The sequence below is a fragment of the Methylobacterium sp. WL69 genome (assembly GCF_008039485.1).
Lineage (GTDB): Bacteria > Pseudomonadota > Alphaproteobacteria > Rhizobiales > Beijerinckiaceae > Methylobacterium.
Map to the genome: position 1 here is coordinate 1 of NZ_VRUZ01000035.1, position 42,245 is coordinate 42,245.

The 42,245-nt window shown below is 69.9% G+C and carries 40 protein-coding genes and 1 pseudogene; 18 read left to right on the forward strand and 23 right to left on the reverse strand.

The genetic code is table 11. The annotated features are described in order from the left end of the window. Positions 1 to 126 precede the first annotated feature (126 nt). Both FV218_RS11670 and FV218_RS11675 read left to right on the forward strand, forming a co-directional pair. The gene (locus tag FV218_RS11670) at positions 127 to 537 is read left to right on the forward strand and encodes a DUF3597 domain-containing protein (protein ID WP_056096183.1); all 411 of its coding nucleotides are present in this window, start codon (positions 127 to 129) and stop codon (positions 535 to 537) included. An 899-nt stretch (positions 538 to 1,436) separates the two neighbouring features. Beyond that, entirely contained in the window at positions 1,437 to 1,676 is a 240-nt protein-coding gene (locus FV218_RS11675) for a hypothetical protein (protein WP_147709828.1), read from the forward strand. A 136-nt stretch (positions 1,677 to 1,812) separates the two neighbouring features. On the opposite strand, the gene FV218_RS11680 is transcribed toward FV218_RS11675, so the two are convergent. The 3 genes from FV218_RS11680 to FV218_RS11695 all read right to left on the reverse strand — a co-directional run bounded on the left by FV218_RS11680 (position 1,813) and on the right by FV218_RS11695 (position 3,613). After that, positions 1,813 to 2,010 carry a hypothetical protein gene (locus FV218_RS11680; protein WP_147709829.1) on the reverse strand — a complete coding sequence of 66 codons (198 nt, stop codon included), beginning with the start codon at positions 2,008 to 2,010 and terminating at the stop codon, positions 1,813 to 1,815. A gap of 390 nt (positions 2,011 to 2,400) precedes the next feature. Further along, on the reverse strand, positions 2,401 to 2,658 hold the full coding sequence (locus FV218_RS11690; protein ID WP_187273032.1) for a hypothetical protein: 258 nt from the start codon (positions 2,656 to 2,658) through the stop codon (positions 2,401 to 2,403). A gap of 61 nt (positions 2,659 to 2,719) precedes the next feature. Then, entirely contained in the window at positions 2,720 to 3,613 is an 894-nt protein-coding gene (locus tag FV218_RS11695) for an ATP-binding protein (RefSeq protein ID WP_147709832.1), read from the reverse strand. A gap of 569 nt (positions 3,614 to 4,182) precedes the next feature. Here FV218_RS11695 and yajC point away from each other — a divergent pair. From yajC to FV218_RS11725, 6 genes are all read left to right on the forward strand, one after another. Next, a complete protein-coding gene (gene yajC / locus FV218_RS11700) occupies positions 4,183 to 4,518 on the forward strand; it encodes a preprotein translocase subunit YajC (protein WP_056096195.1) in 336 nt (111 codons plus the stop codon). A 61-nt stretch (positions 4,519 to 4,579) separates the two neighbouring features. Beyond that, on the forward strand, positions 4,580 to 6,187 hold the full coding sequence (gene secD, locus FV218_RS11705; RefSeq protein ID WP_147709833.1) for a protein translocase subunit SecD: 1,608 nt from the start codon (positions 4,580 to 4,582) through the stop codon (positions 6,185 to 6,187). Between the two features lie 42 nt (positions 6,188 to 6,229). Continuing rightward, complete coding sequence (gene secF / locus FV218_RS11710; protein ID WP_056096199.1) at positions 6,230 to 7,177, forward strand: protein translocase subunit SecF; 948 nt, start codon at positions 6,230 to 6,232, stop codon at positions 7,175 to 7,177. A 3-nt stretch (positions 7,178 to 7,180) separates the two neighbouring features. After that, positions 7,181 to 7,567 carry an MTH938/NDUFAF3 family protein gene (locus tag FV218_RS11715; RefSeq protein WP_056096202.1) on the forward strand — a complete coding sequence of 129 codons (387 nt, stop codon included), beginning with the start codon at positions 7,181 to 7,183 and terminating at the stop codon, positions 7,565 to 7,567. After that, positions 7,564 to 8,445: a phytoene/squalene synthase family protein gene (locus FV218_RS11720; RefSeq protein ID WP_147709834.1), complete on the forward strand. Its 882-nt coding sequence runs from the start codon at positions 7,564 to 7,566 to the stop codon at positions 8,443 to 8,445. The genes FV218_RS11715 and FV218_RS11720 overlap by 4 nt, the downstream gene beginning before the upstream one ends. A 485-nt stretch (positions 8,446 to 8,930) precedes the next feature. Further along, positions 8,931 to 10,415, forward strand: a complete 1,485-nt coding sequence (locus FV218_RS11725) for a PAS domain-containing methyl-accepting chemotaxis protein (protein ID WP_147709835.1) — start codon at positions 8,931 to 8,933, stop codon at positions 10,413 to 10,415. 407 nt (positions 10,416 to 10,822) lie between these two features. On the opposite strand, the gene FV218_RS11730 is transcribed toward FV218_RS11725, so the two are convergent. The 3 genes from FV218_RS11730 to FV218_RS11740 form a co-directional block, all read right to left on the reverse strand. Further along, positions 10,823 to 12,484, reverse strand: a complete 1,662-nt coding sequence (locus tag FV218_RS11730) for a methyl-accepting chemotaxis protein (protein WP_147709836.1) — start codon at positions 12,482 to 12,484, stop codon at positions 10,823 to 10,825. A gap of 43 nt (positions 12,485 to 12,527) precedes the next feature. Beyond that, on the reverse strand, positions 12,528 to 13,517 hold the full coding sequence (locus FV218_RS11735) for a cytochrome c peroxidase (protein ID WP_246685081.1): 990 nt from the start codon (positions 13,515 to 13,517) through the stop codon (positions 12,528 to 12,530). Positions 13,518 to 13,965: 448 nt separating this feature from the next. Next, complete coding sequence (locus tag FV218_RS11740; protein WP_056096212.1) at positions 13,966 to 14,889, reverse strand: manganese catalase family protein; 924 nt, start codon at positions 14,887 to 14,889, stop codon at positions 13,966 to 13,968. 279 nt (positions 14,890 to 15,168) lie between these two features. Between FV218_RS11740 and FV218_RS11745 the strand changes: the two genes are divergently transcribed. After that, on the forward strand, positions 15,169 to 16,863 hold the full coding sequence (locus FV218_RS11745; RefSeq protein ID WP_056096215.1) for an L-lactate permease: 1,695 nt from the start codon (positions 15,169 to 15,171) through the stop codon (positions 16,861 to 16,863). A 283-nt stretch (positions 16,864 to 17,146) separates the two neighbouring features. Here the strand turns inward: FV218_RS11745 and FV218_RS11750 are convergent, their stop codons facing one another. Continuing rightward, the gene (locus FV218_RS11750; RefSeq protein WP_246685082.1) at positions 17,147 to 17,656 is read right to left on the reverse strand and encodes a hypothetical protein; all 510 of its coding nucleotides are present in this window, start codon (positions 17,654 to 17,656) and stop codon (positions 17,147 to 17,149) included. 245 nt (positions 17,657 to 17,901) lie between these two features. Between FV218_RS11750 and FV218_RS11755 the strand changes: the two genes are divergently transcribed. Next, positions 17,902 to 18,447 carry a GNAT family N-acetyltransferase gene (locus FV218_RS11755; RefSeq protein ID WP_147709838.1) on the forward strand — a complete coding sequence of 182 codons (546 nt, stop codon included), beginning with the start codon at positions 17,902 to 17,904 and terminating at the stop codon, positions 18,445 to 18,447. Between the two features lie 46 nt (positions 18,448 to 18,493). Here the strand turns inward: FV218_RS11755 and FV218_RS11760 are convergent, their stop codons facing one another. The 7 genes from FV218_RS11760 to FV218_RS11790 form a co-directional block, all read right to left on the reverse strand. Beyond that, positions 18,494 to 18,871, reverse strand: coding sequence for a helix-turn-helix domain-containing protein (locus FV218_RS11760; protein WP_210246117.1), 378 nt, complete (start codon positions 18,869 to 18,871; stop codon positions 18,494 to 18,496). After that, positions 18,838 to 19,122, reverse strand: coding sequence for a BrnT family toxin (locus FV218_RS11765; RefSeq protein ID WP_147709839.1), 285 nt, complete (start codon positions 19,120 to 19,122; stop codon positions 18,838 to 18,840). Before FV218_RS11765 ends, FV218_RS11760 begins: the two co-directional genes overlap by 34 nt. 108 nt (positions 19,123 to 19,230) lie before the next feature. Beyond that, positions 19,231 to 20,649: a methylenetetrahydrofolate--tRNA-(uracil(54)-C(5))-methyltransferase (FADH(2)-oxidizing) TrmFO gene (trmFO, locus tag FV218_RS11770; RefSeq protein WP_147709840.1), complete on the reverse strand. Its 1,419-nt coding sequence runs from the start codon at positions 20,647 to 20,649 to the stop codon at positions 19,231 to 19,233. A 31-nt stretch (positions 20,650 to 20,680) separates the two neighbouring features. Next, positions 20,681 to 21,655, reverse strand: a complete 975-nt coding sequence (locus tag FV218_RS11775) for a S1C family serine protease (RefSeq protein ID WP_056096233.1) — start codon at positions 21,653 to 21,655, stop codon at positions 20,681 to 20,683. A gap of 530 nt (positions 21,656 to 22,185) precedes the next feature. Beyond that, on the reverse strand, positions 22,186 to 24,417 hold the full coding sequence (locus FV218_RS11780) for a xanthine dehydrogenase family protein molybdopterin-binding subunit (protein ID WP_246685083.1): 2,232 nt from the start codon (positions 24,415 to 24,417) through the stop codon (positions 22,186 to 22,188). Beyond that, positions 24,414 to 25,466, reverse strand: a complete 1,053-nt coding sequence (locus tag FV218_RS11785; RefSeq protein WP_147709841.1) for a xanthine dehydrogenase family protein subunit M — start codon at positions 25,464 to 25,466, stop codon at positions 24,414 to 24,416. Before FV218_RS11785 ends, FV218_RS11780 begins: the two co-directional genes overlap by 4 nt. Then, on the reverse strand, positions 25,463 to 25,981 hold the full coding sequence (locus FV218_RS11790) for a (2Fe-2S)-binding protein (protein WP_147709842.1): 519 nt from the start codon (positions 25,979 to 25,981) through the stop codon (positions 25,463 to 25,465). The genes FV218_RS11785 and FV218_RS11790 overlap by 4 nt, the downstream gene beginning before the upstream one ends. Positions 25,982 to 26,435: 454 nt before the next feature. On the opposite strand from FV218_RS11790, the gene FV218_RS11795 reads away from it, so the two are divergent. Further along, on the forward strand, positions 26,436 to 27,812 hold the full coding sequence (locus FV218_RS11795) for an IS4 family transposase (RefSeq protein WP_147709843.1): 1,377 nt from the start codon (positions 26,436 to 26,438) through the stop codon (positions 27,810 to 27,812). 146 nt (positions 27,813 to 27,958) lie between these two features. Here the strand turns inward: FV218_RS11795 and FV218_RS11800 are convergent, their stop codons facing one another. After that, positions 27,959 to 29,431, reverse strand: coding sequence for a PAS domain-containing methyl-accepting chemotaxis protein (locus tag FV218_RS11800; protein ID WP_056095505.1), 1,473 nt, complete (start codon positions 29,429 to 29,431; stop codon positions 27,959 to 27,961). Between the two features lie 366 nt (positions 29,432 to 29,797). Between FV218_RS11800 and FV218_RS11805 the strand changes: the two genes are divergently transcribed. From FV218_RS11805 to FV218_RS11815, 3 genes are all read left to right on the forward strand, one after another. Continuing rightward, the gene (locus FV218_RS11805; protein ID WP_147709844.1) at positions 29,798 to 31,033 is read left to right on the forward strand and encodes an L-dopachrome tautomerase-related protein; all 1,236 of its coding nucleotides are present in this window, start codon (positions 29,798 to 29,800) and stop codon (positions 31,031 to 31,033) included. An 80-nt stretch (positions 31,034 to 31,113) separates the two neighbouring features. Continuing rightward, positions 31,114 to 32,088, forward strand: a complete 975-nt coding sequence (locus FV218_RS11810) for an SMP-30/gluconolactonase/LRE family protein (protein WP_147709845.1) — start codon at positions 31,114 to 31,116, stop codon at positions 32,086 to 32,088. A 32-nt stretch (positions 32,089 to 32,120) separates the two neighbouring features. Beyond that, the gene (locus tag FV218_RS11815) at positions 32,121 to 33,329 is read left to right on the forward strand and encodes an L-dopachrome tautomerase-related protein (protein WP_147709846.1); all 1,209 of its coding nucleotides are present in this window, start codon (positions 32,121 to 32,123) and stop codon (positions 33,327 to 33,329) included. Positions 33,330 to 33,374: 45 nt separating this feature from the next. Here FV218_RS11815 and FV218_RS11820 read toward each other — a convergent pair whose 3' ends face one another. The 6 genes and pseudogenes from FV218_RS11820 to FV218_RS11840 form a co-directional block, all read right to left on the reverse strand. Then, positions 33,375 to 34,232, reverse strand: coding sequence for an SDR family oxidoreductase (locus FV218_RS11820; RefSeq protein ID WP_147709847.1), 858 nt, complete (start codon positions 34,230 to 34,232; stop codon positions 33,375 to 33,377). A 92-nt stretch (positions 34,233 to 34,324) separates the two neighbouring features. Then, positions 34,325 to 34,990: a heme exporter protein CcmB gene (ccmB, locus tag FV218_RS11825; protein WP_187273033.1), complete on the reverse strand. Its 666-nt coding sequence runs from the start codon at positions 34,988 to 34,990 to the stop codon at positions 34,325 to 34,327. Then, the gene (ccmA, locus tag FV218_RS11830) at positions 34,990 to 35,640 is read right to left on the reverse strand and encodes a heme ABC exporter ATP-binding protein CcmA (RefSeq protein WP_147709848.1); all 651 of its coding nucleotides are present in this window, start codon (positions 35,638 to 35,640) and stop codon (positions 34,990 to 34,992) included. Before ccmA ends, ccmB begins: the two co-directional genes overlap by 1 nt. 96 nt (positions 35,641 to 35,736) lie before the next feature. Further along, positions 35,737 to 35,844, reverse strand: a pseudogene (locus FV218_RS23500) (type II toxin-antitoxin system mRNA interferase toxin, RelE/StbE family); the annotation flags it as partial. Continuing rightward, a complete protein-coding gene (locus FV218_RS11835) occupies positions 35,811 to 35,993 on the reverse strand; it encodes a hypothetical protein (protein WP_313899167.1) in 183 nt (60 codons plus the stop codon). The pseudogene FV218_RS23500 and the gene FV218_RS11835, both read right to left, overlap by 34 nt. Then, positions 35,977 to 36,213, reverse strand: coding sequence for a TraY domain-containing protein (locus FV218_RS11840; protein ID WP_147709849.1), 237 nt, complete (start codon positions 36,211 to 36,213; stop codon positions 35,977 to 35,979). The genes FV218_RS11835 and FV218_RS11840 overlap by 17 nt, the downstream gene beginning before the upstream one ends. 42 nt (positions 36,214 to 36,255) lie before the next feature. Here FV218_RS11840 and FV218_RS11845 point away from each other — a divergent pair, with 42 nt between their 5' ends. From FV218_RS11845 to FV218_RS11860, 4 genes are all read left to right on the forward strand, one after another. Further along, positions 36,256 to 36,660: a DUF4258 domain-containing protein gene (locus tag FV218_RS11845; RefSeq protein ID WP_147709850.1), complete on the forward strand. Its 405-nt coding sequence runs from the start codon at positions 36,256 to 36,258 to the stop codon at positions 36,658 to 36,660. Beyond that, a complete protein-coding gene (locus FV218_RS11850) occupies positions 36,644 to 36,841 on the forward strand; it encodes a DUF2283 domain-containing protein (protein ID WP_147709851.1) in 198 nt (65 codons plus the stop codon). The genes FV218_RS11845 and FV218_RS11850 overlap by 17 nt, the downstream gene beginning before the upstream one ends. A 252-nt stretch (positions 36,842 to 37,093) precedes the next feature. Then, positions 37,094 to 39,793 carry an aconitate hydratase AcnA gene (gene acnA / locus FV218_RS11855; protein ID WP_147709852.1) on the forward strand — a complete coding sequence of 900 codons (2,700 nt, stop codon included), beginning with the start codon at positions 37,094 to 37,096 and terminating at the stop codon, positions 39,791 to 39,793. A 172-nt stretch (positions 39,794 to 39,965) separates the two neighbouring features. After that, positions 39,966 to 40,154, forward strand: coding sequence for a DUF1508 domain-containing protein (locus FV218_RS11860; protein ID WP_056095817.1), 189 nt, complete (start codon positions 39,966 to 39,968; stop codon positions 40,152 to 40,154). 60 nt (positions 40,155 to 40,214) lie between these two features. On the opposite strand, the gene FV218_RS11865 is transcribed toward FV218_RS11860, so the two are convergent. Then, the gene (locus FV218_RS11865) at positions 40,215 to 40,901 is read right to left on the reverse strand and encodes a YoaK family protein (RefSeq protein WP_246685084.1); all 687 of its coding nucleotides are present in this window, start codon (positions 40,899 to 40,901) and stop codon (positions 40,215 to 40,217) included. 189 nt (positions 40,902 to 41,090) lie between these two features. After that, positions 41,091 to 42,119 carry an AI-2E family transporter gene (locus FV218_RS11870; RefSeq protein ID WP_147709853.1) on the reverse strand — a complete coding sequence of 343 codons (1,029 nt, stop codon included), beginning with the start codon at positions 42,117 to 42,119 and terminating at the stop codon, positions 41,091 to 41,093. Positions 42,120 to 42,245: the final 126 nt, after the last annotated feature.

Below are 42,245 nucleotides of genomic sequence, written 5' to 3' on the forward strand. Positions count from 1 at the left end.
GGGCGGTTCTGCCGCGGACCGCGCGGGTCCCGGGCGCCGGTCACGGGAACGCGAGCGGTCGGCCCCCGTTATCCCCCCGCCGCGGCCACCGGGCCGGCGGCGGCACCAGAATCGGGATACCGTACCATGAGCCTCCTCGGCAGCATCGTCAGCAAGATCCTCCACCCCTTCGGAGGCGGCGACGCCCAGGCCAAGCCCGCCGACGCCCCGGCCTCCACCGGCAGCTCCGATGCCCCCGCCTCGACCGGCACGGCCACGGGCGGGTCCGTCGCGGCCGGCTCCGTCGACGTCGAGGAGGTGCTGAACGGCATGGCCGCCAAGAACGGCCAGAGCCTCAACTGGCGCACCTCCATCGTCGACCTGATGAAGCTCCTCGACCTCGACTCGAGCCTCACCGCCCGCAAGCAGCTCGCCGACGAGCTCCACTACACCGGCGACAAGGAGGATTCCGCCTCCATGAACGTCTGGCTGCACAAGCAGGTGATCAAGAAGCTCGAAGAGAACGGCGGCAAGGTCCCGGCCGACCTGAAGGATTGATTTTTTCGACCGGGTCCGCGGCGTCGTCGCGCCCGAACCGTTAAGGCCCGGTCGCCCCTGTGGCGGCCGGGCTTTTTTGCGTTTGGCGAATCGGACGGCCGCTCGACCTCGAACGCGATCCCGAGCCCCGGATGCGGGGCGGAGCAGGATCGCGAACCCCATCGGCACGATCCGGCACACGAGGCCGCTGCCCATCGTCCGCGGGCAGGGCGATGGCATCTGGAGTTTTCCCGGTGCGCGGACGAGGGGGCGTAGAGCTTCGCATGACCGCGCCAGACTTCCTCTCCTGAAAGGCAGCGCGATCGCAGATGAGCCATGACCGGCCCCGTCTCCTTCCGGGCTACCGCATTCACCCATCGGGCGGTTAGCGCGGGTCCCCTCTCCTGAAAGGAGAGGGACAGGGTGAGGTGTGCGAACTCTCCGGAAAGGTCCCACACCTCACCCCAACCCTCTCCTTCCAGGAGAGGGAGCCCGTCGCGACCGTTCGAAGCGCCGTGCTTCTCTGATCGAGCGCCGAGAAAACGCATCTGCGATCGCCCTGCCCGGAAGGAGAGGGACAGGGTGAGGTGTGGGACTTTTCCGGAGAGTCCACGACCCTCACCCCAACCCTCTCCCAAACAGGAGAGGGGCCCGTCGCGGGTGTTCGAAGCCTCTTGGGTCTGTTCGAGCGTCGAGAAAACCCATCTGCGATCGCCCTGCTCCGCAGCGGGAGCGTGCGAATTTCGGCGGAACGGCTCCGTCCGATGTACGGTAACGTACAAGATTCATCGTCCTCGACTTGGTCTCGCCGCTTTCACTCCTTTTCTTATGACGCATTCCGTATTATAAATATTGGGCGTAAGCCGAAAGTGGCGACCGAATTGTTCTGAGATTTTCAGCGATAAACCTGGTTTCGGCAGATGAAGCACATTGCGGAAACGAACAACGATAATAAAAGATGTCGGGAAATAATCAGTCGTATTGCGGCGGAACTCGGCTGCTCGACGGAATTTTTTCTTGAGGAATCGTTGAATGAGTTGGATCAGACCTCGGAACTGCTGAAGCTATGGCTGTCCATCGATAATATTCAGGACCGTGCAAAAGTCCTGACGTATGCGCGGACGATCGCGGCACAGATTCCGCCTTCGAAAGCGGCCTAGGGACACGCGTCAAGCGCCGCATCGGGGTCCGTCCCAAACGCCCGCTGCGCCGTGGCGTCCACGGGCGCGAACCCGCCGGGCTCGGGCGTTTCGTGAGGCACGCCAAGCCCCCTCCGGCCTCGCCGATCCCGCGACCTCACTTCGCACACGCGATTCTCGGGGCGTGGCGCGCCGCGTCTTCGGCGCGCGCGTCCCGTTGCGCGGCTTCCTGTCCGAGTTGCCACAGGAGGGCGCGCGTCATGGCGATCATGGCCGGCGTACCGGTCTCGACGACGGCGGCATTCGCCCTGAGACAGGCATCGACCATGGCACCGAATTTCTTGTCGTCACCCATGTTTTTCAGCCTTCTATTGAAGACCTAACATGCCGAAATCACTTTAAGTTGCAATGAATCATCGCGAAGTACTGATCGTTTTTAAGACAATATTCCATCAATTGATGGGTTTGTGCGAATTCGAGAAGTTCGATTGTGCACAACTTGAGGATTTTCATCCTGAATGGCGATGAAGTTCTTGTGGTGCTCCGGCGGCACGCCATCCATCGCGGCGAAAGTTGCGGCGGCGCCGGCCTGTTCGCCCCGTAAGCTGTCCGAACCGGTCACGGGTGACCCCGCGCGGACGGCCGGGCCGCCGATCGATGATGGCGGGGGGCGAAGGGTCCGTTCGACGCTCGCGGGCGCGCCACCCCTCCGCGAACGCCGCCGTCCGGGGCGCCGCGCGACCGATCAGGACCGGGTCAGGAGGCGGTTCTGGCGCAGGTCGAGGTGGTGGGCGATGAAGCGGCCGAACGGCGCCGTGGCCTGGCTCCGGCGCCGCCGTGCGAACGTCCCGTGGACCCGCTCCAGGGCCAGGATCCGCTCCGTCGGCGTGGAGCAGGACGCCTCGAGCACGTCGAGGGCGGCATCCACCGTCGCGATCATCGCGGAATCGGTGATCGCCGAGGCGGCATCGATGGCGTGGACGCAGAGGCGGACGGGTTTCATCCGCACGGTATCGCACATCGGTGTGACGGTCCGATACGGGGGGACCGATAGGGGCGCCGGCTCACGCCAGCCGCTGCCCCAGCCGCCCCGCCAGGTCCTGGATGTACTGGAACGCCGTGCGGCCCGAGCGCGAGCCGCGGGTGGTGGCCCATTCCAGGGCCTCGGCCCGGACGGTGTCGGGGTCGGCGGTCAGGCCGTGGCGGGCGACGTAGGCGCGGACCATGGCGAGGTACTCGTCCTGGCTGCACTTGTGGAAGCCGAGCCACAGGCCGAAGCGGTCGGACAGGGACACCTTCTCCTCCACGGCCTCGCCGGGGTTGATGGCCGTGGAGCGCTCGTTCTCGACCATGTCGCGGGCGAGCAGGTGCCGGCGGTTGGAGGTGGCGTAGAACAGCACGTTGTCGGGCCGGCCCTCGATGCCGCCGTCCAGCGCCGTCTTGAGGGACTTGTACGAGGTGTCGTCGCCGTCGAACGACAGGTCGTCGCAGAACACGATCCAGCGGTGCCCATCGCCCCGCAGGGTCGCCATGAGGTCGGGCAGGGCCTCGATGTCCTCGCGGTGGATCTCCACGAGTTTCAGGGGAAGGGCGTCGCCGCGCTCCGCGTTGATCTCGGCGTGCACGGCCTTGACCAGGGACGACTTGCCCATGCCGCGGGCGCCCCACAGCAGGGCGTTGTTGGCCGGCAGGCCGGCGGCGAAGCGCCGGGTGTTCTCGGACAGGGTGTCGCGGGCCCGGTCGATGCCCGTGAGCAGGCCGATGGCGACGCGGTTGACGCGGGGCACCGGGATCAGCCGGCGCTCGGGCCCCCACAGGAAGGCGTCGGCCGCCGTGACGTCCACCACCGGCCGGGCCGGGGGGGCGGCCCGCTCCAGGGCGGCGGCGATGCGCTCCAGCACGGGCAGCAGATCGGGGTGAAGGGGTTCGTGCGGGGCCGGGTCGGCGGGCGTGGTCATGGGATGTCTCCGGGCGGGCGCGCATCCTCTTACACCAGTCGGTGCGGGCGGATCGCCGTCCGAAACGCTTTTCGCCGGAGGAATTCCGGAGGCGGCGCGGGTCCCCTCTCCTTCCAGGCTACGGCATTCACACATCTCGCGGGATGCTCGGGTCCCCTCTCCTGGAAGGAGAGGGACAGGGTGAGGTGTGGGACTTATTCGGAGAGTTCGCACACCTCACCCCAACCCTCTCCTTCCAGGAGAGGGGGCCTGTCGCGCCTGATGCCGGCTCATTGCGGCTCTCGATATCAGCCACCGGGCGGATGTGTGAATCCAATAGCCTTCCAGGAGAGGGAGCACCCGCGCGTCGCTCTGAGGGTAGAGATCCAGCTGTGACGCACTCCGCAAGGCGAAAGGCTTCGAAAAATCAGGGTCGCGGGGGGAGGGGGCTTGCGCCCCGGACCGTTTCGCCCCAGGCCCACGCCGTTGCTTTCACTTAGGCCGTGGCTATAGTCCGCGCGCTTTTTCGACAGGCCCGCACGCCCCCTCGCCCGAGGGGATCGGGGCCGTTTCCTTGAGGAGTCACGCGCTTGATCACCCCCGCCTTCGCGCAAGGGGCCGCCGCGGCCGCTGGCGGAGCGGACATCGCCTTGCAGGTGGTGCCGTTCGTCCTCATCTTCGTCATCATGTACTTCCTGATCCTCCGCCCGCAGCAGCGCCGCGTGAAGGAGCATCAGAGCATGGTCAAGAACGTGCGCCGCGACGACACCGTCGTCACCACCGGCGGCATCGTCGGCCGCGTCACCAAGGTCGCCGACGACGCCTCGGAGATCGAGGTCGAGATCGCGCCCAACGTCCGCGTCAAGGTCGTCCGCACCATGATCGCGGAGGTCCGGGTCAAGGGCGCCCCGGTCAAGGCCGCCTAGGACCACGCCCGAGGGGCCGGCGTCCCGTGCCGGCCCCGCCATCGAGACACAGGACCGGCGGATGCTGCGCTTTTCGCGAACCAAGATCGTCACGACGCTGGCCGTCATCCTCATCGGCCTGAGCCTCGCCGTGCCGAGCTTCTTCTCGGCCGATCAGCGCAAGGGCTTCATGGCGGGGCTGCCGGGCTGGTTCCCGAGCTGGATCGTGCCGACCCGCGCCATCGTCCTCGGCCTCGATCTGCAGGGCGGCTCGCAGCTCCTCCTCGAAGTCGACCAGAACGAGCTCGTCGCCTCGCAGGCGAAGGCGCTCCGCGACGACGTCCGCCGCATCCTCCAGCAGGAATCGGCCCGGGCCGAGGGCGGCATCCAGCTCCTCCAGCGCGGCGTCCAGATCCGCATCCCCGACGCGGCGGCGCGGGCCAAGGTGCTGCCGAAGCTGCGCGAGCTCGCCCAGCCCATCGCCAACCCCCTCGTCGGCCAGGGCGCCGGCCGCACCCTCGACATCACCGAGCAACCCGACGGCGCCGTCCGCCTCGTCCTGACCGATGCGGGCATCACCGAGCGCACCCGCCGCGCCGTGAGCCAGGGCATCGAGGTCATCCGCCGCCGCCTCGATTCCACGGGCACCACCGAGCCGTCGATCCAGCAGCAGGGCGCCGACCGCATCCTGATCCAGGTGCCGGGCGAGCAGAACCCCGAGCGCCTCGAGAAGCTCCTGGGCAGCACCGCCAAGCTCGAATTCCGCATGCTGTCCGACTCGCCCTCGGGCGACGTCGACCTGCTGCCGTCCAAGGACGAGAAGGGCGCCAAGGTCCCCGTCGAGCGCCGGGTCATGGCCGATGGCGGCGACCTCACCGACGCCCAGCCGGCCTTCGACCATCAGACCCAGGAGCCGATGGTCAGCTTCAAGTTCAACCTGAAGGGCGCCCAGCGCTTCGGCCAGGCCACGGCCGAGAATGTCGGCCGCCGCATGGCCATCGTGCTCGACAACGAGGTGGTGTCGGCGCCGCGCATCAACACGCCCATCACCGGCGGCTCGGGCCAGATCACCGGCAACTTCACCGTGGCCCAGGCCAACGACCTCTCGGTGCTGCTCCGCGCCGGCGCCCTGCCGGCGAAGTTCACCGTGGTCGAGCGCCGCGTCGTCGGCCCCGGCCTCGGCCGCGATTCGATCCAGGCCGGCAAGCTCGCGACCCTCGTCGCCGGGGCGCTGGTCATCGTGTTCATGTTCGCCACCTACGGCGTGTTCGGCTTCTTCGCCAACATCGCCCTCATCGTGCATGTCGGCCTCATCCTCGGCCTGATGTCGGTGCTCGAAGCCACCATGACGTTGCCCGGCATCGCCGGCATCGTGCTCACCATCGGCACGGCGGTGGATTCCAACGTGCTGATCTACGAGCGCGTGCGCGAGGAGGTGCGGGCCGGCCGCTCCATCGTCTCGGCCCTGCAGGCGGGCTTCGACAAGGCCTTCGCCACCATCATCGATTCGAACTCGACCATGGCCATCGCCGCCCTGATCCTGTTCTTCCTCGGCTCCGGCCCGGTGAAGGGCTTTGCCGTCGTGTTCATCCTCGGCATCCTCACCACGGTCATCACCGCCGTGACCCTGACCCGCATGATGATCGCCCTGTGGTACAACATCGCCCGGCCGAAGGCCTTGCCGTTCTGAGAAGAACTCCCGTTCGGCCCTGAAACGAATCCGAGACCGATCATGCGTCTGCTCCGCCTCTGGCCCGACGAATCGCATTTCGACTTCATGCGCTTCCGGCGGTTCACCTTCCCGCTCTCGGCGTTCATGTCGGTCGCCACCGTGATCCTGTTCCTCACGGTCGGCCTCAACTTCGGCATCGACTTCAAGGGCGGCACCCTCGTCGAGCTCCAGGCCAAATCCGGCACGGCCGATGTCGGCGCCGTGCGCCATACGGCCAACGGGTTCGGCTTCGGCGAGACCGAGGTGCAGGAGCTCGGCGGCCAGGGCACCATCCTGGTGCGGTTCCCGCTCCAGGCCGGCGAGCAGGGCCAGACGGCGGTGATGCAGAAGGCCCACGCCTCCTTCGACGCCGACTACGAGTTCCGCCGCACGGAGACCGTGGGGCCGCGCGTCTCGGGCGAACTCGTCCAGTCCGGCACCATCGGCGTGGTGCTCTCCGTCCTCGCCGTGCTGTTCTACCTGTGGTTCCGGTTCGAGCGCGAACTCGCCCTCGGGGCGATTGTGGGCACCCTCCACGACATCGTGCTCACCATCGGCATCTTCGTCATCACCCGCATCGAGTTCAACATGACCTCGATCGCCGCGATCCTGACCATCGTGGGCTACTCGCTCAACGAGACCGTGGTGGTGTTCGACCGGACCCGCGAGCTCATGCGCCGCTACAAGACGATCCCCACCGTCGAGCTCCTCAACCTCTCCATCAACTCCACCATGTCGCGCACGGTGATGACGGCGACCTCCGCCTTCCTGTCGCTGCTGGCCCTGGTGCTGTTCGGCGGCGAGGCGATCAAGGGCTTCGCCATCGTGATGCTGGCCGGCGTCGTCATCTGCACCTACTCGGCGATCTTCGTCTCGACGCCGGTGCTGATCTACCTCGGCCTCATGCTCTCGGGGGTGAAGGCGCAGGCCGCCCGGCCGGGCGGGCGCGTGCCGCAGGCGGCGGAGTAGCGCATGGCAGCCGGCAGCCTCCACGACGGCTACGTTCCCGGCCGCCACATCATCGACGCCTACGGCAATGGCGGCTTCCGCTTCGCCGAGATGTCCCATCGCGGCTCGATCCTGATCCTGCCCTCGGGCATCCGCGCCTGGGACCCGGTGGAGGCGAAGGCCATCGACCGCAATGCCCTCCGGCCCGTGGTGGCGGAGGGGGCGGGGATCGAGCTCCTCCTCGTCGGCACCGGCCTCGACATCGCCCCCTTCCCCGACGGCCTGCGGCGCTGGCTCAAGGAGGCCGGCATCGGCCTCGACGTGATGCAGACGGGCGCGGCGGCGCGGACCTACAACATCCTCATGGCCGAGAACCGCAAGGTCGCCGCCGCCCTGGTGGCGGTCGCATGACCGACACGGACACCCGCCCCGGCACGGCCGGCGGCCTCGCCTTCGCGTTCGGGCATTGCGAGGCCCTGGTGAAGGCGGGCGACCCCGACCGCTACTTCGCCACCCTGTTCGCCCCGGCGGCGTTCCGGCCGCACCTGTTCGCCCTCGTCGCCTTCAGCCTCACCATCGCCCGCACCCGCGAGGCGGCGTCCAACCCCATGGCCGGCGAGATCCGCCTGCAATGGTGGCGCGACGCCCTCCAGGGCGAGGCCCGCGGCGACGTGAAGGCCAACCCCGTGGCCGCCGCCCTCGACGACGCCATCGTCCGGCGCAAGCTCGGGCGCCAGCCCTTCGTCGACCTCATCGATGCCCGGGTCTTCGACCTCTACGACGACCCGATGCCGCGGGTGAACGACCTCGAGGGCTATTGCGGCGAGACCGCCTCGGCCCTCATCCGCCTCGGCGGCCTCGTCCTGTGCGACGGGGCCGAGCCCGGCGGCGCGGCGGCGGCCGGCCATGCCGGCGTCGCCTACGGCATCACCGGCCTGCTGCGGTCCCTGCCGTGGCACGCCCGCGGCGGACAGGTCTATCTCCCGGCCGACATCCTCAAGACCTACGGCGTCACCCGCGAGGACGTGGTGACGGGCCGCGGCGGCCCCGGCCTCGTGCGCGCCTGCGCCGACCTCCGGGCCCTGGCCCGCCGCCACCTCGCGGCCTACGCGGCCGCCCGCGGCACCATCGCCCCGGCGGCGCGGGCCGCCTTCCTCCCCGTTGCCCTGGTGGAACCCTACCTCGCCGCCATGGAACGGCCGGGCTACGACCCGCTCAACACGCTGATCGAGATCCCGCGCTGGCGGCGGTTGTGGCGGTTGTGGCGGGCGTCGCGGGGAGCGGCCTGAAGAATCCCGGTCGCCGCGGCCCTACGGGGCCGGGTGTGGCAGCGCGCCTCCGTACCGTCTCCCGATCGCGACAGACCGAGCGGTCGCGGCCGGCTTCGTCGCCCTCCGGGCCGGGCGATCCCCGATGAGGGTGGCGGTCTGAAACTGCCGCAGAAATCCGCTGCCGAAGAGGCGGAGTCCCCGCTGCGCATCCCTTCGCCCCTCGGCGATCGGCATGAGCCCCCGAACGGATCGGACGAAACCGGATGAGACGATCGCCCGACCTGCGCCCGCTCGGCGCCGGGGGGGGCACCGGTCGCCCTCCGGCGACTCTCTTTTGGTGCGCAATTTTCGCATTTTGGTTGAGTCTGGATGCAAAATAAACATCGTATTAAGTGGCCATCGGCGATTGTGACGTCCGTTGATCCGCTTGGGTAGAACAGATCAAGACATCGTGTCGGTCTGTTGCCGCGTTGCCTGTCGGATATCCATGAAGGCAGGTTCAGATGTTCTTCAACAAGATGGACAACGCGAAAACGGATGCGGCGGCGAAGATCGCCGCCATCGAGCGATCACAGGGCGTGATCGAATTCGATCTCGACGGCACCGTCCTCCGCGCCAACGAAAACTTCCTGGCCGTGCTCGGCTACGGTCCGGACGAGGTCGAGGGCCGGCATCACAGCCTGTTCGTCGCGCCCGAGGTCCGGGACAGCCCGGCCTATGCCGCGTTCTGGGAGAAGCTCCGGGGCGGCGCGTTCCAGGCCGGGCAGTTCGGACGCATCGGCAAGGGCGGGCGCAAGGTCTGGATCGAGGCGTCCTACAACCCCATGCTCGATGCCCGGGGCCGGCCCTACAAGATCGTCAAGTTCGCCACCGACATCACCGACCGGACGGCACGGGACGCGGATCGGCAGGGGCAGATCGAGGCCATCGACAAGGCGCAGGCGGTCATCGCCTTCGACCTCGACGGCCGGGTGACGGAGGCCAACGCGAACTTTCTCGCCGTCGTCGGCTACACCCTGGAGGAGATCGCCGGGCAGCACCACAGCCTGTTCGTCGAACCCACCCTGCGCGACAGCCCCGCCTACGCCGCCTTCTGGGCCGGTCTGCGCCGGGGCGAGCACCAGACCGGACAGTTCAAGCGCCTCGGCAAGGGCGGGCGCGCCGTCTGGATCGAGGCGTCCTACAACCCGATCCTCGATGCCGAGGGCCAGCCGACCCGGGTCGTGAAGTTCGCCACCGACATCACCGCGCAGGTCGCGCTCCTGGCCGACCTCGAACGGCTCATCGAGCGGAATTTCGGCGCCATCGACCAGGCCGTCCTGCACTCGTCCGAGGAGTCGCGCGCCGCGTCCCAGGCCGCCGGCACCACCGCGGGCAACGTGCAGACCATGGCGGCGGCGGCCGAGGAACTCGCCGCCTCCGTCGAGGAGATCGCCCACAGCATGAGCAAGGCCCGGACGGCGACGGACGCGGCCCGCGCCCAGGTCGACGCGGCCGGCACCCTGACCCAGCGCCTGACGACGGCGGCGACGGCCATGACCGGCATCGTGGCCCTGATCCAGACCATCGCCAGCCAGATCAACCTGCTGGCCCTCAACGCCACCATCGAGGCGGCCCGGGCCGGCGAGGCCGGGCGCGGCTTCGCCGTGGTGGCGCAGGAGGTCAAGAACCTCGCGGCCCAGGCCGCCCGGGCCACGGACCAGATCGCCCGGGAGATCGACAGCGTGCAGGCCGCCTCCGACGAGGTGGTCGGCGCCCTCGGCACGATCCAGGGCTCGGTGGGGACCATGCGGGACTACGTCGTGAGCACGTCCGCCGCCGTCGAGGAGCAGAGCGTGGTGACCCGCGAGATGTCGTCGAGCATGCAGGAGGCGGCCGACGCCGTCCGCGCCATCTCGCGGAACGTCACGACCATCGCGGCCTCGATCGGCGACGTCTCGCGGGCCGTGGACACGACGAAGGCGGCCGCCCGCGTCCTGGCCCGGTGAGGCGGGCGGCGCCCCGGAAAGGAGAGGGACCCGCGCTTTACCCCCGTGGCGCGGTGACGGGCTGACCGGCCGAGCCGATGGGCCGGAGAATCGTGTCGTACCGTCGCCGTCCAAGCAGTTCGGTTGAACCGGCCGATCGCTGCAAGATGCGGTGAGGCACGGGTCCCCTCTCCTGGAAGGAGAGGGACAGGGTGAGGTGTGTGACCTATTCGGAGATGTCCCACACCTCACCCCAACCCTCTCCTTCCAAGAGAGGGGGCCTATCGCGCCTGATGCCGGCTCATTGTGGCTCTCGATATCAGCCACCGGGCGGATGTGTGAATCCGATAGCCTTTCAGGAGAGGGAGCGGGGAGCGACCCCTCGATCCGAAGTGATCCAAGCCGAAGTGATCCGAGCCGGCCCCGGCTCAGGCGGCCCGGACGTTGCCGAGGAACTGCTCGATCTCCGCGTGCAGGGTGCGCGACTGGCCGGCCAGGGCGTCGGCGGCCGTGGCCACGGCCGCGGCGACGGTGCCGGCGCCCTCCGCCGCCCGGGCGACCTCGGCGATGTCGGCGGTGACCCGGTCGGTCCCGGCCGAGGCCTCGGACATGCGGCGCACGATCTCCCGCGTCGTGGCGCCCTGCTCGGCGATGGCGCCGGCGATGCCCGTCGTCACCCCGCTCATGGCGTGGATCTGCTGCGTGATGTCGGCGATGGCCCCGGCCGCCCCGCCCGTCGCCGCCTGGATCGCCGCGATCTGACGGCCGATCTCCTCGGTGGCCCGCGCCGTCTGCGAGGCGAGTTCCTTGACCTCGGCGGCGACGACGGCGAACCCCCGGCCGGCCTCGCCGGCCCGCGCCGCCTCGATGGTGGCGTTGAGCGCCAGGAGGTTGGTCTGGCCCGCGATGGTCGAGACCAGGCCGACCACGTCGCCGATCCGGGTCGCGGCCTGGGACAGGGCCGCCATGGTCTCCCCCGTGCGGGAGGCGGCGTCGACGGCCGTCGACGACATCCCCGACGCCTGCGCCGCCCGCCGGCCGATCTCCCCCACCGTCGCGCCGAGGTCGTCGGCCGCCGCCGCCACGGCGGTGACGTTGCCGGCCGTCAGCTGCGCGGCGCTCGCCGCGCTGGTGGAGCGCTGCGCCGTGCCCGCCACGGCCTGCCGCAGGGTGCCGGACGCGCCCTGCAGGCCCGTCACCGCCTCGGCGACATGGGCGACGATCCCGCCGACGGAGCGCTCGAACCGGTCGGCGAGGTCGCGCAGGAGGGCGCGCCGGGCCTGTTCCTCCCGCAGGCGCGCGGCCTCGGTGGTCTCGAGCTGCCGCGCCGCCTCCGCCAGGGACATGTCGCGGATCGCCACCACGGCCCGGGCGATGGCGCCGATCTCGTCGCGGCGAGTCGCGGCGGCGAGGTCGACGGTCGTGTCCCCGCCGGCGAGGCGGGTGGCGTCGGCGGTCAGCCGCACCAGGGGCCGCGCCAGGGTTCCGGCGAGCCACCAGGCCTTGGCCGCCCCGGCGAGGACCATGCCGGCCCCGAGGCCGAGCATCGCCCACAGCTTCCGGGCCGTCGCCGCGCGGGTCGCCGCGATCCCGGCCCGAGCATCCTCGGCGGCGAGGGCCACGGCCTCGTCGAAGCGGCTCCGCAGGCGCCGGCCCTGCTGGGTCATGCGCTCCAGGGTCGGGACCTCCCGGGCCGCCCGGAGGCCGAGGAGGATCTCCGCGTCCCCGCGCCACCGCCCCGCCTCCGTCTCGGCGCTGCGGGACAGGGCCCGCATCCGCTCGGACAGGGCGGCGTCCGTCAGGCGCCCGAGCAGGGCCGTCAGCCCGTCGCCCGCCGCGCGGAACTCGGCGGCGATGGGCGCCATGTCGAGGAGGTCGGTCATGGCGCTCACCCGCGCCACCAGGTCCTCCATCCGGCGGAACCGGTCGCGGGCCGCCCGGCTCACCTCGTTGGCCTCGGTGGTGCGCTCGGCGAGGCTCGCCAGATCGTCCACGGCGCCGAGGCCGATGAGTCCGGTGGCGCCGGACAGGAGGCCCGCCAGGACCATGAAGCCGAGGAGCGGAAGCAGGATCGTGGAGCGGATCGACATGGTGGGGGCGCGGTCCCGTCTCGGAATCAGGTCGGGGGAGTCTTCAGTTCGGCAGGTTCGGCAGGGCGGTCTGGGTCTGCTCCGCCGTCAGGGAGCGCAGGAAGGCGATGAGGTCCGTGCGCTCCTCGGGGCGGAGGCTGAGGGGCCGCATCAGCGGCGATTTCGAGGGCCGCGCCAGGCCGCCGCCCTCGTAGAAGGCGACGATCTCCTCGAGGTTGGCGAACTGGCCGGCATGGCCGAAGGGCGCGCGGTAGGTCAGGTTGCGCAGGCCCGGCGTCTTGAAGGCGTGCTTCGCCAGGGGCGCGTCGGGCTCGAAGGCGGCGCGGCCGGGATCCTTCGTCGGGAGGCCGAGGTCGTGGAAGCGGTTGTCGGTGAAGTTCCACCCCGTGTGGCAGGCCGCGCAGCCGCCCTTGCCGGTGAACACTGCAAAACCCCGCTGGGCCGCGGGCGAGATCGCCGCGGCGTCGCCCTCGACCCAGCGGTCGAACGGCGCCCAGCCCGACACCACCGTCCGCTCGTAGGTGGCGATGGCGGTCAGGATGGTGTCCTGGGTGACGCCGACCCCGGGAAACAGCCGGCCGAACCACGCCGCGTAGTCCGGCGTGCCCTTGAGGCGGGCGATGATCTCGGGGAACTTGCCGTCCATCTCGGCATCGGCCGTGATCGGCCCCATGGCCTGGGTCTCGAGGTCGGGGGCGCGCCCGTCCCAGAACAGGATCGGAATCCAGGCGGCGTTCAGCACCGTCGGGGCTTTTCGCGCGAGGGGCTTGTTCGTCGCCCCGATGGCGCCCGGAACCGGGACCTCGAAGCCGAAGGACGGGTTGTGGCAGCTGGCGCAGCTGAGGTTCTGCTTGCCGCTCAGGCGCGGATCGAAGAACAGCATCTTGCCCAGCGTCGCCACCTGCGGCGAGAACGGCGCGGTCTCGGGGAACGGAATCGCCGACGGCCGCCGATACTGGGCCTTGAGGGCGTCGAGGTCATGGGCGCCGGCGCGGACGAGGCCGAGGGAAAGGAAGCCGACCGTGAACAACACGGCTCTCTGCACCAACGACATGCCGGGTTCCTGCATAAGACCTCCGATCGACACATCGGAAGCGCGATTACTTCATGCCTTCACCCATACGGAGCGATATTTTAAGGAACCGTGAAGCAAAGAACCGATGAATTCGGGTTTGTCTTGATGTTTCATGGCAAGATTAGAAACACTGTTCGTGAGAACTCGGATCGGCGGCGCTGGATTTCGGTTTGGACCGGATGGGTGACCGCCGATGCGGTGGTTTGTCGAGGGCAGCATTCGCCCGGCATGAGGTTTCGCAAATCCTGTCGCCTGTCTTCGAAGTCGTCCGCGTCGCCGGGGATTGCACGAGCCGGCGCACCGAAATCGGTGCCTCCAGGGCGGCGGTCCGGTCCGCGAACGCGAAAAGGGCGGCCCCGAAGGAGCCGCCCCGTATCCGTCACCCGTTCGGTGCGCCGTCCTGGCTTCAGCGCGCCTTGAGGGTCAGCTTCTTGGCGATCTCGAACATCTCCTCGGGGGCGTAATCCGGGGTGAAGGCGGAGGGCACGCCCGTGAGCTGGTGGATCTTGCCGCCGTCGGGCATGCCCTCGACCACGGAGAGTTCGCCCGGGGGATCGCCCGGCAGGGCCATCTCGCCGTCGCCCCAGATGCCGGCCATCTCCTTGTAGTCGTTCGGGCTGAAGGTATAGAGCCGGCGGTGCGAGCCCTCCTGCAGGTACTTCTGACACTCGGGGATCTTGTCGAGGTTGATGTTCGGGGTCGGCAGGAATTTTTCCAGCTCGACGCCGGTGATCTTCTTGAGCGCCAGGGCGTAGGCGTGGGCGTGGACCGAGCCGCGCACGAGCAGGTAACCGCAGACCTCGCGGCCCGTCGGGTCGGTGAGGGTCTCGTAGACCCGGAGCTTGTGCAGGCGGGCGCCGCATTCGAGGTGGAAGTTGTGCAGGAGGTCGACCACCACGTTGCCCGTGGTGGTGATGAAATCGTTGTTCCACGAGGCGCCGTTGGAATTGACGGGCGTCACGCCGCCGCCGTTCGACAGGAACGCCGCCGCGAGGCGGATGTCCTTCATGTCCTCGAACGGCGCGCCCGAGATGTCGCCGCCGTCGCCCTTGTCGCCGTCGTTGTCGGGGCCGTTGTTGAGCATGGCGACGCCGTTGCTCACGAGCTCGACGTGGCCGAGCTCCTCGGCCGTGATGGCGGCCACCAGGCTATAGAACGGGCGCAGCTTCGACTTGCTGCGGAAGTTGAAGCTCTGGAACATGTAGTTGCCCAGGGTCGACATCTCGCCGTACTTGCCGCCCAGCAGTTCCTGCAGGGCCGCGGCCGCGTTGGGATCTTTCCGCTTCGGCGCGGGAAGCTCGGCTTGGAGTTTGTCGACGCGCATGAACATGGGATGGTCTCCGGTCGGGCTGGAAGGCGTCTCGGGGGAACCGGGCCTGCCCGGTCCTGTTCCGCCCTTGCGCCATGATCACGCAGGACCGGCCACGCTTGGAACCTTCCCGCCGGGGCAGGCGAAGCGGCGGTCCCGCCCCCGGGCCGGGCCGGGGTGTCCCGCCCGCAACTGCCTCTGAATACATCATTAACCCGCGTTGAGCCGGGTCCGGGCGTCTGCTAGCAACGTCGGCAACACCCCGGCGGGAGATCGGGGTCGCCTTGGGAGGACGCAGCCGTGAACACCGTCACCACCTGGAATCAGGTCTATGACCCGTTCGGGAGCCCCTGGCTCTCGACCCTGGCCGCCTCGCTGCCGGTCATCGCCCTCCTCGGCATGATCGCCAGCGGCAAGGTCAAGGCCCACATCGCCGCCGTCCTCTCCCTGGTCCTGGCCTTCTGCGTCGCCGTCTTCCTGTTCGGCATGCCCGCCGACCTCGCCACCCGCGCCTCCGGCTACGGCATCGCGCTGGGCCTGTTCCCCATCGGCTGGATCATCCTCAACGTCATCTTCCTCTACCGCCTGACGGTGGAGAAGGGCTGGTTCGCCACCCTGCAGCAATCCGTGGCGGGCATCACCACCGACCGGCGCCTGCAGCTGCTCCTCGTCGCCTTCGCCTTCGGGGCGTTCTTCGAAGGCGCCGGCGGCTTCGGCACCCCCGTCGCCGTCACCGGCGCCATCCTCATCGGGCTGGGCTTCTCGCCGCTCGCCGCCTCGGGCCTGTCGCTCATCGCCAACACCGCCCCCGTGGCCTACGGGGCGCTCGGCGCCCCCATCGCCGGCCTCGCCTCGGTGACGGGCTACGACCCCTACATCCTCGGCGCGATGATCGGCCGCCAGCTGCCGTTCTTCTCCGTGCTGGTGCCGTTCTGGCTCATCTGCGTGTTCGCGGGCTTCCGCGGCATGCTGCAGATCTGGCCCGCCATCCTCGTCTGCGGCGGCTCGTTCGCGCTCGCCCAGTTCGGCATCTCGAACTACGTCAACCCGTGGATCGTCGACATCGGTGCGGCGCTGGTCTCCATGGGCGCCCTGGTGCTGTTCCTGCGCTTCTGGCGCCCGGCCGTGATCTGGACCTCGCCGGCGCTCCGCGGCAACGATCCGTCCATCGGCTACGTCACCGTCGTGGACGGCCCCAAGGCCGCCGCCGCCACCCGCACCGCCACCTCCTCCGAGATCCTGCTGGCCTGGGTGCCGTGGATCATCCTCTCGGTGATCGTGGCGATCTGGGGCACCAAGTTCTTCAAGGACATCGTCGACCCGATCTTCATCTGGAACTATCCGGTGCCGGGCCTGCACAACGTCATCATGAAGGTGCCGCCGGTGGTGGCGACCGCCCATCCGGAAGCCGCGATCTTCAAGTTCGCCTACATGTCCTACACCGGCACCGGCGTGCTGTTCGCCGCCATCCTCTCGGGCCTGCTCATGCGGTTCTCGCCGTGGCGCCTCGTGACCGCCTACATCGAGACCATCTGGGTCCTGCGCTACTCGCTCATCACCATCTCGGCGATGCTGGCGCTCGGCGTGCTCACCCGCTACGCCGGCGTCGACGCCACGCTCGGTCTCGCCTTCGCGGGAACCGGCATCCTCTACCCGTTCTTCGGCACCCTGCTCGGCTGGCTCGGCGTCGCCCTGACCGGTTCGGACACGGCCTCGAACGTCCTGTTCGGAGGCCTGCAGAAGATCACGTCGGAGCAGCTCGGCCTGTCGGGCATCCTCATGGCCTCGGCGAACTCGTCGGGCGGCGTCATGGGCAAGATGATCGACGCCCAGTCCATCGTCGTCGCCTCCACCGCCACGGGGTATTTCGGCCAGGAGAGCAAGATCCTGCGCTTCGTGTTCTGGCACTCCATCGTGCTCGCCTGCCTCGTCGGCGTGCTGGTGATGCTCCAGGCCTACGTCTACCCGTTCACCGCCATGGTGATTCACCCGTAAGCCCAATGCGCCCGCTGCGGCCGCATCCATAGCGGTGCGCCGCACGGCATGAACGACGACAGCCCGCCCCGGTCACGCCTGGGCGGGCTTTACCACTTGCGCGATAAGAGACGCGTTTTTGGACGACGAAGCACGCGTCTCGACTATCTTACCGCCGATCGCTCCGATGACTGATCCACCAGTCATTCTGCCAGTCCTCGTAGCCGAGGAGCGAACCTTGTGCTCGCTCCAGCTCTACGTCCCAGCCCTTCCCAGCTGCTTTCTCCGACCATCGAAGATAGGCCTAGATGCGCCATTCGTCGTTCGGAAGCGCAAAGTAGACATCACGCATACCGAGGAGCTTGGCTGGCCCCACCGGCGCGGGAAAGGGATGATCGATCGTCCGACGAACGATCCGGCCCTCGCGGACAAAGGGCGCGAAGCGTGCGAGCAAGATCTCGAGCCAATCACACGGGTAAACGTCGCCGAAGACGGCAAGCGGTTTGCGGCCTTCCAGCATCAGCGGCAGTTCGTATCCCGTATGGATGAGGTAAGGCGCCGCGCGAAGGCCGCTCCAGGCCTCCAGCCGGGTGAAGATCGGATCCGGCTCGAAGGGCGGATCCGAGAGCGCGCCGAGTGCCTTCAGGGCGTGAGGCTCGACCGCGCAAGTCGCTCGGCCGATGGGTTTGTCGATGCCCTCAAGGCCGAGGACGGCCCGCAACGCCGCGATGTCTGCGATGCATAAGCCGGCCTCGACCCTTGGTGATCCGGTCGTGGGATCGAGCGCCTGGAGAACGAATGTCGGGGTTGGCATCGGACCGGCGCTCTGCGGTGCGGGATACGACCTCGGATGAAGGGAGGACTGCCGCGACTCAAGCCGTTTGTCACCCATGGAGCCGGCGTGAAATCGATGGAGCAGTCGATGGCAGAGGTCTTCGGGCCCTCCGAGCCGCCCGTGATTCAAACTCGCCTTCGGTCTCTTTTCGGCTCCGGCAGGGCTGGACAATGCCGCCCGCGACGCCCCTTGTCGGGCAGCAACCTGGGACCGACGCCAAGACGATGTTCTTTCGTAAGCTCGCCTCGCGCTACAGCCTCGCGAACCTGCCCCCCGTCGAGACGGCGCGGCTGCGCCTCACGGCCCTGGCGCCGGCCGATGCCGAGGCCCTGCGCGCGCTCACCGACGACCCGGCGATCACCAGCGCGGTGGAGTTCCTGCCCGATCCGTTCACCCTCAAGGATGCGCGCCAGCTCATTGGCCCGGCCAAGGTGAAGACCGACTGCTTCCTCGGTGCCAGGATCCGGGACAACTCGCACTCCGGCGACCTCGTCGCCATCGTCGGCCTGCACCTGCGCGGCGACCACGCCGTCGAGCTCGGCTACTGGGTCGGCGGGTCGGCCCGGGGCCGGGGCTACGGCGCCGAGGCCGTGACCGCCGCCATCGGCCTCCTGCGCCAGCGCTTCCCCCACCGCTTCGTCGTCGCCGAATGCCGCCCGGAGAACGCCGCCTCGCGCGGCCTGCTCCTCAAGGTCGGGTTTCGCGACACCGGCGACGAGGGCCACCGGCCCGGGCGGCGGATCTTTGCGTATGAGCCGAAACCTGATTGATTTTGGGAGTTCGAGGAGCACGTCGCGCTCTCTCGATCTGGAGAGATCAATCAGTCTCGGCCGTCGCTATCCCAAGACTATCCCGATCAATGCCCAGGGCACGCATGGCGGCCTCGGGCTCCCGGTCGAAGATGGTGAGGAGGGAGCGCGCGGCCGGGTCGGGCACCTTCCGACCCTGCTCCCAGTTCCGGTAGGTCGTCACCGGGACACCGAGGGCATCGGCAAACCGTTGCTGGGTGACGCCGAGCTTCTTCCGGATGTCGGCCGGTGCGCGCGCGGGGACATACCCGGTCGGCGTGGCGTCCGGGTCGCCCCCGTCCTCGCGGGTGTGGCGGCGGATATCGGCCTCGGTCGTGGCGTCGATCGTTTCGCGGTTCACCTGCGGACGGTTCATCCGAAGTTGATCGAGGCTGATACGTGCCATACTTGGCGCTCCCTGCGGTTGGCGCGGCGGGCCGAGATGATCCATCGCACGGAGCCGCGATCCGTAAAGGTGACGTGGTAGACATCGCCGTCGATCTGCCCGAGGGCGTTCTGACGGACCTCGCCGTAATCCCGCCGGTCGTCGGACTTGAGGAGCGTGCGTCCAAGGAAGATCAGGGCGGCGAAGTCGAAGCCGAACCCGCGCTCGACGAGATTGCGGTTCGACTTCTCGTCGTGCCAGTCGAACTCCATGGGCTTTTCTACGCCCAGGGCTCATAAGACGCAAGAAAATTGTGCGCCCTGGGCGTATGTTTGGCCGACGGTACAGATCCGGCGTGAGAGGCAGGGCGCGGACGCCCGCTACTCCGCCGCCATCCGCGCCGCGTCCGCCCCGATCCACGCCGCCAGGTCCGCCCGGCCGCGGTCGGTCAGGGCCTTCTTCTTGGCGACCGACTTCTCCGGGCCGCGCAGGCGCTGGCCGGCCTCGCCCTTGGGGGCGTGGTCCAGGGGCGGGAACAGGCCGAAATTCACGTTCATGGGCTGGAACGAGCGCGGGGCGCCGGCATCCTCCGCCGCGATGTGGCCGCCGGTGATGTGGCCGATGAGGGCGCCGAGGGCCGTGGTGGCGGGGAGCGGCGCCAGGGTCCGCCCCTGGGCCTCGGCCACGGCGAAGCGCCCGGCCATGAGGCCGATGGCGGCGCTCTCGACGTAGCCCTCGCAGCCGGTGATCTGGCCGGCGAAGCGCAGCGAGGGCCGCGCCTTGAGGCGCAGGGTCGCGTCGAGGAGGCGGGGGCTGTCGAGGTAGGTGTTGCGGTGGAGCCCGCCGAGGCGCGCGAACTCGGCGTTCTCGAGGCCGGGGATCGTGCGGAACACCCGGACCTGCTCGGAATAGGTCAGCTTCGTCTGGAATCCGACCATGTTGTAGAGGGTGCCGAGCGCGTTGTCCTGGCGCAGCTGGACGATGGCGCAGGCCTTCACCGTCGGGTTGTGCGGGTTGGTCAGCCCCACGGGCTTCATCGGGCCGTGGCGCAGGGTCTCGGGGCCGCGCTCGGCCATGACCTCGATGGGCAGGCAGCCGTCGAAGTACGGCGTCGACGCCTCCCACTCCTTGAACCCGATCTTTTCGCCGTCGACCAAAGCTTGGATGAACGCGTCGTACTGGTCGCGGTCCAGGGGGCAGTTGATGTAGTCGGCGCCGGTGCCGCCGGGGCCGACCTTGTCGTAGCGCGACTGGAACCACGCCTTGTCCATGTCGATGGAGTCGCGGTGGACGATGGGCGCGATGGCGTCGAAGAACGCCAGGGACTCGGCCCCCGTCAGGTCGCGGATGGCCTGCGCCAGGGACGGGGCGGTGAGCGGCCCGGTGGCGACGATGGTCCGGCCCCATTCCTCCGGCGGCAGACCTTCGACCTCTTCGCGCACGAGGGTGACCAGGGGATGCGCTTCCAGGGCGGCGGTGACGGCGGCGGCAAAACCGTTGCGGTCGACGGCGAGCGCCCCGCCGGCCGGCACCTGATGGGCGTCGGCGCAGGTCAGGATCAGGGAGCCGAGGGTGCGCATCTCCTGGTGCAGCAGCCCCACGGCGTTGCCGTTGGCGTCGTCGGAGCGGAACGAGTTCGAGCAGACGAGCTCGGCCAGATCCTGGCCGTGATGGGCCTCGGTGCCGCGAACGGGCCGCATCTCGTGCAGCACCACCGGATGGCCGGCCTCGGCGATCTGCCAGGCGGCCTCCGAGCCCGCGAGGCCACCGCCGACGATGTGGATTGCTGTGTCCGTCATCGCCTCGGGATAGACCCGCGCGCCGCCCGGATCAATGCAGGGGCGGCGAGACCAGGAAGCGCTCGCGGTTGGCCGAGGTCACCGCGAGCTTGATGGTCTGGCCGTCGCGGCGGATGGTGAGGGGCACCCGCACCCCGGCCTCGCCGAGGGCCCAGACCTGCCGGAAGAAGCCGGCGAGATCGGCCACGGGCTCGCCGGCCACGGCCGCGACCACGTCGCCGGGGCGCAGATCCGCCGCCTCCGCCGGACCGTCGTCGGCGAGCCCCATGACCACGACGGCATCGTCGCCGTCGCTGGCGTAGAGGCCGAGCCACGGCCGCGGCGCCCGGTCGGCCCGGCCCCGGGTCACGAGGTCGTCGAGGATCGGGGTCAGGAGGTCGATGGGCACGATCATGTTGATGGTCTTCGGGCCCTCCGACGTGCCCTGCTGCAGCTGGAGCGAGCCGATCCCCAGCAACTCGCCGGCCGCCCCGATGAGGGCGGCGCCGCCCCAATGCGGGTGGGCGGGCGCGGTGAACAGGGCCTCGTCGAGGACGTATTCCCAGTAGCCGGCGAATTCCTGCCGGGCGACGATCTCCACGGCGACGCTGCGCTGGCGCCCGCCGACGCCGGCGACGATGGCCCGGTCGCCGATCTTGACGCCGCCCGAGCGGCCCAGGGGCATGGACGGCAGGCCGAGGGTGCCCAGCGCCTGGACGAGGCCGAAGCCCGTCACCGCATCGTAGCCGACGACGTGGCCCGGCACCGAGCGGCCGTCATGGGTGGTGAGCCACACGGTGTCGGCCTCGGTGACGAGGTAGCCGATGGTGACGACGAGGCCGTCGTCGCCGATGACGACCCCGTTGCCGGCCCGCTCCGTGCCCAGGGTCTCTGCCGTGAAGGCCTCGTCGGGCACCCGGGTCGAGAGGGCGACGATGGCGGTGAGCGCCTGCGCGAGGTCGAAGGCGTAGTCGGCGGCCCTGGGCTGCACGGATGTCGGGATCTTCCAGTCTCCGGGCGTGGCCATGGGGGTCTTTCCTGCCGTCGTCGTTCCGCGAGACCGGGAGATAGGTCGCCGGCCACCGTTTCGACAGGTTCGACCCGCGTCTTCGGATGAGTAAGGGGGTTCCGCTCGCGATCGCATCCACGCCTGACGCATCACGCGGGAAGTGCGGGTCTCCTCTCCTTCCAGGCAGGGCGATCGCAGACGAACCGCGACCGGCCCCGTCTCCGTCCGGGTGACGGCACACCCCCAACGCGCGAACAGCACGGGTCCCCTCTCCTGGAAGGAGAGGGACAGGGTGAGGTGTGCGAAATCTCCGGAGAGTCCACGACCCTCACCCCAACCCTCTCCCAAACAGGAGAGGGGGCCCGTCGCGCGTGTTCGAAGCCCTTCGTGTCCTGTTCGAGCGCCGAGAAGACCCATCTGCGATCGCCCTGCCTTCCAGGAGAGGGAGCTCGTTGCGACTGTTCGAAGCGCTGTGCTTCGCTGTTCGAGCGCTCGGCAAACGCATCTGCGATCGTGAAGGCCGTCGACGCCGTGGCCCGAGGCTGCCCTCAGCCCAGCAGTTTGTCGAGGGTGATGGGGAAGTCGCGCACGCGGGTTCCCGTGGCGTGCCACACGGCGTTGGCGATGGCGCCCGCCGTGCCGGTGATGCCGATCTCGCCGACCCCCTTGATGCCGAGCGGGTTCACGTGCGGGTCGTGCTCCTCCACCAGGATCGCCTCCAGGGACGGCACGTCGGCGTTCACCGGCACGTGGTACTCGGCGAGATTGGGGTTCATCACCCGGCCCGACCGCGTGTCGAGCACCGCGTGCTCGTGCAGCGCCAGGGACACGCCCCAGATCATGCCGCCGTAATACTGGCTCCGCACGAGGCGCGGGTTGACGATGCGCCCGGCGGCGAAGGCGCCCACCAGCCGCGTCACCCGGATTTGCCCAAGGTCGGGATCGACCTTCACCTCGGCATAGACCGCCCCGTGCGCGTGCATGGCGTAGGTTTTTCGCGAGGCCGGTTCGCCCGCCCCCGTGCCCTTGGCCTCGACGGAGTCTTTTCCGGCCCGCGCCAGAATCTCCGAAAAGCTTTCCGAGCGGGTCGGGTCGTCGCGCCGCGCCAGGCGGCCGCCCTCCGCCACGGTGCCGGCATTGCCGGCGCCGTAGAGGGGCGAGGCACGGTCGCCGACGGCGAGGTCCGCGAGCTGGGCGAGGGCCGCCTGCGTCGCCGCGTGCACGGCGCTGCCCGACGTGGCCGTGCCGGTGGAGCCGCCGGCGAGCCCGCCGTTGGGCAGGTCCGAATCGCCGATGCGCAGCTCGACCCGGTCGCCGTCGAGGCCGAGGCCGTCGGCGGCGATCTGGGCGAGCACGGTCCAGGCGCCCTGGCCCATGTCCTGGGCGGCGGTCTCGACCAGGGCCGTGCCGTCGGCCCGGATGGTGGCGCGGGCCTCGCCCTGCATCATCCCGGCCGGATAGGTGGCGGTGCCCATGCCCCAGCCGACGAGGAGGCCGTCCTCGTCCCGCATCTGGCGCGGCTGCTTCGGCCGCTTGCCCCAGCCGAAGCGCTCGGCCCCCTGCGCGTAGCATTCGCGCAGGGCTTTTGAGGAGAACGGCCGGTGGGTGATGGGCTCGACCTCGGCGTAGTTCTTCAGGCGCAGGTCCAACGGGTCCATGTCGAGGGCGAGGGCGAGTTCGTCCAGGGCCGATTCCACCGCGACGCTGCCCGGGGCCTCGCCGGGGGCGCGCATGAAGATCGGGGTGCCGATATCGGCACGCGAGACCGCGTGGGTCGTGGAAATCGCCTCCGACGCGTAGAGGTGGCGGGCGATGAGGCCGCAGGCCTCGACGAAGTCGTCGTGCCGGCTCGTCAGGGTCAGGGTGTGGTGATCGAGGGCCGTGAGGGTGCCGTCGGCTTTCGCGCCGAGCTTGAGGGTCTGGCGGGTCGACGCCCGGTGGCCGACGGGGCCGAACATCTGCTCGCGCCGGGTCACCAGCTTCACCGGCCGCCCGACGAGCCTGGCCGCCATGATCCCCAGGATCTGGGGGGAGGAAATGAACCCCTTCGAGCCGAAACCGCCGCCGAGATAGTGGCTGACGATGTGGACGTTGCCTTCGGGAATCCCGAACAGGCCGGCGAGGCGGCCCTTGGCGATCCACAGGGCCTGGGTCGGGGTGTGGAGGGTGAGGCGGTCGCCGTCCCACTGCGCCACGCTGGTGTGGGGTTCCAGCGCGTTGTGATACTGCGCCGCCGTCTCGTAGGTCGCCTCCATCCGGGTCCCGGCGGCGGCGAACCCGGCTTCGATGTCGCCCGCGCCCTGCTGCGTCGGGGTGCCGGCGCCGACGCTGTCGGGCACGAAAATCTCGCCCCCGCCGAGTTCCACGCCCGGCGTCTCGGCCTCGTACCGAGGGCTGAGCAGGGCCGCGCCCTCGGTCGCCGCCTCCAGCGTGTCCGCGATCACCACCCCGATGGGCTGGTTGGCGTAGCGGACGCCGGAATTCTGCAGGAGGTCGAGGCGGAACGCGAAGGGGTTGTCCTTCTCGTCGGGGGATTTGGCGAGTGTCGGCGCGTTCTCCGGCGTCATCACGGCGACGACGCCCGGATGGGCCTCGGCCGCCGCCACGTCGAGGTGGACGACCCTGCCGCGGGCGATGGCGCTCACCGCCATGACGGCGTGGAGCATCCCCGCGGGGTGGAAGTCGGCGCTGTAGCGGGCCGCGCCCGTGACCTTGGCGGGGCCGTCGCGCCGGGTCAGGGGCTGGCCGATGGAGGCGCCGTGGCGCATGCGCTCGCTCATGGTCGGGCTCCGGAAGGGGCGGCGGCGAAGGGGCTGGCGGGAAGCGCGGGGATGCGGGCCGGGGTGCCGGCCTGCGCGAGGGTGAGCGCCCGCACGACGATGCGGCGGGCGAGCTCGATCTTGGCGGCGTTGTCGCCGGACGGCGTCGCCCCCGCGAGGGCCGCGTCGGCGGCTTTTACGAACAGCTCCGGGCTCGGCGTCTGACCCGCGAGAAGGCTTTCGGCCTCCCGCGCCCGCCAGGGCTTCAGGGCGACGCTGCCCAGCGCGATGCGAGCCTGTCCGATGCGATTCCCGTCGAAGGTCAGGCCCACCGCCGCCGAGACCAGCGCGAAGGCGTAGGAGGTGCGCTCGCGGACCTTGAGGTAGCGCGAATGGGCGGCGAACTTTTTCGCGTCGGGCGGGAGCCGGACGGCGACGATGAGTTCGCCCGGCGCCAGCTCGGTCTCGCGCTCCGGCGTGTCGCCGGGCAGGCGGTGGAACTCCGCCAGGGGAATCTCCCGGCGCCCGGCCGGGCCCTCGATCTCCACGATCGCGTCGAGGGCGGCCAGGGGCACGCAGAAGTCGGACGGGTGGGTGGCGATGCAGGCTTCGCTCCAGCCCAAGATCGCATGGGTGCGGGTCGCGCCGCCGCGGGCCCCGCAGCCGGCGCCGGGCTGGCGTTTGTTGCAGGCGCTCGCCGTGTCGTAGAAGTACTGGCAGCGGGTGCGCTGCAGGACGTTGCCGGCGGTGGTGGCGGCGTTGCGCAGCTGCGCCGAGGCGCCCGACAGCAGGGCCTCGGCCACGGCCGGATAGGCTTTGGCGAAGGCCGGATCGTGGGCGAGGGTCGCGTTGCGCGCGAGGGCGCCGATGCGGACGCCCCCGTCCGGCAGGGTCTCGATGGCGTCGAGGCCGGAGATGCGAGAGATGTCGACGAGGCGTTCGGGCCGGGTGACGCCGCCCTTCATCAGGTCGAGGAGGTTGGTGCCCGACGCCAGGTACGCCGCCCCGGCCCCGTGGGCCGCCACGGCCTCGGCAACGCTGCCGGCACGGACATAGTCGAACCGGTTCATGCCGCGTCCTCGATCAGGTGGCCGCCGGGCAGGACATCGGGGGCGTGCATGGCCGCCTGCGCCGCCAGCACCGCCTCGGTGATGCCCGCATAGGCGCCGCAGCGGCACAGGTTGCCGCTCATGCCCTCGCGCACCCGCTCGGGATCGTCGCCGGCCTGCCCCTCCCGGATCAGCCCCACGGCGCTCATGATCTGGCCCGGCGTGCAGAAGCCGCACTGGAAGCCGTCGTGATCGACGAAGGCGGCCTGGACTGGGTGCAGCACGTCCCCGTCGGCCAGCCCCTCGATGGTGGTGATGGCCGCGCCGTCGTGGCTCACGGCCAGCGCCAGGCAGGCGTTGATCCGCACCCCGTCGAGGAGAATGGTGCAGGCGCCGCACTGGCCCCGGTCGCAGCCCTTCTTCGAGCCGGTGAGGTCGAGGCGCTCGCGCAAGGCGTCGAGGAGGGTGACCCGCGCATCCTCGAGGACGAGGCGGCGGGATTCGCCGTTCACGGTCAGCGTGATGGGAAAGCTCATGCTGGGCGGCTCCGCGTGGCTTGTCTGGAATTTTTCCAGATAGGGCCGCAGGCGGGTCCGACCAGCCGGGGGCCGCATTGGTCGCGGTTCGCTTTGCGGGAAGGCTTGCTTCTGGAGGGGGCGACACAAGCGGACGAAGCGACCGGTTCTTGAGAAGCCTTCGGGTGGTCGGGCGGTCCGAGGGCGCGCATCCCCCTCTCCCCGCTTGCGGGGAGAGGGCCGCCGGCACCTTGTCGTGCCGGCGGCGAGCGAGAGGCGCAGCCGAAGCGACGGTGAGGGGGCGCGTCCGTGTGAGACTTTTCCGGATGCACCCCCTCACCCTCGGCTGCCGCCTCGTTCGAGACCCGGCAAGGGGTCTCGAACCCTCTCCCCGCCCGCGGGGCTACGGCCTGTACGGAAACGATTCGAGTGTTTTGAGTTGGGCCCCTTTGGCGTTGTGGTCGGAGGGGCGGCGATGGAGGGGCTCGGGCCTGGGGACGTTCGGACGGAGGCGCGGGGTGCGTGGCTGTTCGAGCGGATCGTATCGACGGGCAGCGTGGTGCTGAGCGCCGTCGGGGGGAGCGAGGCCGGCACGGCGTCGGCGCATCGCTACCTGAACTCGCCGCGGACGACGGTGCGGGGGATTCTGGGGGCGTTCGGGGCGCGCACGGCCCGGGCGTGCCGGGGGCGTGCGGTGGTGGCCGTCCAGGACACGAGCGAGATCAGCTTCACCCCGGCGGCGGCGGGCCGCCATGGGCTCGGCCCCGGCGGCAACGGGCGCAATCCCGGCTTCTTCCTTCACCCGGTGATCGCCGTGGATGCCGCGGACGGGGCGGTGCTGGGGCTGGTCGATGCCGAGATCTGGACGCGGGCGGCGGATCGGGTCGCGCCACGGGCCGGGCGTGCCCTCGAGGCGAAGGAAAGCTTTCGCTGGATCACGGGGGTCCGGACCGCGACGGCGTGCCTGGGCGCCGTGGCCGAGAGCCTGATCGTGGTGGCCGATCAGGAGGGCGACCTCTACGGCCACTTCGCCCGGCGGCCCGGCGGCACCGATCTTCTGGTCCGCGCCCGCCACGACCGGGCCCTGGCCGGGGGCGGACTGATGCGGGCGCACGCGGCGGGCTGGCCGGTGCTGGGCGAGGACACGGTGACGATCCCGGCCCGGCCCGGCCAGCCGGAGCGTACCGCGCAGGTCACGCTGCGGGCCGGAGCCCTGACCTTCGCGCGGCCGGACGGAGGGGCCGCGCAAGGGACCGCGCAAGGGGCCGCTCACGAGCCGCCGACGCTGGGGCTGCATCTCGTCGTGGTGGAGGAACCGGAGCCGCCCCGGGGCCGGACGCCCCTGTGCTGGCGGCTTCTGACCACGCGTCCGGTGACGCAGGCCGCCGCGGCGCGGGAGATGGTGCGGCTCTACCGGCTGCGCTGGCGCATCGAGGAGGTGTTCCGCGCGCTCAAGCGCGATGGCCTGGGCCTCGACGCCACCCAGGTGCGGGTGCCCGACAAGCTGTTCCGGCTGGCCGCCCTGGCCCTGGGCGCGGCGGTGCGCATCCTGCAGCTGGTCGATGCCCGTGCGGGCGGCGGGCGACCGATGGGCGACGTGCTGGACGAGGCCGGCCTCCCCTGGGTGGCGGCCCTCGGCCGGGCCAAGGAGGGGAGCACCGTCCGCCTGCGCAACCCGCATACCCCCGGCACCCTGGCCTGGCTCGCCTGGATCGTCGCCCGCCACGGCGGCTGGAACGTCGCCGGCAAGCCGCCCGGACCCAAGATCATGGCCCGCGGATGGCAAACCCTCTCAGCCATGCTCGCCGGCGCACTCATCCACGACCGAGAATCACTTCCGTCCAGGCCGTAGCCTTCCAGGAGAGGGGACCCGCGCTTCACCACATCCCGCAAGCGACACATCCCGCAAGCGACACATCCCGCAAGCGACATGGGCAATCATCCGGAGGATCGGATGAGAAGGCTGCCGCACGGTGTGGGGCAGCCGACCTCACGGCCTCACGCCAGGGCGCGGGCCGCTCCGCTCACCGCCTGGACCGAGGCGTCGACGTCGTGGGCCGCCCGGGCGATGCCGTCCATGGTCTGGCGGACGAGTTCGACGCTCTGGGCGGCGTTGTGCATGTTCACCGACATGTCGCGGGTCACCGCCGCCTGCTCCGTCACCGCCGAGGAGACGCTGAGGGAGATCTCGCTGAGATGCCCGATGGTCCGGCCGATGGCCTCGATGGCGCGCACGGCCTGGTTGGTCGAATTCTGCACCGCCGCGATCTGCGTGCCGATCTCCTCCGTGGCGCGGGACGACTGGTTGGCCAGCGCCTTCACCTCCGCCGCCACCACGGCGAAGCCCCGGCCCGCCTCGCCGGCCCGCGCCGCCTCGATGGTGGCGTTCAGCGCCAGCAGGTTGGTCTGGTCGGCGATGGAGCGGATCACCCCGATGACCTCGCCGATCTTCTCGGCCGAGGCGGTGAGCCCGGAGATGATCGTCCCGGCCTCGCCCGCCCGGGCCACGGCCTCGTCGGCCGCGCCCTTGGCCTCGACGGCGTGCCGGCTCAGTTCCTCGATGGAGGACGAGAATTCCTCGGCGCCCGCCGCCACGGCCTGGACGTTGCCGGAGGTCTGCGCCGCGGCCTCCGCCGTGGTCGCCGCCCGCTGGCTCACGTCGGAGATGGCTTGCGTGATCTGGCCGAGGTCGCGGTCGATGGCGCGCTGGCCCTGGAGGCGCCGGTTGCGTTCGTTGACCCGGGCCGTGACGTCGGTGGCGAACTTCACCACCGCGTAGGGCTTGCCGTCCGCCCCGAGGACCGGATTGTAGGCCCCGTAGATCCAGACCTCGCGCCCGCCCTTGGCGAAGCGCTTGAACTCGCCCGACTGGTGCTCGCCGTCGGCCAGGGCGCGCCAGAATCCGGCATAGGCCGACCCGTCGCGCTCGTCCGGCGCCACGAACAGGCTGTGGTGCCGCCCCTTGATCTCGTCGAGGCGGTAGCCGAGGGCGGCGAGGAAGTTCGCGTTGGCGTCGGTGACGACGCCGTCGAGGGTGAAGTGGATGACGGCCTGGGACCGGTGGATCGCCGCGATCTGGCCGGCGTCGAGGACGGCGCGCAGCTTCTGCGCGGTGATGTCGGTGGCGAACTTGACGACCCGCACGACCTTGCCGCTCCGGTTCAGGACCGGGTTGTACGAGCCCTGGATCCAGACCTCGCGACCGCCCTTGGCGATCCGCATGAACTCCCGCGCCTGATGCCGGCCGGCGCGCAGGTCCGCCCAGAAGGTCTTGTAGGCCGCGCTCTCCCGCTCCTCGGGGGTGACGAAGAGGCTGTGATGCCGGCCCTTCACCTCGTCGAGGCCGTAGTCGACGACTCCGAGAAAGAGGGCGTTCGCATCGAGGACTGTGCCGTCGAGATCGAATTCAATCCGGGCCTGCGATCGATCGATGGCGTCCAGTGTCGCGCGTGCGCCCGAATCAAACAACATAGATCCCCCCACGCCGGACTTGCTCCATCGCGTTTCCGAACCAGTATGACGAACATCCCTAATAATCCCCTAATATGGAAATAAAGGGAGATCTGGATTTGGTATTTCAAACACCGTGCCCGGCAAGGGAAACTCATCACGGATCCGTTACTGGAATTCCGGTTCCGCACATCATGCTTCGCCGACGATCCGACGGGATCGCGGCGGTTCGCGCCGTCGCGGCGCCGGTTTGCCATGCGTCGAACGTGCGTCGAACCGGCCCGGGAAATCCGATGAAGCTTGGCCGCGGGTCCGTGCGTTGTCCGCCCGAACCCCGAACGTCCCGTTCGTCAGATCCTCGTCCATGAGATCGCGATGCCTCAACACATGACATCTCCTTCGGCCCGCACCGCAACTTCGGCCCGCACCGCCACCCCGCTCGTCTCCCTGGCCGTCCCCCTCCTGGCGGCCCTCGTCGCCGGCACCGTTCCGGGGGGCGCCCCCGCGGTGGCGCAGCCGGCCCCCGCCGGGGCGGCGCTGACCAAGGTCGCGAGCTTCGAGCATCAGGTCACCGGCGTCACCGTGTCGAAGGACGGCCGGATCTTCGTCAATTTTCCGCGCTGGACCGAGGACACGGAGGTGTCCGTCGCCGAGGTGAAGGACGGCAAGGTCGTGCCCTTCCCCGACGCCGCGTGGAATTCCTGGCGCAACGCGAAGAAGGACGAGGTCTCGGCCAAGGATCACTGGATCTGCGTCCAGAGCGTGGTCGCGAGCCCCGACGGCAACGTCTGGGTGCTCGATCCCGCCGCCCCCGCCATGGGGGCGCTGGTGCCGGGCGGTGCCAAGCTCGTCGAGATCGACCTGAAGACCAACCAGCCTGGCCGGACCATCGCGTTCGACGACACGGTGGCGCCCCAGGGCTCCTACCTCAACGACGTGCGCTTCTCGCCCGACGGCAAGACCGCCTACCTCACGGATTCGGGCGCCCGGGGTGCCCTCGTTGTGGTGGACCTCGACAGCGGCGTGTCCCGCCGCGTCCTCGACGGCGATCCCTCGACGCAGCCCGACAAGGGCGTGACCGTGACCTACGACGGCAAGCCCCTGCGCCGGCCCGACGGGCGCGGCGTCGAGTTCGCCGCCGACGGCCTCGCCCTCTCGCCGGACGGCAAGACCCTCTACTGGCAGGCGATCAAGGGCAAGACCCTCTACAGCCTGCCGACGGAGGCCCTGGCCGACGGCGTCGCCACGGCCCTGATGCCGACGGGGCTCGCCGACAAGAGCCTGGCGGGCAAGATCGCCGTCGTGGGCGAGAACGGCCCGGCGGACGGGCTCATCATCTCGCGGCACGACGGGCGGATGTACATCACCTCGCCCCAGGACGATTCCATCAAGGTGCGCGACCTCTCGGCCAAGGGCTCGGCGACCGCCACCGTGATCAAGGACGCGCGCCTGCGCTGGCCCGACACCTTCGGCGAGGGCCCGGACGGGACGCTCTACGTCACCACCTCGCGCATCCAGGATTCGGCCTTCTACAAGCCCGACGCCCCGGCGGCCCTGCCCACCGACCTGTGGAGCTTCAAGCCGACCGGGGACGCCACCGGCTCGACCAAGCCGGCGCGCTGACCCGACGGACCGGGCGGCCGTGGGCCGCCCGTTCCCCGAACCCCATTCCTCGAATCTCATTCCTCGAATTTTGGGCGCCGATGCTCCGACGCAGCTTCCTCCGCCGGGCCGGCCTCGGCCTCGCCCTCGCGGCCGCCCCGCGGGGCGCCTTCGCCGCGGCCCTGCGCGCCGACGATCCGGCCTTCGCCGCCGTGGTCGATCCGGAGGCCCGCCTCGCCACCCTGTATTCCGGGGGGCGCTGGTGCGAGGGTCCGTGCTACGCGCCCGCCCTCGGCGGCCTGGTCTTCAGCGACGTCAGGGCCAACCGCATGCTCGTCATCGGCGACGACGGCCGGGTCGAAACCGTCCGCCACCCGTCGGCCAACGCCAACGGCAACACCCTCGACGCCGGGGGCCGCCTCGTCACCTGCGAGCACCGGGGCCGGCGGGTGGTGCGGGCCGAGGCCGACGGGTCGCTCACCGTCCTGGCCGACCGCTACGGCGGTCAGCCCCTGAACTCGCCCAACGACGCGGTCCTGGCCCCCGACGGCGCGATCTGGTTCACCGATCCGATCTTCGGCATCTCCATGCCGGACGAGGGGATCGTGCGCGCGCCGGCGCAGGCCGCCCGGCGGGTCTACCGCATCGACCCCGACGGCACGCTCACGGGCATGAGCGACGCCCTCGACCAGCCCAACGGCCTCGCCTTCAGCCCGGACGGGCGCCTCCTCTACGTCACCGACACCGGCGGCTCCCTCAATCCCGAGGGTGCCCGCGCCATCATGGCCTTCCCCGTGGAGAACGGGCGCACCCTCGGGACCCCGCGCCCCTTCGCCACCGTGGAGGCGGGCGTGCCCGATGGGCTCACCGTCGATGCCGACGGGCGGGTCTACGCCGCCTGCGGCGACGGCGTGCGGGTCTACGCACCGGACGGCCGGCTCCTCGGGCGGATCGCCACGGCCATGGATGCCGCCAACGTCACCTTCGGCGGCCCCGACGGGCGCCGCCTCTTCATCGCCTCCGGCCCCGCCATCCTGGCCATCGACCTCAAGGTCCGCGGCGCGGCCCACGGCTGATTTTTGTTTCGTTCGAACATCCGAGATCCATCATGACGCTTGCCCGACGCGACCTCCTCGCCGCCGGCTTCGGCGGTGCCGCCGGCCTCACCGGGGCCGCCGTGCTGTCCGCCTCCGGCGCGACGGCGAAATCCGAACCTGCCGCGATGGCCCCTGGGCCCGTCACGACGGATCGCACGCCCGGCGGCCTCGAACTCGCCTTCACCGCCGACGCGCCCTCGACGCCGACGGGCCTCGCCATCGCGCGCGGGGGCCGGGCCTTCATCATGATGCCGCGCTTCGACGCCAAGGTGCCCTACACCCTCGGCGAGGTTCTTCCGGACGGGGCCGTGCGGCCCTATCCCGACCTGGCGACCAACCAGCCCGATACGACCAAACCCCAGGCGAGCCTGTTCCACGTGCCCAACGGCGTGTTCGATCGGGACGACACCCTGTGGCTCCTCGATGCCGGCCTGCCCGACGGCTCCGGGCCGCCGGTGAAGGGCGGCGCCAAGCTGGTGCAGATGGACATCGTGCAGAACCGCATCCTCCGGATGGTGCCGCTCGAATCCGGCATCGCTCCGACCTCGTCCCTCAACGACCTGCGCATCGACATCCGCGACGGGTATGCCCGCGCCTACATCACCGACCAGGGCCAGGACGGGGAGGGGGCGATCCTCGCCGTCGACCTCGCCACCGGGCGGGTGGTGCGGCGCCTCCACGGCCACGCCAGCACCAAGTCGCAGAAGGGGCTGACGAAGTTCGTCGAGGGCCGGGCCGTGGTCCAGCGCAAGGCGAACAGCCCGCCCCGCCCGGTCCAGGGCGGCGCCAACGGCATCGCCCTCAGCCCCGACGGACGGCGCCTGTACTACGCCCCCCTCATCGGCCGGCACCTCTACGCCGTGGACACCGCCGCCCTCCTCGATCCGCAGGCCACCGACGCCGCGGTGGCGGCCAGCGTCGAGGACCTCGGCGAGAAGGGCATGACCGGCGGCCTCACCACGGATTCCAAGGACCGGGTCTACCTCGCCCTGCAGGAGTTCAACGCGGTGGGCCGGCGCAACCCCGACGGCACCGTCGAGATCCTGGCCTCCGACCCGCGCCTGATCTGGGCCGACACGTTCTGGATCACCCCCGACCGCTGGCTCCACATCTCGTCGGCCCAGGTGAATCGCCGGCCGGAATACAATGGCGGAACCGACGCGCAGAAGCCGCCCTACGCGATCCTCAAGATCCGGATCGACGCCGACCCCGTGGTGTGACGCCGTCGACGGTGCCTCCCCGGCCGGGGAGGCACCGGAGGGACATCAGATCGTGACCATGCCGCCCGTCACCGCGATCATCGCGCCGCTCATGTAGCTGCCTTCGTCCGAGGCCAGGAGCACGTAGGCGCCGGCTAGTTCGGCCGGCTGGCCGGGGCGGCCGAGCGGCGTCTTCGAGCCGAAGGTCTCGACCTGCTCCGTGTACATGGTCGCGGGGATCAGGGGGGTCCAGATCGGCCCCGGCAGCACCGCGTTGGCGCGGATGCCGCGCGGCCCCAAAATCCTGGCGAGGTTGGTGGTCATGTTGGCGATGGCCGCCTTGGTGGACGAGTAGGCGAGCTGCTGCTCCACCGGGTTCTTGGCGTTCACCGACGAGGTGTTGATGATGGACGCCCCCGGCTTCAGGTGCGGCGAGGCGGCCTTGAGGATGTAGAACATCGCGTGGACGTTGACGGCGTAGTGCCGGTCCCAGTCGGCGATCTCGATGTCCTCCAGAGTGTCGGCGAGCTTCTGGAACGCCGCGTTGTTCACCACGATGTCGAGGCGGCCGAACTCCGCGACGGTCTTCTCGACGAGGCTCGCGCAGTGGCGGTGATCGGCGACGTCGCCGGGCAGCAGGACGACGCGGCGGCCGGCCTTCTCGACCCAGGCGGCGGTGTCCTTGGCGTCGTCGTGCTCGTCGAGGTAACTGAGCGCGATGTCGGCGCCCTCGCGGGCATAGGCGATGGCCACCGCCCGGCCGATGCCGCTGTCGCCGCCGGTGATGAGTGCGACCTTTCCGGTGAGCTTGCCCGAGCCCCGGTAGCTCTCCTCGCCGTGGTCCGGCTTCGGATTCATCTCACCGGACCGGCCCGGATAGGGAATCGGCGGCTGCGGGAACGGGGGCTTAGGATAATCGACCATGGGAACTCCGTCAGGCGGCCCCCGTCGGGGGCCTTCGACGGGACAAGCGCCGGGCCCCGGCCCGGTTCGCCGGACCGAAGGTCACAGACCCGTCATTCGCTCCAGCGCAGGGCCGCCGCCGCCGCCACGGTGCCGACCACCCCGGCGATGAGGGTGAGGCCGGCGAGGATGGCCAGCGGCGTCGTGAACGGCACCGTGCCGCCGAGAGCCGCCTCGCTCGCCGAGACGCCGAAGATCAGGGTCGGGATCATCAGGGGCAGCACCACCACGGCCAGAATCAGCCCGCCGCGCCGGATCGAGGCGGTGAGCGCCGAGCCGACGGCGCCGATGAAGGTCAGGGCCGGGGTGCCCACCAGCAGGGTCAGGCTGGTGGCGGCCATGGCCGTGCCGTCGAGCGCCACGAGCAGGCCGAACAGGGGGGCGGCCAGCGCCAGGGGCAGGCCGGTGGTCAGCCAGTGCGCCAGCACCTTGGCGAGGACCACGAGCTCCATGGGCACCGGCGCGCCGGTCATGAGGTCCAGGGACCCGTCCTCCTCGTCGGCCTGGAACAGGCGGTCGAGGCCGATGAGGGTGGCGAGCACCGCCGCCAGCCACAGGATGGCGGGGCCGATCCGCGACAGCAGGTTGAGGTCGGGCCCGAGGGCGAACGGCACCACGGCGACGATCATGAGGAAGAACACCAGGGACAGGGCCCCCGAGCCGCCGACCCGGGCGGCGAGGGCGAGGTCGCGGGCGACGAGGGCCTTCAGGGCGCGCATCACCACCACACGTCTCCGGCCGCGGTGGTTTGGGATGCCCGTGCGTCGGATCGGGCCGGCTCGATGCGGAGCTCGCGGGCGCCGTCGAGGCCGAGGGCCTGGTGGGTCGCCGCGATGACGAGGCCGCCTTCCGCCCGGTGGCGCGCCATCATGCCGGCGAGCACCCCCTGCGAGGCGACGTCGAGGGCCGCCGTCGGCTCGTCGAGGAGCCAGAGCGGCCGCCGGCACACCAGGAGGCGGGCGAGCGCCACCCGCCGGCGCTGCCCGGCGGACAGGTAGGCCACCGGCAGCTTGAGAGCGTGGCCGAGGCCGAGTTCCTCCAGGGCCGCGCGCGGGCTCGCGGTGGGCATCCCCAGGAGGTCGCGGGCAAAGGCGAGGTTCTCCTCCGCCGTGAGCGGACTCTTGAGCCCGTCGCGGTGGCCGACCACGTGCAGGCATTCGGGCAGGGTCGCCTCGCCGACCCCCGCCACCGTGAGGGTCCCGGCCTCGGGCTTGAGCCGACCGGCGAGCACGGCGAGCAGGGTCGACTTGCCGGCGCCGTTGCGCCCGGTGACCATCAGGGCCTCGCCGGCATCGAGGGTGAACGACACGTCCGAAAAGATGCGGCGGCCGGAGCGGCGGACGGTGAGGTTTTGGGCGGTCAGCCGCACGGGATTGTCTGGATCAAGCGCCTGTCCGTAAGCCTTCAGGGAATGTGTGACCGCGCGATCACGCGTCGTCGAAGACGCGTCTACCGCAAAACGATCTCAGCGATAGACCGAGCGGCGATTTCCGACGCTCACCACGAGGATTCGCAAGGCGTGGTCCTCGATACCGACGATCACCCGAAAATCACCCACGCGATACCGCCAGAGGTGCCCGTGAGGGCACTGCCGATCACCCGGGGATTGTCGAGGGGCGAAATCCGGTGGCGTAGGAACCTGAGGATCCGTTCGGCCGAGGCGGGATCGAGTTTGGCGAGTTCCCGTTCGGCCGAACGGTCGAACTCAATCCGCCAGGCCATACCGGGCCATCACCTCGGAAAGCGGAATCGTATCAGCTTCTCCGCGCTGAATGGCTTCGAGCCGGCTTTCGGCAAATTCCACATCCTCGATATCTTGCTCGATATCCTTCAGGTGATCGAGGATCGCGTCCCGGGCGTAGTCGTCCGTGCTGCGGCCCGTGCGCCGTGCCAGGGCTGCGAGGCGATCCTCGATCTCGGGCGGCAGGCGAAGGGCGATCATCGGCATCTCCGGTCCAGAGCCCAATCTAGCGCGCTTCCACCCATGACGTCCACGCAGCCGGCAGGTGGGCGCCCCCCACAGCCAACAGACGCGGCGCTCTGTCGGGCCGCCGGTAGCGGCCAGGTTCGACGTGTTCTATGCCGGGTTCAGGCTGCGCCGGGCGGGTCTCTGCTGGTCCCGATCTTCACCTACACGCAACACGCGCGGGACCAGATCGCGCTGCGTTCTCTCGACCAGGCCTGGGTGGAGCGCACGATCCTGGCCCCGGATGCCGTGGAGCCCGATCCCCGGCATCCGGATCGAAGGCGGGCCTTCCGCGCCCTGCCGGAACGGGACGGCCGCGTGCTTCGCGTGGTTTATGTGGTACGCTCGGCCGCGACCTTTCACGGGATCACAGCCTTCCTCGATCGTGGGCGGAGACCCGGCACGCATGAAATCCCGGTATGACCGTGAGGCGGACGCACTCTACGTGCAGCTCGCCGACGCCACGATCGTCGGGAGCGAGGAGGTGCGCCCAGGCATCATGCTCGATTTCGATGCGGCCGGACGGGTCGTCGGGATCGAAATCCTCGATGCCTCCGAACACGTGGCCGAAGGCGCGGATTTCGCGCACCTCGTCGCAGCGTAGCCCCTCCCGCCGGCGACAGACCCACGGCCGTGTCACGGCCCACCCGTAGCGGCCAGTTTCGAAGTGTTCTATACCGAGCCCAGGCTGCGCCGCGCGAGTCTCAGGGCGTCCAAATCGCCCTTCGCGCAACAACCTGTCCGGGCACCCCCGGAGCGGCGCGCGCTCACCAGCGCACCCAGCCGAGCACGAATTTCGTGGCGCAGGTTATGCCTGCGCGTGTTCGACCAACCGCTCGCGAGGATCAATAACGCCGTGGCATCGCTCGACAGCTTCCAGTCCCGCCAGACCCTCACCGTCGGGGACAAGTCCTACACCTACTACTCGATTCCCCATGCCGAGAAGGCGGGCCTGCCCGACGCCACCGCCCTGCCGTTCTCCATGAAGGTGATCCTCGAGAACCTCCTGCGGTTCGAGGACGACCGTTCGGTGAAGAAGGGCGACATCTCCGCCACCGTCGCGTGGCTGGACAACCGCGGCAAGACCGAGACCGAGATCGCCTTCCGCCCCGCCCGCGTCCTCATGCAGGATTTTACGGGCGTGCCGGCGGTCGTGGATCTCGCCGCCATGCGCGACGCCATGGTCGCCCTCGGGGGTGACCCCCAAAAGATCAACCCCCTGGTGCCCGTCGACCTCGTCATCGACCATTCGGTGATCGTCGACGAGTTCGGCACCCCGAAGGCCCTGGCCGACAACGTGGCGCTGGAATACTCGCGCAACGGCGAGCGCTACACCTTCCTGAAATGGGGCCAGTCGGCCTTCGACAATTTCTCCGTCGTCCCCCCCGGCACCGGCATCTGCCACCAGGTCAACCTCGAGTACCTGTCGCAGACCGTTTGGACCAAGGCCGAAGACGGTACCGAAATCGCCTATCCGGACAGCCTCGTCGGCACCGATTCGCACACCACCATGGTCAACGGGCTGGCCGTGCTCGGCTGGGGCGTCGGCGGCATCGAGGCCGAGGCCGCCATGCTCGGCCAGCCCCTGTCCATGCTGATCCCCGAGGTCGTCGGCTTCAAGCTGTCGGGCAAGCTGCCCGAGGGCACCACCGCCACCGACCTCGTGCTCACGGTCACGCAGATGCTGCGCAAGAAGGGCGTCGTCGGCAAGTTCGTGGAATTCTACGGCCCCGGCCTCGACGACATGGCGGTGGCCGACCGCGCCACCATCTCCAACATGGCCCCGGAATACGGCGCCACCTGCGGCTTCTTCCCCATCGACCGGAAGACCATCGACTTCCTCACGGTCACGAGCCGCACGGACGAGCGCATCGCCCTGGTCGAGGCCTACGCCAAGGCGCAGGGCATGTGGCGCGACGCCCAGACCCCCGACCCGGTCTTCACCGACACCCTGGAGCTCGACATGAGCGACGTGCGCCCGTCGCTCGCCGGCCCCAAGCGCCCGCAGGACCGGGTGCTCCTCGATGCGGCCAAACCCGGCTTCGCCGGCTCCATGGAGACCGAGTTCAAGCGCGCCGCCGACATCGCCCGGCGCTACCCGGTGGAGGGCGCCAACTTCGACATCGGCCACGGCGACGTGGTCATCGCCGCCATCACGAGCTGCACCAACACCTCGAACCCGAGCGTGATGATCGGCGCCGGCCTCCTCGCCCGCAACGCCGTGGCCAAGGGCCTGCGCTCGAAGCCGTGGGTGAAGACGTCCCTCGCCCCCGGCTCCCAGGTGGTGGCCGAGTACCTCGAAAGCGCCGGCCTGCAGCAGCCCCTCGATGCCCTGGGCTTCAACCTCGTCGGCTTCGGCTGCACCACCTGCATCGGCAATAGCGGGCCCCTGCCGGCGGCGATCTCGAAGGCCATCAACGACAACGACGTGGTCGCCGCCGCCGTGCTCTCGGGCAACCGCAACTTCGAGGGCCGGGTGAACCCGGATGTCCGGGCGAACTACCTCGCCTCGCCGCCCCTCGTCGTCGCCTACGCCCTGGCCGGCTCCATGCAGATCGACCTCGCCACGGAGCCCCTCGGCACCGGCTCGGACGGCCAGCCCGTCTACCTCAAGGACATCTGGCCCTCGACGGCGGAGGTGGCGGAGTTCATCGAGGCCAACATCACCTCGGCCCTGTTCAAGTCGCGCTACGCCGACGTGTTCGGCGGCGACGATTACTGGAAGGCCGTCGAGGTCACCGAGGCCGAGACCTTCGCCTGGGATTCGACCTCCACCTACGTGCAGAACCCGCCCTATTTCGAGGGCATGACCAAGGTTCCGGCCCCCGTCGAGGACGTGGTCGATGCCCGCATCCTCGGCCTGTTCCTCGATTCCATCACCACCGACCACATCTCGCCGGCGGGCAACATCCGGGCGAACTCCCCGGCGGGCGCCTACCTGCAGGAGCATCAGGTCCGGGTGCAGGACTTCAACCAGTACGGCACCCGCCGCGGCAACCACGAAGTCATGATGCGCGGCACCTTCGCCAACATCCGCATCAAGAACCAGATGGTCCGCGACGAATCCGGCACCGTGGTCGAGGGCGGCTGGACCCTGTTCCAGCCCTCCGGCGAGCGGATGTTCATCTACGACGCCGCGCAGAAGTATCAGGCCGAGGGCACGCCCCTCGTCGTCTTCGCCGGCAAGGAATACGGCACCGGCTCGTCGCGCGACTGGGCGGCCAAGGGCACCAAGCTGCTCGGCGTCCGCGCCGTGGTGGCCGAGAGCTTCGAGCGCATCCACCGCTCGAACCTCGTCGGCATGGGCATCGTGCCCCTGGTGTTCCAGGGCGAGACGTCCTGGGCCTCCCTCGGCCTGAAGGGCGACGAGACCGTGACCCTGCTGGGCCTGTCGGGTGATCTGAAACCCCGCCAGACCATGGTGGCGCAGATCAAATCGGCCGACGGCACCGTGCAGGACGTGCCGCTCACCTGCCGGATCGATACCCTCGACGAGCTCGAATACTATCGCAACGGCGGCATTCTGCCCTACGTGCTGCGCTCCCTCGCGGCGTAACACCGGCGGCCCTGCGATGACGAAAGGCTCCGCCCGAAAGGGCGGGGCCTTTTTCGTTCCGGATCCCTTGAAAAACATCGTTCAAGTTAATAAATATCTCACCATCCAATCTGAGGTTTGAATAGCGGAGAGGCGCCGCACGGCTGCGGAGCCTATGGTCATGGAGAGAACGATGAGCGCCGTAACCTATCCCTGTTACAAGCTGAAGAAGGACGTCCGGGGCCAGTGGTACTGGGTCTACTATGCCAAGAACGGCGAAGAGATCTCGAAGAGCAGCGAGAGCTACGTCGCCAGGTCCGATTGCGAAAACGGCATCAAGCTCAACAAGGCTTCCGCCAACGATCCGGTGTTCCAGGTCTAGGGGTCAAGGTCGGAGGGATGGACCCTCGCCCTGGGTTCGTCTCCGACCCAGGGCGGCGGGTCACGGATGCGATTTCCGGTCGGGAACGAACAGCAATCCGACGAGGATGAAGGCGGGCACGAGCACGCACCAGAACGACACGGCAGCAACCCCGAATGCCCCGGCCAGTGCGCCCGTCGCGAAGGCCAGCACGGCGGACAGGGTGCGCCGCAGGCGGGTGCCGACCTGCTCACTGAGCTTCGCCCCGCACAGGCGGTCGGTCAGGTCGATCACGGCCTGCGTGACGTTCACGGTCATCACGGTCGTCGCCGCCAAGTGGCCGATCACGAGACGCCCGATGCCGTTCTGGATACCCATCGCGGCAACCCCGAGCATGCCCACGCCGGTCGCCCTCGCGCCATCCGGTGAGCCGAGGGGCGACATGGCGGCGCCCGCCATCGCGAAGGCGATGAGGACGGCGGCTTCGAGGGCCAGCAGAGGGCGCAGGGGCGGCGAGCCTTGCCGCTCCAGGGCCAGGGCGATCAGGCGCGTGACAGCCACGGCCAGGATGAACACCGGAAGGGCAAGCAGCTTGGCGAGGACGCCGGTCGAGGTCGAGATCAACTCCGCACCAATCAGGACGAAGTTGCCAGTGACATGGGCCGTGAAGAGGCCGGTCAGCGTGATGAAGGCGGCGGTGTCGACGAAGCCCGCGACGAAGGCGAGCCCGACACCGATGACGGCATCTCTATCGGCGTGAGTGGGCACGATGCATCGGTCTCCGAACCATCAGTGGCAGAGCTTTTTCGATCATGGGGCCGGACGCCCACCGGGCGACCTCATCCTCGCGGTGCAGGCGCACTGCGCCGCCTTGAAGGAGAACGCCCGGCTCCGCAACGCAACCTGGAAATCTGCTTCGCGGCCCCTGCGTGGCCGGCTGGGACGCAGGAAGGCTGTTCACGCGACCGGTGCCGCACCCGCCCCGCCCGTAAACTCCCGCCACAGCAGGATCAGCGCCGCCATCACGGCCGGGCCGAGGAACAGGCCGAGCAGCCCGAACGTCTCGACGCCCCCCAGAATTCCCAAAAGCACCCAGAGGAAGGGCAGCTGCGTCGTGCCGCCGATGAGGGCGGGGCGGACGAAGTGGTCGGCCACGAACGTGACGACGAAGCCCGCCGCGACGACGACCGCCGCCGGAACCACGGAGCCCGCGGCGAGGAGCACCAGGGCGGCGGCGCCGAAGACCAGGGGCGCGCCGAACGGGATCATGGCCGCCACCGCGGTCAAGGCACCGAGGAGCACCGGGTGCGGCACCCCGGCGAAGTAGTAGACGATCCCGAGCAGCACGCCCTCGCCGAGGCCGACGAGGACGAGGCCGTCGACGGTGCCGTGGACCGAGGCCACCATCTGGCGGGCGACGCGCTCGCCGCGCGGGCCGAACAGGCGGGCGCTCGCGGTCAGCACCTGGGCGGCCACCAGCGTCCCGTCCCGGAACAGGAAGAACAGGGCGACGAGGCTGAAGCCGAACAGCACGCTGCGCCGGACGATCTGCGCCCCGAGGCTGCGCGACAGGCCGATGGCGGTGGAATTGTCGAGGTGGTGCAGGAGGTCGACGCCCGCCTTCGGGTGGCTGAGGTTCTCGGCCCACCACGCGCTCGCCTGCGCGCCCCCGAACGGCAGCCGCGAAAACACCTCCGGCACCGGCAGGCCGGTTTCCTCGGCCGCGCGCGCCAGGGCGACGACGTCGTGGGCCTCCCGCGCCGCCTGGATGCCGAGCACCACCAGGGGCAGCAGGAACACCAGGGCGACGGCGAGGGTGAACAGGCTCGGCAGCAGCAGGTTGTGCCGGCCCGGCGGCCAGCGCCGTTCGGCCCGGGCGTAGAGGGGACCCAGGGCGATGGCGAGGATCACCGCCCAGGCGAGCGCCGGCAGGAACGGGTGCAGCACCCAGAGCCCGAGGGCGGCGAGCCCGGCCACGAGGAGGATGCGGGCGACGCCCTGGGCGCGCGGCCGAGGAAACCGGCCTGCCGGTGCCGGAGGTGTTTTCGCGGCTGCCGTTCGGGGGCGCGCAGGCGAGCGCGTGGTGGGCCGAGAACCTCAGCCACCCGAAGG

Coding starts and splice junctions, on each gene's coding strand:
- FV218_RS11670 (WP_056096183.1), top strand. CDS start 127: ATGAGCCTCCTCGGCAGCATCGTCAGCAAGATCCTCCACCCCTTCGGA.
- FV218_RS11675 (WP_147709828.1), top strand. CDS start 1,437: ATGAAGCACATTGCGGAAACGAACAACGATAATAAAAGATGTCGGGAA.
- FV218_RS11680 (WP_147709829.1), bottom strand. CDS start 2,010: ATGGGTGACGACAAGAAATTCGGTGCCATGGTCGATGCCTGTCTCAGG.
- FV218_RS11690 (WP_187273032.1), bottom strand. CDS start 2,658: ATGAAACCCGTCCGCCTCTGCGTCCACGCCATCGATGCCGCCTCGGCG.
- FV218_RS11695 (WP_147709832.1), bottom strand. CDS start 3,613: ATGACCACGCCCGCCGACCCGGCCCCGCACGAACCCCTTCACCCCGAT.
- secD (WP_147709833.1), top strand. CDS start 4,580: ATGCTGCGCTTTTCGCGAACCAAGATCGTCACGACGCTGGCCGTCATC.
- secF (WP_056096199.1), top strand. CDS start 6,230: ATGCGTCTGCTCCGCCTCTGGCCCGACGAATCGCATTTCGACTTCATG.
- FV218_RS11715 (WP_056096202.1), top strand. CDS start 7,181: ATGGCAGCCGGCAGCCTCCACGACGGCTACGTTCCCGGCCGCCACATC.
- FV218_RS11720 (WP_147709834.1), top strand. CDS start 7,564: ATGACCGACACGGACACCCGCCCCGGCACGGCCGGCGGCCTCGCCTTC.
- FV218_RS11725 (WP_147709835.1), top strand. CDS start 8,931: ATGTTCTTCAACAAGATGGACAACGCGAAAACGGATGCGGCGGCGAAG.
- FV218_RS11730 (WP_147709836.1), bottom strand. CDS start 12,484: ATGTCGATCCGCTCCACGATCCTGCTTCCGCTCCTCGGCTTCATGGTC.
- FV218_RS11740 (WP_056096212.1), bottom strand. CDS start 14,889: ATGTTCATGCGCGTCGACAAACTCCAAGCCGAGCTTCCCGCGCCGAAG.
- FV218_RS11750 (WP_246685082.1), bottom strand. CDS start 17,656: ATGCCAACCCCGACATTCGTTCTCCAGGCGCTCGATCCCACGACCGGA.
- FV218_RS11755 (WP_147709838.1), top strand. CDS start 17,902: ATGTTCTTTCGTAAGCTCGCCTCGCGCTACAGCCTCGCGAACCTGCCC.
- FV218_RS11760 (WP_210246117.1), bottom strand. CDS start 18,871: ATGGCACGTATCAGCCTCGATCAACTTCGGATGAACCGTCCGCAGGTG.
- FV218_RS11765 (WP_147709839.1), bottom strand. CDS start 19,122: ATGGAGTTCGACTGGCACGACGAGAAGTCGAACCGCAATCTCGTCGAG.
- trmFO (WP_147709840.1), bottom strand. CDS start 20,649: ATGACGGACACAGCAATCCACATCGTCGGCGGTGGCCTCGCGGGCTCG.
- FV218_RS11775 (WP_056096233.1), bottom strand. CDS start 21,655: ATGGCCACGCCCGGAGACTGGAAGATCCCGACATCCGTGCAGCCCAGG.
- FV218_RS11780 (WP_246685083.1), bottom strand. CDS start 24,417: ATGAGCGAGCGCATGCGCCACGGCGCCTCCATCGGCCAGCCCCTGACC.
- FV218_RS11785 (WP_147709841.1), bottom strand. CDS start 25,466: ATGAACCGGTTCGACTATGTCCGTGCCGGCAGCGTTGCCGAGGCCGTG.
- FV218_RS11790 (WP_147709842.1), bottom strand. CDS start 25,981: ATGAGCTTTCCCATCACGCTGACCGTGAACGGCGAATCCCGCCGCCTC.
- FV218_RS11795 (WP_147709843.1), top strand. CDS start 26,436: ATGGAGGGGCTCGGGCCTGGGGACGTTCGGACGGAGGCGCGGGGTGCG.
- FV218_RS11800 (WP_056095505.1), bottom strand. CDS start 29,431: ATGTTGTTTGATTCGGGCGCACGCGCGACACTGGACGCCATCGATCGA.
- FV218_RS11805 (WP_147709844.1), top strand. CDS start 29,798: ATGACATCTCCTTCGGCCCGCACCGCAACTTCGGCCCGCACCGCCACC.
- FV218_RS11810 (WP_147709845.1), top strand. CDS start 31,114: ATGCTCCGACGCAGCTTCCTCCGCCGGGCCGGCCTCGGCCTCGCCCTC.
- FV218_RS11815 (WP_147709846.1), top strand. CDS start 32,121: ATGACGCTTGCCCGACGCGACCTCCTCGCCGCCGGCTTCGGCGGTGCC.
- FV218_RS11820 (WP_147709847.1), bottom strand. CDS start 34,232: ATGGTCGATTATCCTAAGCCCCCGTTCCCGCAGCCGCCGATTCCCTAT.
- ccmB (WP_187273033.1), bottom strand. CDS start 34,990: ATGCGCGCCCTGAAGGCCCTCGTCGCCCGCGACCTCGCCCTCGCCGCC.
- FV218_RS11835 (WP_313899167.1), bottom strand. CDS start 35,993: ATGGCCTGGCGGATTGAGTTCGACCGTTCGGCCGAACGGGAACTCGCC.
- FV218_RS11840 (WP_147709849.1), bottom strand. CDS start 36,213: ATGATCGCCCTTCGCCTGCCGCCCGAGATCGAGGATCGCCTCGCAGCC.
- FV218_RS11845 (WP_147709850.1), top strand. CDS start 36,256: ATGACGTCCACGCAGCCGGCAGGTGGGCGCCCCCCACAGCCAACAGAC.
- FV218_RS11850 (WP_147709851.1), top strand. CDS start 36,644: ATGAAATCCCGGTATGACCGTGAGGCGGACGCACTCTACGTGCAGCTC.
- FV218_RS11860 (WP_056095817.1), top strand. CDS start 39,966: ATGAGCGCCGTAACCTATCCCTGTTACAAGCTGAAGAAGGACGTCCGG.